Annotated in this window: 41 protein-coding genes and 1 pseudogene; 28 read left to right on the top strand and 14 right to left on the bottom strand. The window is 61.7% G+C overall.

The genetic code is table 11. The features are described from left to right. From PQR67_RS35380 to katG, 3 genes are all read left to right on the top strand, one after another. Positions 1 to 915 (top strand): thioredoxin family protein (locus PQR67_RS35380; protein ID WP_408467434.1); only part of this gene is annotated, 915 nt, incomplete at its 5' end. 48 nt (positions 916 to 963) lie between these two features. Further along, positions 964 to 1,830 (top strand): protein-L-isoaspartate O-methyltransferase family protein, encoded by an 867-nt coding sequence (locus tag PQR67_RS35385; protein ID WP_408467435.1) that lies wholly within the window; start codon positions 964 to 966, stop codon positions 1,828 to 1,830. A 294-nt stretch (positions 1,831 to 2,124) separates the two neighbouring features. Continuing rightward, positions 2,125 to 4,383, top strand: a complete 2,259-nt coding sequence (gene katG / locus PQR67_RS35390) for a catalase/peroxidase HPI (protein WP_408467436.1) — start codon at positions 2,125 to 2,127, stop codon at positions 4,381 to 4,383. 58 nt (positions 4,384 to 4,441) lie between these two features. Here katG and PQR67_RS35395 read toward each other — a convergent pair whose 3' ends face one another. Further along, positions 4,442 to 4,663, bottom strand: a complete 222-nt coding sequence (locus tag PQR67_RS35395; protein WP_408467437.1) for a hypothetical protein — start codon at positions 4,661 to 4,663, stop codon at positions 4,442 to 4,444. A 9-nt stretch (positions 4,664 to 4,672) separates the two neighbouring features. Further along, on the bottom strand, positions 4,673 to 5,335 hold the full coding sequence (locus PQR67_RS35400) for a DUF3313 domain-containing protein (protein WP_408467438.1): 663 nt from the start codon (positions 5,333 to 5,335) through the stop codon (positions 4,673 to 4,675). A 348-nt stretch (positions 5,336 to 5,683) separates the two neighbouring features. Between PQR67_RS35400 and PQR67_RS35405 the strand changes: the two genes are divergently transcribed. The 3 genes from PQR67_RS35405 to PQR67_RS35415 all read left to right on the top strand — a co-directional run bounded on the left by PQR67_RS35405 (position 5,684) and on the right by PQR67_RS35415 (position 9,199). Further along, a complete protein-coding gene (locus PQR67_RS35405) occupies positions 5,684 to 6,952 on the top strand; it encodes a paraquat-inducible protein A (protein ID WP_408467439.1) in 1,269 nt (422 codons plus the stop codon). Between the two features lie 76 nt (positions 6,953 to 7,028). Beyond that, on the top strand, positions 7,029 to 8,573 hold the full coding sequence (locus PQR67_RS35410; protein ID WP_408467440.1) for a PqiB family protein: 1,545 nt from the start codon (positions 7,029 to 7,031) through the stop codon (positions 8,571 to 8,573). Further along, the gene (locus PQR67_RS35415) at positions 8,570 to 9,199 is read left to right on the top strand and encodes a PqiC family protein (RefSeq protein ID WP_408467441.1); all 630 of its coding nucleotides are present in this window, start codon (positions 8,570 to 8,572) and stop codon (positions 9,197 to 9,199) included. The genes PQR67_RS35410 and PQR67_RS35415 overlap by 4 nt, the downstream gene beginning before the upstream one ends. Before the next feature lie 44 nt (positions 9,200 to 9,243). On the opposite strand, the gene PQR67_RS35420 is transcribed toward PQR67_RS35415, so the two are convergent. Then, positions 9,244 to 10,128 carry a LysR substrate-binding domain-containing protein gene (locus PQR67_RS35420; protein WP_408467442.1) on the bottom strand — a complete coding sequence of 295 codons (885 nt, stop codon included), beginning with the start codon at positions 10,126 to 10,128 and terminating at the stop codon, positions 9,244 to 9,246. A gap of 169 nt (positions 10,129 to 10,297) precedes the next feature. Between PQR67_RS35420 and PQR67_RS35425 the strand changes: the two genes are divergently transcribed. The 6 genes from PQR67_RS35425 to PQR67_RS35450 all read left to right on the top strand — a co-directional run bounded on the left by PQR67_RS35425 (position 10,298) and on the right by PQR67_RS35450 (position 16,035). Then, a complete protein-coding gene (locus tag PQR67_RS35425; protein WP_408467443.1) occupies positions 10,298 to 11,149 on the top strand; it encodes an ABC transporter permease in 852 nt (283 codons plus the stop codon). A gap of 4 nt (positions 11,150 to 11,153) precedes the next feature. Further along, positions 11,154 to 12,200, top strand: coding sequence for an ABC transporter ATP-binding protein (locus PQR67_RS35430; protein ID WP_408467444.1), 1,047 nt, complete (start codon positions 11,154 to 11,156; stop codon positions 12,198 to 12,200). Between the two features lie 26 nt (positions 12,201 to 12,226). Then, positions 12,227 to 13,327 carry an extracellular solute-binding protein gene (locus PQR67_RS35435; protein WP_408467445.1) on the top strand — a complete coding sequence of 367 codons (1,101 nt, stop codon included), beginning with the start codon at positions 12,227 to 12,229 and terminating at the stop codon, positions 13,325 to 13,327. A 16-nt stretch (positions 13,328 to 13,343) separates the two neighbouring features. Further along, positions 13,344 to 14,177 (top strand): ABC transporter permease, encoded by an 834-nt coding sequence (locus PQR67_RS35440; RefSeq protein WP_408467446.1) that lies wholly within the window; start codon positions 13,344 to 13,346, stop codon positions 14,175 to 14,177. Between the two features lie 31 nt (positions 14,178 to 14,208). Next, positions 14,209 to 14,724, top strand: a complete 516-nt coding sequence (locus PQR67_RS35445; protein ID WP_408467447.1) for a TIGR00725 family protein — start codon at positions 14,209 to 14,211, stop codon at positions 14,722 to 14,724. A gap of 111 nt (positions 14,725 to 14,835) precedes the next feature. Then, positions 14,836 to 16,035: a porin gene (locus tag PQR67_RS35450; RefSeq protein ID WP_408467473.1), complete on the top strand. Its 1,200-nt coding sequence runs from the start codon at positions 14,836 to 14,838 to the stop codon at positions 16,033 to 16,035. A gap of 98 nt (positions 16,036 to 16,133) precedes the next feature. Here the strand turns inward: PQR67_RS35450 and PQR67_RS35455 are convergent, their stop codons facing one another. Both PQR67_RS35455 and PQR67_RS35460 read right to left on the bottom strand, forming a co-directional pair. Then, entirely contained in the window at positions 16,134 to 16,526 is a 393-nt protein-coding gene (locus tag PQR67_RS35455) for a hypothetical protein (RefSeq protein ID WP_408467448.1), read from the bottom strand. Between the two features lie 11 nt (positions 16,527 to 16,537). Beyond that, complete coding sequence (locus tag PQR67_RS35460) at positions 16,538 to 17,746, bottom strand: FAD-dependent oxidoreductase (protein WP_408467449.1); 1,209 nt, start codon at positions 17,744 to 17,746, stop codon at positions 16,538 to 16,540. Positions 17,747 to 17,893: 147 nt separating this feature from the next. On the opposite strand from PQR67_RS35460, the gene PQR67_RS35465 reads away from it, so the two are divergent. Next, the gene (locus PQR67_RS35465) at positions 17,894 to 18,688 is read left to right on the top strand and encodes an AraC family transcriptional regulator (protein WP_408467474.1); all 795 of its coding nucleotides are present in this window, start codon (positions 17,894 to 17,896) and stop codon (positions 18,686 to 18,688) included. A gap of 261 nt (positions 18,689 to 18,949) precedes the next feature. Further along, entirely contained in the window at positions 18,950 to 20,098 is a 1,149-nt protein-coding gene (locus PQR67_RS35470) for a serine hydrolase domain-containing protein (protein WP_408467450.1), read from the top strand. Positions 20,099 to 20,228: 130 nt separating this feature from the next. Here PQR67_RS35470 and PQR67_RS35475 read toward each other — a convergent pair whose 3' ends face one another. Next, the gene (locus tag PQR67_RS35475; protein ID WP_408467451.1) at positions 20,229 to 21,143 is read right to left on the bottom strand and encodes a LysR family transcriptional regulator; all 915 of its coding nucleotides are present in this window, start codon (positions 21,141 to 21,143) and stop codon (positions 20,229 to 20,231) included. 330 nt (positions 21,144 to 21,473) lie between these two features. On the opposite strand from PQR67_RS35475, the gene PQR67_RS35480 reads away from it, so the two are divergent. The 6 genes from PQR67_RS35480 (at position 21,474) to PQR67_RS35505 (ending at position 27,582) form a co-directional block, all read left to right on the top strand. Continuing rightward, a complete protein-coding gene (locus PQR67_RS35480) occupies positions 21,474 to 22,742 on the top strand; it encodes a 3-isopropylmalate dehydratase large subunit (RefSeq protein ID WP_408467452.1) in 1,269 nt (422 codons plus the stop codon). A gap of 5 nt (positions 22,743 to 22,747) precedes the next feature. Continuing rightward, entirely contained in the window at positions 22,748 to 23,251 is a 504-nt protein-coding gene (locus tag PQR67_RS35485; RefSeq protein WP_408467453.1) for a LeuD/DmdB family oxidoreductase small subunit, read from the top strand. A gap of 39 nt (positions 23,252 to 23,290) precedes the next feature. Next, the gene (locus PQR67_RS35490; RefSeq protein WP_408467454.1) at positions 23,291 to 23,971 is read left to right on the top strand and encodes an RraA family protein; all 681 of its coding nucleotides are present in this window, start codon (positions 23,291 to 23,293) and stop codon (positions 23,969 to 23,971) included. Between the two features lie 31 nt (positions 23,972 to 24,002). Further along, positions 24,003 to 25,208: an aminotransferase class I/II-fold pyridoxal phosphate-dependent enzyme gene (locus tag PQR67_RS35495; protein ID WP_408467455.1), complete on the top strand. Its 1,206-nt coding sequence runs from the start codon at positions 24,003 to 24,005 to the stop codon at positions 25,206 to 25,208. Between the two features lie 46 nt (positions 25,209 to 25,254). Further along, the gene (locus PQR67_RS35500) at positions 25,255 to 26,157 is read left to right on the top strand and encodes a transporter substrate-binding domain-containing protein (RefSeq protein ID WP_408467456.1); all 903 of its coding nucleotides are present in this window, start codon (positions 25,255 to 25,257) and stop codon (positions 26,155 to 26,157) included. 99 nt (positions 26,158 to 26,256) lie between these two features. After that, positions 26,257 to 27,582, top strand: coding sequence for a cation:dicarboxylate symporter family transporter (locus PQR67_RS35505; RefSeq protein WP_408467457.1), 1,326 nt, complete (start codon positions 26,257 to 26,259; stop codon positions 27,580 to 27,582). A 52-nt stretch (positions 27,583 to 27,634) separates the two neighbouring features. On the opposite strand, the gene PQR67_RS35510 is transcribed toward PQR67_RS35505, so the two are convergent. Then, positions 27,635 to 28,093: a YjjA family protein gene (locus PQR67_RS35510; protein ID WP_408467458.1), complete on the bottom strand. Its 459-nt coding sequence runs from the start codon at positions 28,091 to 28,093 to the stop codon at positions 27,635 to 27,637. A gap of 92 nt (positions 28,094 to 28,185) precedes the next feature. Between PQR67_RS35510 and PQR67_RS35515 the strand changes: the two genes are divergently transcribed. Next, positions 28,186 to 29,829 carry a tetratricopeptide repeat protein gene (locus tag PQR67_RS35515; protein WP_408467459.1) on the top strand — a complete coding sequence of 548 codons (1,644 nt, stop codon included), beginning with the start codon at positions 28,186 to 28,188 and terminating at the stop codon, positions 29,827 to 29,829. 96 nt (positions 29,830 to 29,925) lie between these two features. Here PQR67_RS35515 and PQR67_RS35520 read toward each other — a convergent pair whose 3' ends face one another. The 5 genes from PQR67_RS35520 to PQR67_RS35540 all read right to left on the bottom strand — a co-directional run bounded on the left by PQR67_RS35520 (position 29,926) and on the right by PQR67_RS35540 (position 43,628). Continuing rightward, the gene (locus PQR67_RS35520; protein ID WP_408467460.1) at positions 29,926 to 31,506 is read right to left on the bottom strand and encodes an efflux transporter outer membrane subunit; all 1,581 of its coding nucleotides are present in this window, start codon (positions 31,504 to 31,506) and stop codon (positions 29,926 to 29,928) included. Continuing rightward, on the bottom strand, positions 31,503 to 34,814 hold the full coding sequence (locus PQR67_RS35525; protein WP_408467461.1) for an efflux RND transporter permease subunit: 3,312 nt from the start codon (positions 34,812 to 34,814) through the stop codon (positions 31,503 to 31,505). The genes PQR67_RS35520 and PQR67_RS35525 overlap by 4 nt, the downstream gene beginning before the upstream one ends. Then, on the bottom strand, positions 34,811 to 37,942 hold the full coding sequence (locus PQR67_RS35530; protein ID WP_408467462.1) for an efflux RND transporter permease subunit: 3,132 nt from the start codon (positions 37,940 to 37,942) through the stop codon (positions 34,811 to 34,813). The genes PQR67_RS35525 and PQR67_RS35530 overlap by 4 nt, the downstream gene beginning before the upstream one ends. 15 nt (positions 37,943 to 37,957) lie before the next feature. Further along, positions 37,958 to 39,211 carry an efflux RND transporter periplasmic adaptor subunit gene (locus tag PQR67_RS35535; protein ID WP_408467463.1) on the bottom strand — a complete coding sequence of 418 codons (1,254 nt, stop codon included), beginning with the start codon at positions 39,209 to 39,211 and terminating at the stop codon, positions 37,958 to 37,960. A gap of 580 nt (positions 39,212 to 39,791) precedes the next feature. Then, positions 39,792 to 43,628: a chemotaxis protein CheB gene (locus PQR67_RS35540; protein ID WP_408467464.1), complete on the bottom strand. Its 3,837-nt coding sequence runs from the start codon at positions 43,626 to 43,628 to the stop codon at positions 39,792 to 39,794. Positions 43,629 to 43,896: 268 nt separating this feature from the next. Here PQR67_RS35540 and PQR67_RS35545 point away from each other — a divergent pair. Next, a pseudogene (locus tag PQR67_RS35545) lies at positions 43,897 to 44,208 on the top strand (alpha/beta fold hydrolase); the annotation flags it as partial. A 71-nt stretch (positions 44,209 to 44,279) separates the two neighbouring features. Here PQR67_RS35545 and PQR67_RS35550 read toward each other — a convergent pair. Continuing rightward, positions 44,280 to 44,759 (bottom strand): cold-shock protein, encoded by a 480-nt coding sequence (locus tag PQR67_RS35550; RefSeq protein WP_408467465.1) that lies wholly within the window; start codon positions 44,757 to 44,759, stop codon positions 44,280 to 44,282. Positions 44,760 to 45,262: 503 nt separating this feature from the next. Between PQR67_RS35550 and PQR67_RS35555 the strand changes: the two genes are divergently transcribed. The 3 genes from PQR67_RS35555 (at position 45,263) to PQR67_RS35565 (ending at position 47,905) form a co-directional block, all read left to right on the top strand. Continuing rightward, the gene (locus PQR67_RS35555) at positions 45,263 to 45,976 is read left to right on the top strand and encodes a winged helix-turn-helix domain-containing protein (protein WP_408467466.1); all 714 of its coding nucleotides are present in this window, start codon (positions 45,263 to 45,265) and stop codon (positions 45,974 to 45,976) included. Between the two features lie 1,004 nt (positions 45,977 to 46,980). Continuing rightward, positions 46,981 to 47,250, top strand: coding sequence for a hypothetical protein (locus PQR67_RS35560; RefSeq protein ID WP_408467467.1), 270 nt, complete (start codon positions 46,981 to 46,983; stop codon positions 47,248 to 47,250). 409 nt (positions 47,251 to 47,659) lie between these two features. Beyond that, on the top strand, positions 47,660 to 47,905 hold the full coding sequence (locus PQR67_RS35565; RefSeq protein ID WP_408467468.1) for a hypothetical protein: 246 nt from the start codon (positions 47,660 to 47,662) through the stop codon (positions 47,903 to 47,905). A gap of 123 nt (positions 47,906 to 48,028) precedes the next feature. Here PQR67_RS35565 and PQR67_RS35570 read toward each other — a convergent pair whose 3' ends face one another. Then, a complete protein-coding gene (locus PQR67_RS35570; RefSeq protein ID WP_408467469.1) occupies positions 48,029 to 49,879 on the bottom strand; it encodes an ABC transporter ATP-binding protein in 1,851 nt (616 codons plus the stop codon). A 231-nt stretch (positions 49,880 to 50,110) separates the two neighbouring features. Between PQR67_RS35570 and PQR67_RS35575 the strand changes: the two genes are divergently transcribed. The 3 genes from PQR67_RS35575 (at position 50,111) to PQR67_RS35585 (ending at position 51,687) form a co-directional block, all read left to right on the top strand. Next, a complete protein-coding gene (locus tag PQR67_RS35575) occupies positions 50,111 to 50,482 on the top strand; it encodes an AI-2E family transporter (RefSeq protein ID WP_408467470.1) in 372 nt (123 codons plus the stop codon). Continuing rightward, a complete protein-coding gene (locus tag PQR67_RS35580) occupies positions 50,475 to 50,735 on the top strand; it encodes a hypothetical protein (RefSeq protein WP_408467471.1) in 261 nt (86 codons plus the stop codon). The genes PQR67_RS35575 and PQR67_RS35580 overlap by 8 nt, the downstream gene beginning before the upstream one ends. Before the next feature lie 256 nt (positions 50,736 to 50,991). Next, positions 50,992 to 51,687, top strand: a complete 696-nt coding sequence (locus tag PQR67_RS35585) for a septal ring lytic transglycosylase RlpA family protein (protein ID WP_408467472.1) — start codon at positions 50,992 to 50,994, stop codon at positions 51,685 to 51,687. Positions 51,688 to 51,784: the final 97 nt, after the last annotated feature.

Raw genomic sequence — 51,784 nt, forward strand, 5'->3', positions numbered from 1 at the left:
CTGACGGTTCAGGACCTGCGCGGCAAAGTCGTGCTGGTCGATTTCTGGACCTACTCGTGCATCAACTGCCTGCGTTCGCTGCCGTACGTGAAAGCGTGGGCGCAGAAGTACAAGGATCAGGGACTCGTGGTCATCGGCGTGCACGCGCCGGAATTCGCATTCGAACGCAATATCGACAATGTGAAGAAGGCCGTTCACGATCTCGGCGTCGACTATCCCGTCGCGATCGACAACAACTACGCGATCTGGCGCGCGCTGAACAACCAGTACTGGCCGGCACATTATTTCGTCGACGGTAAAGGCCAGATCCGCTATCACCATTTTGGCGAAGGCGATTACGCGGAATCGGAAAAGGTGATTCAGGAACTGCTGATCGAGGCCGGGCACACGAACGTGTCGAAGATCGCACTCGGCATTGCCGGCTCGAGCGCGCAGGGCGTGCAGGCAGCGGCCGACAACGCCGACATGCAATCGCCGGAAACCTATATCGGCTACCAGCGTGCCGAAAATTTCGCGTCGCCGGGCGGCGCAACGCCCGATAAGGTTCACACCTATGCCGTGCCGTCACAGCTCGATGTCAACGATTGGGGGCTGGCCGGCGCCTGGAAGGTGGGCGCTGAACACGCAACGCTTGCGGCCGCGTCCGGACGTATCGTCTACCGCTTCCATGCCCGCGATCTGCATCTGGTGCTCGGCCCGGACAAGGACGGCAAGCCGGTACGCTTTCGCGTGAGCGTGGATGGCGCCGCGCCAGGCAATGCGCATGGCACGGACGTCGCCGCCGATGGCACCGGCACCGTCACCGGGCAGCGTCTTTATCAACTCGTGCGGCAATCCGGCGATGTTGCGGATCACACGTTCTCGATCGAGTTTCTGGATCCGGGCGTGCAAGCATATGCCTTTACTTTCGGCTAACCTGAATGGAATGGCGTGAATCGCCACGTCACTCCCACGGGTTTGCACATGGATCGTCAGCAGGAACTTGCCAGCGTTCGCCGGGCGTATGCCCGGCGGCTGATAGCATCAGCGGGGATTGCCAATCCGGGCATCGAGGCGGCGTTCGCTACGGTCGAACGCGAACGCTATCTGGGTCCCGGGCCGTGGCCGATCTTGTGTCCCGCCGGCTACTTTTCCACGCCTGACGGCAATCCCGTTCGGGTCTACTCCGATGTTCTGATCGGCATCATTCCGGAGCGCGGCCTCAACAACGGCATGCCGTCCTACCATGTGCCGCTTCTCGCCAGCGCCGGGATTCGAGCCGGCGACCACGTGGTTCACATCGGCGCGGGTGTCGGTTATTACACCGCCATCATGGCCCAACTCGCCGGCCCCACCGGCAGGGTCACTGCCATCGAATTCGATGCGGGTTTAGCCAGCCGCGCGGCCACGAATTTCTCGCATGCGGGAAATGTTCAGGTGCTTCAGGGCGACGGCTTCTCGATGCGCTTTGATTCCGCTGACGTCATCTATGTCAACGCGGGCGTGACCCATCCCGCCGACATCTGGCTCGATCGGTTAAATGCCGGCGGCAGGCTGATTCTCCCCCTCACTACAGAGCGGATTTGCCTTCCTGGCGAGGGCGTCTCTACTTCCCATTACGGCGCGGTATTTCGAATCGAACGCGCCGGCGACAAATACCTCGCCGCCTGGATCTCCACGGTCGCTCTCTATCCGTGTGAAGGAGGGCGCGATGACGGATTGGAAGCGACGCTCGGCGCTGCCTTTCAAAAGGGCGGCTGGCGTCGCGTGACACGGTTGTACCGCACGGGCGATCTGCCGGACGAGCGATGCTGGTTGCGTGCGGCGCGCTGGGCGCTGGCCTACGACTAATCACCTTATAGCCGGGACCTATCAACGGCATTGCAAGAATCGCATTCAATTGACGGCCGGTCGCACGTATATTGCAAGTTGCAGTCGTTTGCCGACGCGAGTCCACCTCGCCCAATGCACGCCACGACGCGCGTCATCGGACGAACAGCATGCGCGTTGGGTAGTCAACAGTGGTACACAAAAAGCGCCCACTATGTGACTTCCGGCCAGCCCGCCGGCGCGGTTCGGCGGTGCACCCCAGGAGCCGGATGCGGTAGCAGACCAAGTGGGTATGTCCTCTCAAGGAGATAGCGCATGTCAAACGAAGCAAAGTGCCCGTTCAACCATACCGCCGGTGGCGGCACGACGAATCGTGACTGGTGGCCAAAGCAGTTGCGGGTCGATCTGCTCAGCCAGCACTCCAGCAAGTCCAACCCGCTGGACAACAGCTTCAACTACGCCGAGGCTTTCAGGAGCCTTGATCTCGCTGCGGTGAAGAAGGACCTCGCGGCGCTGATGACGAATTCGCAGGATTGGTGGCCGGCCGACTTTGGGCACTACGGCCCGCTATTCATCCGCATGGCCTGGCACAGCGCGGGCACGTACCGTACCGGCGACGGCCGCGGCGGCGCCGGGCGCGGCCAGCAGCGGTTTGCACCGCTCAACAGCTGGCCGGACAACGTCAGCCTCGACAAGGCTCGCCGTCTGCTGTGGCCGATCAAGCAGAAGTACGGCCAGAAAATTTCCTGGGCCGACCTGTTGATCCTCACCGGTAACGTCGCGCTTGAAACCATGGGCTTCAAGACCTTCGGTTTCGCCGGCGGCCGTGAAGATACGTGGGAGCCGGATCTCGACGTCTACTGGGGCAACGAAAAGACCTGGCTGGGCGGCGATGTCCGTTATGGCAAGGGGGCGGCCGGTCAAGGCGATGAAGGCGTGATCGTGGCCGATCCAGCACTGCACGGCGGCGAAGTCAGCCGCGACGACAACGGACGTAATCTGGAAAATCCGCTGGGCGCCGTGCAAATGGGCCTGATCTATGTGAACCCGGAAGGTCCGGACGGCAATCCTGACCCGCTTGCCGCGGCACATGACATCCGCGAAACCTTCGCGCGCATGGCCATGAACGACGAGGAGACGGTCGCGCTGATCGCCGGTGGTCACACCTTTGGCAAGACGCACGGCGCCGGTCCTGCCGACAATGTGGGTCCGGTACCCGAGGCCGCCGGCCTCGAGAACCAGGGGCTGGGCTGGAAGAGCAGCTATGGCAGCGGCAGCGGTCGCGACGCGATCTCCAGCGGACTGGAAGTCACCTGGACCACCACGCCGACGAAATGGGGCAACGGCTTCTTCGAGAACCTGTTCAAGTATGAATGGGAACTGACGAAGAGCCCCGCCGGCGCGAATCAGTGGGTCGCCAAGGATGGGGGTGAAACGATTCCGCATGCATTCGATCCCGCGAAAAAGCAGCGGCCGACGATGCTCACCACCGATCTCTCGCTGCGCTTCGACCCCGTCTACGAGAAGATTTCGCGGCGTTTCCTCGCGAACCCCGATCAGCTCGCGGACGCCTTCGCCCGTGCATGGTTCAAGCTGACCCACCGCGACATGGGACCGCGCGCCCGTTACCTCGGTTCGGAAGTGCCGGCTGAAGCGCTGCTCTGGCAGGACCCGATTCCGGCGGTCGATCATCCGCTGGTCGATGCGCAGGACATCGCATCGCTCAAGCAGAAAATCCTCGCAACTGGGCTGTCCGTTTCGCAACTGGTCTCCACAGCCTGGGCGTCGGCGTCCACCTTCCGCGGTTCCGACAAGCGCGGTGGCGCCAACGGCGCGCGGATTCGTCTCGCTCCGCAGAAGGACTGGCCGGTCAACCAGCCCGAGCAACTGGCCAAGGTGTTGAAGGGCCTCGAAGGCATCCAGGCCGAATTCAACGGTGCGCAATCCGGTGGCAAGAAGGTCTCGCTGGCCGACCTGATTGTGCTGGCGGGCAACGCCGGCATCGAGAAAGCGGCAGAGGCGGGGGGCCATAAGGTGAACGTGCCTTTCACGCCGGGCCGCATGGATGCTTCGCAGGAACAGACCGACGTCGAATCCGTCGGGTTTCTCGAACCGGTCGCCGATGGCTTCAGAAACTATCTCAAAGGCAAATACAGCGTCCCGGCCGAGGCTTTGTTGATCGACAAGGCGCAATTGCTGACACTGAGCGCCCCCGAGATGACCGCGCTGATCGGCGGCTTGCGCACGCTGAACGTCCATGCCGGGCAGAATCAGCATGGCGTATTCACCAACCGGCCGGAAACGTTGAGCAACGACTTCTTCCGCAACCTGCTCGACATGGGTACGGAATGGAAACCGGTCTCGGCGGCCCATGACGTGTTCGAAGGGCGCGACCGCAAGACCGGCGAGGTGAAGTGGACCGGCAGCCGTGTCGATCTGGTCTTCGGTTCGCACGCTCAACTGCGGGCCTTGGGCGAAGTCTATGCAAGCGAAGACGGGCAGGAGAAATTGATTCGCGACTTCGTCGCGGCCTGGGTCAAGGTAACGAACCTGGACCGATTCGACCTCGCCTGAATCTCCTGAACAGGTACGGGTTCCGTCAGGGCTGTTGCCCCTGGCGGAACCCGCCTGATTATCGTGAGGTGACGTGGGTGCCCGAACCGAAACCCACAACGAGCGTGATATAGACAAGCGCAGCGAACACGCCGGCCAGCGTGCCGACCAGATCTCGCGCATCCCGCCCGCGTCGGAACTGGAGTGGAATTCCCACCAGTAGATACGCGAGCGAGAACACCACGGCAACCATCAAAGGCGGCGGCGCGAGCGAGACAACGAAGTCGGCCAATGCTCGCATGCTCGAACGTCAATGAAGCTGGGCGACCAACGCGTCCGCGCCTTTGTCGAGGCCGGTCTTCGCGGCACTCAATGAACCGAACGCGGCCGGAAGGTTCATCGCATTCGGATATTGCTTCGAAACGTATGCCTTCAGCAACTGCCCATTAGCGGCGTCAAAGACTTCCACCGCGTAGGAAACCGAGCCGCTGAATGCACCCTGGCCGCCACGGATCGACTGCACACCGTTATAGAGATTCCCCGCAAGGTCGAAATGCATGAACTGTCCAACCAGTGTCGTGGTCTTTTCTGCGCCCGTTAGTGTCAGCTTGACTCGCAGGGTGTTGGGGCCGGGTTGCTGCGCCACGTTGAACTTGCTCGCCAGTTTTTCCGAAAACGTCTTTCTCATGTAATCGGCAAGGGCGGCGCGGTCCTCGCTTTTCATGTCACCGAACTGGTTGTCACCGCCTTGATAGACGGCAACAGGATCCAGCACGACCTGTGTGTAGCGCGACCAGACCACCGGGGCTGCGTATTTATACGGCACCTTGCCTGAGTCTTCACCCCGGTTCTGGGTCAACTGCGACGAAGAAGCGATGCCCGTATAGGCGACCGGCTGCACGCCCGCGCACGCGCTCAAGGTCAGTACCGCTGCGGCGGTGAAAAGAAGCGGGACGAGGTTTTTCTTCAACATTTGGGGTTCCATGAAGGGCAGGTCGGGGTGTCGGGAGATGTCCTGTTCAGGGCAGGACCGATGAGGCCGAACAGTAGCATTGCCGTTATTGTTTGTAAACCGTCTATCCGGATTGTTTTTAACTGAACTAACAATGTTGGGATCAGTAGTGGCTCCGAGTTGGGTTTCCCGGTTCTTGCTAGAAACAAACCGCCTGGACGGTTTACATCATGAAATTGCGGTGTTACGCTGGCGCCTCACATGAACTGTCTCTACGCGGCGCCCGTACGAACCTGGCCACGCCGATCGAATATCGGCCGCGCGCTGCCGGGTTGCGCGAGGTAATGTGCCCGCAAGCGGAACCCGAAGATGAATGAAACCGGATTGATCGCGTGTCACGAATGTGATTTGCTGCAATGGAAGGCGCCGCTCCTTGAGCGCGGTACCGCTCGCTGTCAACGATGCGGCGCAGCCCTCTACCGAAACCTGCCGGCCACCTACGATCGCGCGCTGGCGTTCACCCTGGCCGCCGGGATCCTGTTCGTGGTTGCCAACTTTTTTCCGATCGTCGGACTTTGGGTCCAGGGCGCGCTCGTCGAAACCACGTTGTTTGGAGCGGTTTCTTCGCTGTATGCCAGCGGTATGTGGCCCATAGCGGGACTGGTTCTGGTAACGACGATGCTGATGCCGGCACTGAACATCGCGGCGGTGATCTACCTGCTTCTGCCGTTGCATATTGGCGGTTTGCCTCAACGTCCCGAGATCGTTCTGCGTGTACTAAGACATGTCGCGCCTTGGGGAATGATTGAAGTGCTCATGCTTGCCATGCTGGTCGCGCTCGTCAAACTTCAGCACTTCGCGGCCGTTGTTCCCGGCATCGCGATCTGGGCATTCGGCGCGGTGATGGTGCTGCTCGCGGCAGCGGCTGTTTCGTTCAATCCGCGTGACATATGGGCGCGTATCGAAGGTATGTCAGGCGGCAACTCCGCGTCACATGCGCTGGAGCCAAGTGCCAACGCGGCTACTGCCGCGCGCGCCGGTCTATTCGTTTGTCACGATTGCGGTTTGGTATCGAAACCGCTCGGTCATTTTCGTGGCGGGATTTGTCCGCGGTGCAGTGCGGTGTTGCATCTGCGCAAGCCCAATAGCCTCGCACGCACCTGGGCATTTCTGTTGGCCGCGATGGTTCTCTATGTCCCAGCCGTTCTCCTGCCCGTGATGGTCACCAGCACCTTGTTTAGCGCGCAATCCGACACGCTTCTGAGCGGTGTGGTGTTTCTGTGGACCTCTGGATCGTGGGTGCTTGCGACAATCGTTTTCATCGCCAGCATCGTGGTGCCCATGCTCAAAATTCTGTCGTTAGCCTATCTTGCCTGGAGCACTCAGTTGCGCTCGTCCCTTATACCGCGCAAGCGGACACGTATCTACCGGTGGGTGGAGTTTGTCGGCCGTTGGTCGATGCTCGATATCTACGTCATCACCATTCTGGTCGCGCTCGTGCAATTCGGTTCGGTTGCGACGATCGATGCGGGTCCCGGGGGTATCGCGTTCGGCGCGGTCGTCGTGCTGACCATGTTCGCCGCGCTGTCGTTCGATCCGCGGCTCATATGGGACGCAGTGGAGCTGGACGGTGAATAATGTGCCGGGACAGAACGGGAATGATGATGCAGTTCACTTTCCAACCGCGGTTACCGCGAAGCGGTCGACGTGGCGCATGCCGCTTGTGTGGCTCGTGCCGCTTGTAGCGGTATTCATTGCGGGCGGGCTGGCGGTGCAGTCGATCATGCAAAAAGGCCCAACCATCACCCTCAGCTTTGCCACAGGTGAGGGTATCGAGGCGGGCAAGACGAAGATCAAGTTCAAGAATGTCGACATCGGCGTGATCAGAAGTCTCACCCTTTCCGACGATCACAAGACCGTGCTTGCCGGTGCTGAGATGTCCCGCAACGCTTCCAGCATGCTGGTTGACGATACCCGCTTCTGGGTCGTTCGGCCGCGCATTGCCGGCGGCACGGTATCGGGCATCAGTACCTTGATATCCGGTTCTCACATCGGCATGGATATTGGCGCCTCGAAAAAGGCCCGGCGCGATTTTGTCGGTCTCGAGTCGCCGCCGGTTCTCGCTTCGGGGGCGCCGGGGCGGGCGTTCGTGCTCAGGAGTGGCAGCATCGGCTCACTCGATATCGGTTCGCCCGTATTCTTTCGCAGGCTTCAGGTTGGCCAGATCGTTTCCTACGCACTCGATCCCGACGGCGCGGGAATGACCGTGCAGGTTTTCATCAACGCGCCGTACGACAGGTACGTCACGAATGACACCCGCTTCTGGCAAGCGAGTGGCGTTGACGTGACGTTGGATACGACTGGCGTGAAGGTCAATACCGAATCGTTGGTCTCCATCCTGATTGGCGGCCTCGCGTTCGAGAACCCGCCTGACACGACGACCAAGATAGAAGCAGACGCGAAGCGCCAGTTCCAGCTTTTCGGTGATAGGGCCGACGCCATGAAGCGGCATGATGCAATCGTCGACAAATACGTGCTGAACTTTAATGAATCGGTGCGCGGATTGACCGTCGGCGCGCCCGTCGACTTCCGGGGAATCGTGATCGGCGAGGTATCGGCAATTTCAGCGAGCTTCGATCCGGTCAGTAAGGAATTCAGTATCCCTGTCGAGGTCAGTATTTTTCCTGAACGTCTGGTCTCGCGCGGAAACTGGCAAGGCAACATTGGAAGCACTGCGTCTGAGCGAAACGCGTTTGCGGACTATCTGATATCGAAAGGGCTGCGGGCACAGTTGAAGACTGCGAGTCTTCTTACGGGGCAACTGTACATTGCAATCGATTTCTTCCCCTCGGCGCCGAAGGCGAAAGTGAACTGGAGCAATGCGACGCCCGAATTGCCGACGGTGCCGGGTAACCTGCAAGGCTTACAGGATTCCATCGCCAGTCTCGTTGCAAAGCTGAATGCCATTCCATTTGAGGGAATCAGCAAAGACCTGCGCAAGACCTTGAGCGATGCGGATTCGCTTTTGAGCACCATCAATACAGACCTGGCGCCGGATGCAAAGGCGACGCTCGCTGCTGCTCGTGAGGCGCTCACGTCGGCGAATCGCACGATGCAAAGCGACTCGCCATTGCAGCAAAGCACGACCGAGACGATGCGTGAAGTGTCGAGCGCCGCAGTCTCGATTCGCACGCTGGCTGACTATCTCCAACGTCATCCGGAAGCGCTGATTCGTGGCAAGACCGAGGATAAACCGTGAGCCGAGTTTCTTCGTTCTCCATGGGAATCATGGTGCTTGCTCTTGTTGCGGGGTGTGCAACGTCGCCATCGTCGCGGTTCTACACACTGAGTCCTGTGCAGGTTGCCGAACTGCGGCCGGCTGTTGAACCCGTTCAACACGCCCAGCCCGTTCAACACGCCCAGCCGATCGCGATTGCGATTGCGATTGGCCTGGTTACGGTTCCCGAATTGGTCGATCGCCCGCAAATCGTATCCAGGGTTGACGAAAACCGTGTGTCGATCGATGAATTCGCTCGCTGGGCCGAGCCGCTGAAGAGCCAGATTCCACGCGTACTGGCTGCGGATCTCACGCAGTTCATCCCGGGGTCGATCGTGTCCGTCTATCCACAACGTGTGGACGACAATGCCTACCGCGTATCGGTTGACGTGCAGAGCTTCGATTCACCAAGGAGCGGAACGGTAATGCTGGCCGTGATCTGGTCGGTGCGTGCGCCGAAGCGGGGCGGACCGGTTAGCGGGCGCACGGTTGTACGCGAGACGGTGAGCGGGCCTGGCTACGATGCGCTGGTCAACGCACACAGCCGGGCACTCGCGTCCGTGGCGCGTGATATTGCGGTGGCGATGGAGTCCGTTGTGTCGCAGTAGAGGGCAGGGTGGATGGACTGATGCACTGGCGCGAGGGCTCCGTATCAAACCCGCGACAACATCCATTCGCGAAAGCGTTTCAAACCCGGGCGCGTCTCGATACGCTCAGGGAAATAGCACAGGTAGTGCCCCTGTTCGACATCGATCGGCGCCGTCAAAGGTTCCACGAGGCTGCCGGCGGCGAGATTGTCGCGCACGAGAAAGGCGGGGATGAGCGCGAGCCCCAGACCCGCCTGCGCCGCCTGGATCAACACGGAGTATTGCTCGAAGCGCGGGCCGGCGAGCACCTGCATATCGTGCACGTCATAGAATCTGGCCCATTGTCCCCATACCCGTTCAGCTTGCCCGTGCAGAAGCCGGGGGGCGCGGGCCGCGTCCTGCAACTGGCGCATCGGATAGCGCTGCTGATAGTCGGGGGCGCATACCAGTACAAAGGTATGTCCGTCGATGTAGTCGCAGACCACGCCTTCCCAACTGCCGTCGCCGTAACGGATGGCTGCGTCCAGATCCATCGGAAACGGGTCGCCGTGAGCAAGATGCCGGCCGAAGCTGATGGTGACGCCCGGTGTGCTGGCGAGAAAATCCGGCAGTCGCGGGATCAGCCACTTGGTCGTGAAGGTGGGCACGCTCGCGATCGTCAGCAGGTCGTCCTGTCCAGCAGTGCTCATCAATTCGAGTGTGGCGTTGCCGATTTCGTGCAACGGACCGGCTACCCGCCCGAGGTAGAGGCTGCCCGAGCGGGTGAGCACGAGGTTGCGGCCGTCCCGAACGAAGAGTTGCACGCCCAACAAGTCTTCCAGACCGGAGATCTGCCGGCTGACGGCGCTGGGCGTCAGGCTCAGTTCGCGTGCAGCCCGGGAAAAATTCAGATGTTTCGCCGAACTGGCAAAGGCGAGGAGTTCAGCAACGTTCGGGTAGCGGTATTTCATCGGTGATCGGCGTCGAAGTGTTCCGGATGCGCACAGCGCAGTGCGCGTTTTGTACGTTTTTTTCATGACGACGCCATGTCCGATCCGCACAATTGAAAGCAATTCGAAATTCTGCGTGGCGCCGAGTCGTCGCGCATGGGTTTCAGTCTGCTTCCCGAGGAATGCCCGCATGCAAACTCCCGTCGCACCGGCCATCGACCCCGGTGTTCCCGCGCATCGACGCGGCGGACGTACCGTGTCCGTCGGACGCGTCGCGCTTCACGCCGTCATGGCGCTGTTCGCGATCTACATGCTGTTGCCGATCGTTTTGCTGCTGATCGGCGCATTCGGCGAGACGTGGACCAACACCGTGCTGCCGAGCGGCATCACGGGCCATTGGTTCGTCGACCTCGCCGGCGACATGAGTTTCCGGCGGGCGTTCGGCGTGAGCCTGCTGGTTGCGTTGGCCTGTTGCTGTACGACCGCGGCGATCGGCCTGCCGCTCGCCTATGCGTTGCACTATCGTTCGCTCTCCGGGCGTGGCCTGATAGCGCGCCTGGTCGCACTTCTGCCGATCGGGGTGCCGGCACTCACGCTCGGTTTTGGTTACATCGCCATCTTCAGCGGCGACACGCTGCCGTGGCTCGGCTCGTTGCCGCTGCTGATCGCCGCGCATACGGTATTGACCTTGCCGTATCTGACGCAGACGCTGCTAAGCGACCTGCGCCACCTGGATATCGAGCGTCTCGAAGCGTGTGCCGCGACGCTCGGCGCAACGCCGTTGCGGCAGTTCTACACGGTCGTCCTGCCCAATCTCAGACAGAGCCTGGTTTCCGGGCTCGTGATGGTGGCCGCGCTGTCGATCGGCGAGTTCCAGATTTCCAATCTGATCGCGGGATTTCGTTATCGCAACTATCCGGTGGTGCTGCTGCAGGCGTTCTACGGAGCGACCGGCATGGCGTGCGCCGCCACTGTGGTGCTGCTGTGTCTCGCGGTGATCGCGACGCTGGCATCGGTCAATACTGTTCAACGCCTGAAGTGAAACGATGAGCCTCCAATTCGAAAACGTGAGCTTTACTTATCCGGGCGCACAGCACGGCATCGAAGCGGTCACGCTGTCGGTCGCGCCGGGCGAACTGCTTGCCGTGATGGGCCGCAGCGGTTCCGGCAAGTCGACGGTTCTGCGACTGACAGCAGGACTTCTAAACGGTTATCAAGGACGCATCGCCATCGACGGCAAGGACGTCGCCGGTGTCCCCGTGTGGCGTCGCGAAGTCGGCATGGTGTTCCAGCAATACGCGCTTTTCCCGCATCTGAGCGTGCTGGACAACGTGGCGTACGGCTTGCGTATGCGAGGTGTCGGCGCGACGCAGCGGCGGGCCCGCGCGCTCGAGATGCTGGAGCGGGTCGGCCTCACCGAGCACGCCGCGCGCCGGCCGACCTTACTGTCGGGCGGGCAACAACAACGCGTTGCGCTGGCTCGCGCGCTCGCGTTCGAACCGAAGGTGTTGCTGCTGGACGAGCCGCTCGCGGCTCTCGACGCGGGTATCCGCCAGCAACTTCGCGACGAGATTCGCACGCTGCAGCGCGCATGCGGCGCCACGACGCTTCTGGTGACGCACGATCAGGATGAAGCGCTGAGCATCGCCGACCGCGTCGCCGTGGTCGACGGCGGCCGGGTGCTGCAGGTGGATACGCCCGAGCGTCTCTACACGCAGCCCGTGTCGACGCAGGTCGCGCGCTTCGTCGGTCATTCGAGCGTAATACCCGGGCGCGTGGTCGGCGCGGGGACAGTCGATGTGTCGTTCGCCACGCTGTTCGCCGACACCGGTGCGTTCCATCCAGGCGACGACGTCGAGGTGCTGGTCCGGCCGGAACACGTGCAGCCCGACCCGCCGGCGGACGCGGTCAACCGGCTGACAGGCCGCCGCACCGAAGTGCGCTATTTCGGCGCGACCTGCCGCTACGACTTCGTTCCGGATTCCACGCAGCGGCCGCTGTTGTGCGAAGGGCGCCAGCTTGCCGGGCAGGCAATCGCCATCGCCCCCGAACACTTGCGCGTGCTGCCCGCATCGATCAATCAATCCAGCTAATTCACTTTGTTCAATGGAGAAACACCATGCTTGCAGGGCTTAGTCTTTTGTCGCGCGTGCGCCGGGCCGCGGGCTTCGTTGTCGCGCTGTCCATGCTGACTGCCGCGCCGGTTATTCACGCCGCGCCGGCAGCGCCGCTCTATGCCGGTGAAGACGCGTTGTACACGAAAGCGGCGGACGAGGGACTCGTCGTATCGTTCGACACAGGTCCCGAATGGGCCAACTGGAAGGCGCTATTCGCCGAGTTCCGCAAGCGTTATCCGAAGGTGGAGATCACTTATAACGACATCGGTTCGGCCGCGACGGTGGTCGCGCTGGACAAGGCCCGGCGGCGTCCGCAGGCGGACACGGCCTACTATTTCGCAGCCTCCGCGCTGGACGCGGTCAACAAGGACGTCGTCGCGCCGTTCAAGCCGGTCAATTTCGACAGGCTGCCCCCCGTGTTTCGCGAAGGCGACGGCCGCTGGTTCACGGTCCATTCGCTGAATATCGCATTGCTGATCAACAGGAAACTCGTCAAGGACGTACCGACCGGCTGGGCCGATCTGCTCAAGCCCGAGTATCGAAACTCGGTGGTTTATCTGGATCCGCGCTCGACCGGCCAGGGGCAAGTCGCTGTCTTCGCCGCCGCCTATGCCTTCGGCGGCAGCGTCGATAACCCGAAGCCGGGCGCCGAATTCTTCGGCAAGCTGCGCGAGGCGGGCAACGTCATGCGCGTTGAGGGCACCACGCCCTACGCGAAGTTTGTCAAAGGCGAAATCCCGATCCTGATCGGCTACGAGAACGACGGTCTGAAAGCGAAATACACCGACGGTATGGGCGATGCGGTCGACGTGGTGATTCCGAAAGAGGCCAGCGTTTCGGCGCCGTATGCGATCAGCCTCGTGAAGAACGGTCCGAATCCCAATGCCGCGCAACTCTGGCTGAACCTGATCATGAGCGACGTCGGCCAGGCGCTGTTCGCGCAAGGCTATGTGCGTCCCGCGGTCCCCGGCGTGCCATTGCCGTCGGAGATCCACGCAAAGATGCCCGACGCGCCGCAAGTTCGTCCGCTCGACGTGGTCAAGGCCGCAGCGAAAAAGGCCGAGGTCGACCAGTTATGGGCGCAGGCCGCGCTCGCGAAGTGAGGCGAGGGGTGAGCAGATGGATGCATCGTCAATGAGCGGGGGCGGCCTTGTGCGCCGCTTCGGCGCGGTTCCCGCCGGCTTGCTCTTCGCGCTGTTCTTCGTGTTGCCGCTGGGCGCGTTGCTGGCGTCGGCGGGCGAGGATCACGGCGCCGCGTTCGCGCGGCTCGCGCAGGATCCGGTTGTGGTCAACGCGTTGGGCCAATCGCTGGTGCTTGCCGTGGCAGCGGGCACGATTTCGCTGGCAATCGGACTCCCGCTTGCGATGGTGCTCGCCGGACAGCCGCCCCGACGCCGCCGCTGGTTGCTCGCGCTGCTGGGCGTGCCGCTGGCGTTTTCGGGCCTGGTGATCGCGTATGGCTTCATTCTCGCCTTCGGCCGCGCAGGGTTTGTCACGAGCGTTCTGGCGACCCTGGGTGCCGATCCCGCCAGCGTGGGGGCGTTGATCTACACAACTGGCGGGCTGGTGGTGGCCTATGCCTACTACCTGATTCCTCGCGTCGCGCTGATGCTTTACCCGGCCATCGCCAATCTCGACCGGCGGCCGCTCGACGCTGCGCTGACGTTGGGCGCCACGCCGCTGCGCGCGCTGTTCGATGTCGCGCTGCGGGAGCTGTGGCCGTCCATCGCTTCGGCGTGGTGTCTGGTGACGTCGATTGCGCTTGGCACTTACGGCACCGCGCTCGCGCTGGCCGGTACGCAAATCAATATCCTGCCGCTGCTGATGTACCTGAAATTATCGGATGGGCAGACGGATTTTCCGCTGGCCGCAGCGCTGTCGCTGGTGCTGATGGTCGCTTGTACCTGTGTTCTTTCGCTGGGGGAATGCCTTGCACGGCAACGACGACATTGACTGGTCAGATGAGGCTCGCCTCGCACTGCAAATGCTGGCTATCCGCCAGGCAGGCACGGCGCGCCACGTCATGCCGGTTGGACTAATCGGTCCGCGCGAGGCGAGCGCCGAGCAACTCGATGCAGCACGGCGGCTCGCCTACGTGCTGGCCGAGGCCGGCATGGCATTGCTGTGCGGCGGCAAGGGCGGCGTGATGGAAGCCGCCGCGTGCGGCGCCAGGACCGCGGGTGGCGTGGTGATCGGTCTGTTGCCCGAAGACGATGCGACCGCGGCCAACCGATATTTGACGGTGGCGCTGCCGACGGGACTCGGCATCGCGCGCAACGCGCTGATCGCACGCGCGTCGCTCTGTCTGATTGCGGTGGGTGGCGGCCTCGGTACTTTGTCCGAGATAGCGCTCGGCCTGCAGTGGAACAAGCCGGTTTTTACGGTGCTTGGCGCGCCGCAGGTGCGGGGTGCGCAGCAGTTCGACGATCTGGATGTACTCGTGACGACTGCGGCGAACTGGTTGGCGTCCGACGGGAATGATCTATGTGTTGAGGACTGAGGCCGACTGGCGGAGCCGGCCGGGGACCTCAGCCGCTCAACATCCTGCCTGATTTTTTAGAGCATCGAGTTTCAAGAGAACCACCTCTATATAATAGGAGTACGTATTATGATGAAGAAAGCAGCTTTGGCAATTCTGTCGTTCAATTGCCTGTTGCCGGCGGCTCAGGCACAAAGCAGCGTGACCTTGTACGGCATCGTCGATGCGGGCGTCGGTTACACGAGCGGCCAGCGTACCGCGCAGAGCAAGGGCGCGGTGGGCAGGCCCGTTATCTACAGCAATGCTTCCAACTATGGTTTTGCCGGTGGCACGTGGTCAGGCAATCGCTGGGGCCTCAAGGGTAACGAAGACCTGGGCGGCGGTCTGTCGGCGCTATTCCTGCTGGAAAACGGTTTTAACATCGGAACGGGCCAGTTGGGTCAAGGTGGCCGCCTGTTCGGCCGTCAGGCATGGATGGGTCTGCAGAGCGAGAAGCTCGGCAAGGTTACGCTAGGCCGTCAGTACGATCCGATCGTGGACTTCGTCGGCACTATCAGCGCCGGTACCTTCCTCACCGGGATGGGAGCGCATCCTGGCGATCTGGACAACATCGACAACCAGGCGCGCGAGAACAATTCGATCAAATACACGAGCCCCTCGTTCTCCGGATTGCAGTTCGGCGCGCTGTACGGTTTTGGCAATCAGGCCGGCAGCATCAAGAATCAGAGCACGTGGAGCCTCGGCGCGCAGTATAAGAACGGTCCGCTGGCGCTTGGTGCGGCGTACATGCTTGCCAACAATACCTACGGTGCAAACAGTGGCGCCTGGAGCGGTTCGTACGACGGCACGTTTGCGTCGTCGATCAACGAAGGCTTCGCGTCGGCAAAAACCCAGCAGATCATCGCTGCGGCAGCTACTTACGATATCGGCGCAGTGAAGTTGGGCGTGTCGTACAGCAATACGCAATACCAGTCCGGCAGCTTCTCGCTGTTCTCCGGCAAGGAAACGTTCAACTCCGCAGGGCTGACCGTGGCGTATCAGGCTTCGCCGGCGTTGCGCGTCGCCGCGGGTTATGACTACACGCAAGGCAGCGCGATCAGCGGCGGCTCCGCTCCCAAGTATCATCAGTTCAACCTTGCTTCGTACTACTCGCTGTCAAAACGAACCTCGCTTTATGGTCTGGTCGGTTACCAGAAAGCAAGCGGCAAGACGCTCGACGCGTTTGGCAACACCGTCAACGCGACGGCTTCGGTCGGCGACGTCGGCAACGGCATCTCGTCAGCAAGCAATACGCAGACGCTCGTGCGCGTCGGTATCCGTCAGACGTTCTAACAGCGACGTGGCGGCCGCCGGGTTATCGTCCCGCTAGAAGGAATGCGGCTGTCAGAGCGTCTCTGGCAGCCGCATGGATGGGATTTCGCTGTCTGCGACTACTCGACTAGCTCAAACGCCAGCTTCTGTGCGGCTTCCTTCGACTCGACAATTTCCATGGCGACACCGAATGCCTTGGCCGCCAATGCCGACTGCGCCTTCAAGGCAGTCCGTTTGAGCGTATTCGGCTCGATCGCGACCACGGCCTTGCACAGCGTGCCTAGTGCAAGCTTGTTGCGCTTGAGCCAGAGACCCCGCGTCTTCCTGTCTTCGTGCGACTCATCGGGTTGGCCCTCTTCGAAGATGATCACAAACGGCGCCGCGCGCTGGAGCAACATGTCCATTTCGGCTTCCCACTGCGCGGAATAGCCAGGTTTGATGGCGGCCCGGCGTGACCACACGACCGGAAAACTCTCCAGACTATGCACGGTGAAATTGTCGATCGATTCCATGGTTTTTCCTTTCATGAATGATGCGTTGTGGCGGCGCAGAACAGGCTGCGTGCGCCGTCGTCGGAAGCTTTGATTGCCGTTTCAGCCCAGCCGCGCATGGCGATTTCGTAACGGCAGACGGCCTCGCGCAGATCCAGTTGCGTCGACGCCGCCTCGGTGAGCGCGGCCGCGTCCCGTAGCGCGGTATTGGCGCCCAGGCCGCCGGCGGGACTCATCGCATGGATCGCGTCGCCGAGCAGCGTCACGGGGCCGGGGCGCCACGTCGCGAGCGGCGGGATGGCGCCGCGTACCGGCAACATCGTCAGCGTGTTGATGTCGCCTCGCGCGAAGAGTGCGCGAAGCCTGGGATGCCACCGGGAAACGAGTGTTTCGATCAGCGCTGTCAAACGGGTCTGGTCTGGCAATTCGGCGGTGGCGATGCCCATTCGTGCACGCGGGCCGATGAACGCCCAGTAAAGATAGTCGTCGACGGGACTCAGCCGGCAGGTTGGCGCCAGCCGCTTCGCAATGCCAGGCAATGTGTCCGGAAACCGCATGGGATCCAGAATCACCGCGAAACCATCGTCGAAGATCACGGATGTGTCTACGCACAATGTGGCGCCGACCCGTTCTCTGACGTCCGGTGTGACGATGGTTTTGCCATAAATGCAGAGTGCGCCGGTGTCACCGGGCTCAGAGGTTGGCGCGAGCTGCTGGCGCACGACCGAGTTCACGCCGTCCGCGCCGACCAGCAAGGTCGAGACCGCGCATGTGCCGTCGTCGAACTGGATGTGTACGGCGTCGTCGCTGTCGATCTCGAAGCGCCGTAACGATTTGCCGAAATGGACGCGCTCCTCGATACCGCTGAGCAGAATTTCTCGCAAGGTTTGCCGGTTTGCGCTGAGGTCGGGCGGCATGGGTTGCCGATCGCTATCGACCGTTGAGGTCCGCCAGCTCCTGGCGGGGCGCCCTGGGATGAGTTCGAGATCGCGATTCAGGAACTGAACGCTTCTGGCGGCGCTGCAAGTCTGCTGGAACAGCGCGTAAAGATTCTCGGGGAGGCATTGCGACAGCGCTTGCTGTCCGTGTGCGTCGATCCTGATCCGATAACCCTGGCGGCGGCTTTCGGCAGCCGGATCGCGTTCATAAACGTCGAACGACACGCCCGCCTGCCTGAGCCCCTGCGCGAGGCACAAGCCGCCAAGGCCCGCACCCACGATCGAAACATGCCGCGTCTGCATCTATGCTCCCGGATTCCAATTTGCAATCGGAGCGGTCATTCCGCCCCTGAGATGCAAACAGGTTACCGGTCAACCGGATTGGCACGATAATGACGGTGGGACGATAAATAATGAAATATGGCCATTTTTCAACCGGGTGTCGATCGTATGCCGGACCAGAGTGAACGCGCGGACGGTCCAGCGCTTTTTGCCTTTTGGGGCGCGGATGAGCCTGGAAATGAATTTCGGCTTGGAACGCGGGAATATGCGTGGCATAGCCACGTGAGGGGGCAACTCTTTTACATCGAGAGCGGCCTGGTTCGCCTTCGTACGGCACGAGGCGCGTGGCTATTGCCGCCGCATCGCGCCGGGTGGCTCCCGCCTGGCGTCGATCACGAGGCCAGTGTGAGCGGCGTGCTGAGCGGTTGGGGCGTGATGCTAAGACCGGACGTGACGGCGGGCCTGCCTGAGCAGCCCTGCGTCGTGGGGGTGAGCGAGATGCTGCGCGCCCTCGTGCGCCGGGCGGCAAGCTGGAGCAGCGCGGAGCAGCTTCAGCCTGAGCAGGAGCGGGTGGTCGCGGTACTGCTCGATGAAATCCGTCTGGCTCCGCGCGAAGCGCTCCATTTACCTATGCCGACCGAGCGTCGGCTTCTGGCGATAGCAAACCTTCTGATCGAGCGTCCGCAGGATGACAGGACGTTCGACGAGCTCGCCCTGTGGGCCGGTCTGTCGGCGCGAACCGCGCGCAGACACTTCGTGGCACAAACCGGCATGAGTTTCGCGCAATGGCGGCAGCAGAGCCGCCTTGCGCTTGCGCTTGAAATGCTGGCAAATGGTGAGGCCGTGGCGCACGTAGCCGATGCACTCGGCTACGCAACCCCGAGCAATTTCATCGCGATGTTTCGCAAGGCGTTCGGCGAATCGCCGGGCCGCTATTTCTCGACCCGCGGCGCGCTGGATTAGGGCGGTGGACATAGCTGCGCTTTTCCAGCCAGGCGATGCGCTGAATACAGCGGATAGAAGCGAAAACGATGCGGTAGATTTGGCGTGCCTGAGACGCTGGTGACACCGCGGGTCATCGCGGTGCGCAGCCGGTATCCGGCGACCCATCGGGTTCTGCTCTAAGATATCCCGCGCAGTGAGAATTCCGACAGAATTGCGATATGCAATCCGGCGCTGGACGGATTGGGCCATGACTGATTGAGTCACAGGGAGGCATCGTTTATGTGCGCGACAAATCGCCGGGACTTTCTCAAACAAACCGGAGCCGTGCTTTCCCTGGGCGCATTGCCGCCTCTCGTTGCGCATGCGGCCACCGGCTGGCAAACCATGGCGCCCGACGCTGCGGGATTCAAACCTGGGCTCGCGGACCGGTTTGACAGCTTGCAGGCCGGCGGGAAACTCGCGGGGGTGCATGGTGTAGTCGCGCTCCGTGGTGGCCGCATAGTCTTCGAGCGCTACATGAAAGGGACCGACTTCAGTTGGGGCGAATCTCTTGGTGAGGTGACGTTTGGTCCCGATACGCTGCACGACGTACGGTCTGTAACCAAAAGTATTGTCGGCCTGCTCTATGGCATTGCGCTCGCAAACGGACAGGTTCCCGCCGTCGATCAGCCACTGATTGCCCAGTTTCCAGAGTATCCCGATCTTGCCGCCGATCCGCAGTTGTCGCGCCTGACCATACGCCATGCGTTGACGATGACGCTCGGTATGCAGTGGGACGAGAAACTGCCGTATACCGATCCGGCGAACGGGGAGATTGGCATGGAGAGTGCCTCCGATCGATATCGGTACATCCTCACGCGTCCGGTGCAGGGAGATCCCGGCAAGGGGTGGATTTACAGCGGCGGCGATGTTGCCTTAATAGGAAAGATCATCGAAAAAGGGACCGGCAAAACCTTGCCGGATTTTGCGGCTCAGGCCCTGTTCGCTCCGCTGGACATCCATTCGAAGGAATGGGCTAAAGGGCAGGACGGAGAGGCGTCGGCGGCTTCCGGGCTTAGATTGACGCCACGTGAACTGGCCAGAATCGGGCAGATGATCCTGGCCGACGGCCGGTGGAATGGCAAAACGGTCGTGCCGGCCGAGTGGCTTCGCGAGAGTTTCCAACCCGCCGCGCTTGTGGACATCGGGTGGCAGGGACTGCACTACGGGTATCTCTGGTATGTCGGCGAAGCTGAGTTGAATGGCAAAGCGGGCTCGTATGGAGAACGCTTTGTCGCGGCCATCGGGAACGGCGGACAGCGGTTGTTCGTGTTTCCCGGCCTTGACTTCGTACTGTGCGTGACAGCCGGTAACTACAACTCGCCAGATCAATGGCGGGCGTCCTCCGCCATTCTGTTCAATGCCTTTCTGCCCAGTTTGACGACCTGAAGTGCGTGAGGTATGGATGCCGATTCATACGGGACATGCCATGTCGCGCTTCTGCGCTCGAATTCTCAACTCTGGAGAGTGCCCTCCGGGCTGTCCTCAGCGAAGACGACATCACGCCGGCACTGAACCGTTACTGAGAAATAACAGACGCGAGATCCGGTTTCGAAAAATCGCAGAGCCGCTGCGCGAGGTCGGCCACCATCGAGTAGAGCGGGGTAGGCCCATCGTTGCGATAGATCGCGTAGTAACGTACCGCGGGTAGACGCTGCGTCGAATGCAGCACGTTGAGCAGGCCCTGGTCGGCAAGATCGGAGAAATACAGGGCGGGCAGATAGCTCACGCCGAAACCCGCCACCGTGAGTGAGCTCAGCGCGATCAGACTGTTGCCCGCAAAGGTGCGTCGAATCGCAAGGTTCTTGGACGCGAACCAGCGCTCATAGATGGCATCGACACCCGAGGTGCCGATCTGCATCAGGATCGGATAGCCGGCAATTTCCTCCAGCGAAAGCACCCGCGAGTCCGCGATCAGTGACGGGCTCGCCATCCAGTGGAGCTGAAGTTTTTTCAACGGCACCGACGTAAAGCGCGGATCCTTGAGTACCGCCGGAGCGATGATGAAATCGACCTCACCGCGCAAAAGCCGCGCGGCAAGGTTGGTGGTGACGTCGATTTCCGGTTCGAGAGAGACGGTCGGGTAGGTCTCGCGAATCTCCTGCACGAGTCGTGGCAGGAACGTCAGCGCGATCAATTCCGTGATACCTAAACGAAAGTGCCGCACGACTTCCACTTCCTTGCCCATACGGTCGAGTAAGCGATCACGGGCCTGCAACATCTCCTCAGCCGCTTCGAGCAATTCCCGGCCTTTCGCGGTGAGCTGGACGATTCGCCTGCTGCGGTCGAACAGCGAAACCTCGAAGAACACCTCCAGTTCGCTGATGCGCTTCGAAATGGCCGACTGCGTGGTGTAAAGACGGTCCGCGGCTGCGCCGAACGTGCCTAGTTTGGCAACCCAGTAGACAGCTTCCAGTTGCTTGAGCGTTAGCATGGTTTCACGCGCATTGATTATTCCCCGATCGCATCGCATCGGGCCTCGTTTCGAGGCCTGTTTCGGCAGCGATGCCGCGGTGAAGTATCGACCCGTGCCATCTGTTTTGCAAGAACGCCGCGGCTCGGGTGAACGAATCCTTCAGGGCAACGACCTATGAGTTTTTTTCATCCTTTGCGATGCCGATTACTCACAATACGATTCATTGTGGTTTGCGATACTCGCTTCACTGAGCAGGTTTGAGACAGCCTGCAAGGCCGTAGCAGCGTGCAGTCAGCACCGGGTTGAGGCAAGGTATGCCCGCCCATTCCGAATCGCGAGATAAACGATATGCCAGGAAAAACCCTTTCAGAGAAGCTGTTGTCCCTCAGTTCGGGACGCAGCGTCAACGCGGGCGATATCGCGATCTGTAACGTGGATTGTGCAATGGGCACCGACGGCTCCATTCCCATGGCAATGGACTACTTTGCCGCAATGGGCGCCTCGCGCGTTCACTCGCCCGGGAAACTGCTATTTGCACTCGACCACTATGCGCCGGCGCCGAGTCCGAAAGCCGCCATGCTGCAGGCGAAGATCCGGCGTTTCGCCCGAGAACAAAACATTCCCTTGTTCGATATCGGCGAGGGAATCGGCCACCAGATCGTTGTGGAGCAAGGTCTGGCAGCGCCCGGCCGGCTTCTCGTGGGCGCCGACAGCCATGCCGTGACCTACGGTGCAGCGAATTGTTTTGCGACCGGTATCGGCTCCTCGGATCTGGCGGGCATCATGATGACCGGCAAGGTCTGGCTCAAAGTGCCGCAGTCGATCCGGATTGCCTTGCACGGTGAATTGCCACTCGGCGTCTATCCGAAAGATCTCGCGCTTCATCTCGCGAAGCTGTTGGGCGCGGATGGTGCCGCGTATCAGACGCTCGAATTTCACGGCGAGGGCCTGCAAACGCTCGATTTCGAGGATCGCCTGGTGCTCGCCAATCTGTCGGTCGAAATGGGCGCCAAGAACGCCGCGTTTCCTTTCGACGCAGCCTGTGAGCGGTATCTCAGCGGGCGCGTCGACGCCCCGCTAGAAGGTCTGTCCGCGGACGCGGATGCCGTCTATACCCGAACACTCGAAATCGATCTCGCGAGCTTGTGCCCGTACGTGGCGCTGCCGCATAACGTCGACAATGTCGCGCGTCTTGACGAACTGGGCAACGTGTCGGTGCAGATGGCCTATCTCGGTACATGTACGGGCGGCCGTGCAAAAGATTTCCGTCAGGCGCTGGCGGTATTCCGGCAATTTGGCGGGCCAGCTGCCGGCGTGCAACTGGTGGTCACACCCGCATCGCGCGAGGTGTTGCTCGAGTTGACTCAAGGCGGCGAGCTCGCCGAATTGATCGCGCTGGGCGCGATTATCGTGACGCCGGGTTGCGGCTCATGCTGCGGCACGGCCGGCGCCATTCCCGAAGACGAGGCGAACGTGATCTCCACGGCCAACCGGAATTTCAAAGGACGAATGGGCAACGCAAGCGCCAATATTTTCCTGGCGTCGCCGGAAGTGTGCGCCGCGAGCGCCGTCGCGGGCCGGATCGCCAGCCCGCAAACCCTCTCCCTCAAGCGATAGAAAGCATGACGTCACGCTCCATCAAGGGTACCGCGCGCCGCTTCGGCGACGACATCAATACCGACTACATCATTTCTTCGCGACGCAAGCGTGAATCGCTCGATCCGGACGTCCTGAAGAACTATCTGTTCGAGACCCTCGCGCCCGAGTTTGCCGCCTCGGTGGCTGCCGGCGACGTCCTGGTCGCGGGCAAGAATTTCGGCTGCGGCTCAGCGATGGAGGTTGCCGTGACGGCCGTGATCGGTGCGGGAATCCGGATCGTGCTCGCCCAGAGTTTTGCACGTACCTACTTTCGCAACGCGATCAACAACGGACTCTATCCGATTGAATGCGATACCAGTCAGATCGCGGACGGCGATACCCTGGAGATCGAGATCGGGCCGCGCATCCTGGTGCGTTGCACGCGCAACGATCGCGCAATCGAGGCTGCACCCATCCCGCACGACATTCTGAAGATCCTCGATGCAGGCGGCCTCGTACCCTACCTGCGCAAGCATTCGACGTTTTAGTTTCCACCTTAATTTGCACTGTCATCTGGATCAAAACTCATGAGCCATCAAACCATGCCGGGCTTTCGCATCATGCCGATGCCGGCGCCGATCCGTAAAGACATCGTCGAGCGCTTTCAGTCCATCGTCACCCCGCACATCAGCGACAACATGCAGCGGCTGTGTGGCGTGATCGGACTGAAGTCCTACCACCGCCAGAAGAAGCTTGTTGGCCGTGCCGTGACGGTCAAGGTCAGGCCCGGCGACAACCTGATGATCCACAAGGCGCTGGACATGGCCGAGCCTGGCGACGTCATTGTCGTGGATGGCGGCGGTGAGGTAACCCAGGCGCTGGTCGGTGAATTGATGCAGATGCACGCACAGGTGCGCGGCGTGGCGGGTTTCGTCATCGACGGCGCCGTGCGTGACGTCGCCGCGTTTTATGCGGCGGACTTCCCGTGTTTTGCCCGAGGCAACACGCATCGCGGTCCGTTCAAGGAGGGGCCGGGTGAAATCAATGTGCCGGTGGCGATTGGTGGCCTCGTGATTGCGGCGGGCGATCTGATTGTCGGCGATGAAGACGGTCTCGTGGCGGTTCCCGCCGACCAGCTTGAAACCCTGCTGGTTGCCGCCACCGCTCAGGCGCAAAGGGAACAGCAACGCAAGGAAGCGATTCTCGCGGGCGAGGACAAGCGCGGCTGGATCGACACCTACCTGAAGCAGAAAGGCGTCATTGCCTGAGCATTTATTCACGTTGTCACGAGAGACCAGAATGAAACTGATTGCCAGCCGTATGGAGCGCATCAAACCGTCGCCGAGTTCAATGGCCACCGCACGCGTGAAGGAATTGCGCGCGCAAGGCCGGGACATCATCGGCCTTACGTCTGGCGAGCCGGACTTCGATACCCCGCCGCATATCGTCGAAGCCGCCTATGCGGCGATGAAAGCGGGCAAGACACGCTACACGGTGGTGGACGGCACGCCCGAGCTCAAGCGTGCCATACGCGATAAATTCGAACGCGAGAACGGACTGGTTTTTGCGCAAGATGAGATTACCGTGGGAAACGGCGGCAAACAGGTCGTTTTCAACGCTTTCACGAGCACGGTGGAGGAGGGCGACGAAGTCGTGATTCCCGCGCCGTACTGGGTGTCCTATCCGGACATGGTGCTGCTGAACGGCGGGCGGCCGGTCGTCGTGGAGTGTGACGTCAACAGCAACTACAAGATGACACCTGCCCAGCTCGAATCGGCCATCACCGATCGCACCAAATGGGTCGTGCTCAATTCTCCCTGCAATCCGACAGGGGCGACTTACACCGAACATGAACTGGTCGCGTTGGGTGAAGTGCTGAGCCGCCACCCGAACGTCTGGGTGATGACCGACGACGTCTACGAACATCTGGTTTACGACGGCTTGAAGTTCGCCACTTTTGCCCGCTGCAATCCGCATCTGAGCGAGCGCACGTTGACCATTAACGGTGTGTCGAAAGCGTTTGCCATGACAGGCTGGAGAATCGGCTATGCGGGCGGCCCCAAGGCGCTCATCAAGACCATGGCCAAACTCCAGTCGCAAAGCACGAGCAATCCCTCCTCCGTGAGTCAGGCCGCGGCCTTGGCCGCATTAACCGGGCCCACCGATTTTCTCGTGGGCTGGCGCAGTGAATACCAGCGGCGCCGAGACCTCGTCGTGGAAAGTCTGAATGCGATTGACGGCCTGTACTGTCCACGTCCTACCGGCGCGTTTTATGTCTATCCCTCCTGCGCCGGCGTCATCGGCAGGCGTACGCCTGATGGCCGGGTAATCGGCAGCGACACCGATTTCGTCATGTACCTGCTGGAAAGCCAGGAGGTCGCGGTGATCCAGGGCGCGGCTTTCGGCCTGTCGCCGGCCTTTCGTATTTCGTTTGCCACGTCCTTCGAACAGCTCGAATTAGCGTGCGAACGGATTGCTGCGGCTTGTTCAGCGCTTCGCCCTTGAAGCAAGGGTGAGGCGTGCGTTTTCCACTATCGGGGAAAAGAAACAAATGAATAGTCTGCCTTATCGCGCCGCTGCCGTGGTGTTGCTCTGCGGCGCGGCGCTCGGCGCCCACGCGCAGGATCTGACCGGACGGCTCGCGTCCATCAAGGCCAGAAACACGATCGTGCTGGGCTATCGCGAATCGTCGGTGCCGTACTCCTACTACGACAACAACGAGCATGTCATCGGTTACTCGCAAGACATCGCGCAGGAGATCGTCAAGGAGATCAGGACGGAAATCGCTGCACCGGGACTTCAGGTGAAGATGATTCCGGTCAACGCGCAGAACCGCATCGCATTGATTCAGAACGGCACGATCGACCTTGAGTGCGGCGGGACGACGAACAACAAGGAGCGGGCCCAGCAGGTTGATTTCTCCAATACCATCTCGGTGACGGAAACGCGGCTGCTGACCAAGGCGGATTCAAGTATTCATTCGTTTAACGATCTGATTGGCAAGACAGTTGCTGTCACCACCGGCACGACATCCGAGCGCTACCTCAGAACCTACATTCAACAGAAGAACGCGAACATCACGATTGTCGAAGCACGCGACCACAGCGCGTCCTTCCTGAATCTGGAAACAGGGCGCGCCGCTGCCTTCTTCATGGATGCGGACGTGCTCGCCAGCGAACGGGCGACCGCGCACCGGCCCGCCGACTATGTCATCACTGGTGCGCCGCAAACGCACGAAGCGATTGCATGCATGCTTCCCAAGGGCGATGCCGCGCTTAAGGCGGTAGTCGACCGCACGATTACGCGGCTTGAAACCGATGGCCGTGGCCAGTCGCTTTACAACGCGTGGTTCATGTCGCCGATTGCCCCGAAGGGCATCAACCTCGGATTGCCGATGAGCGACGCCCTGAAGGCTGTCTTTTCGCATCCGAACGATCGCCCGATGGACGACTAACGGTGCACGCGTTTATCGCCGGCAGTCCGCATTTCTTGCGCGCTCGAGAATAACAGGCATCTCTGCGTTGAGGTTCGGCGCATTCAGTCAGGAGACAGTATGGACATCATCGCCGAACAGCAGCGCGTTCAGCCGGCGCGCAGCAAGCCTCGATTAGGTTTTGCCTGGCAGATTGTGATTGGACTGATCGTGGGTATCGCCATTGGGATCACACTCAATTTCAATCCCGGCTTGCGGGAGTCGATGGTCAGCGGTTTACTGCAGCCGGCAGGGGACATTTTCATCAAGCTCATCAAGATGATTGTCGTGCCTCTGGTTTTCACCAGCATCGTGGTGGGGATTACCGGCGTGGGCGATGGTAAATCCCTCGGGCGCATTGGCCTGAAGACGCTGGTCTATTTCGAGGTGATCACCACCATTGCCATTGTGATCGGTCTTGTGGCGGGTAATCTGCTGCAGCCTGGCGTGGGCGTCGACATGTCAAAACTGGGACATGTCGACACCTCGAAGCTCCAGCAGTTGACCCAGCAGGCGCAAGGGCACCACGGATTCATGCAGCTCATTCTGGGCATCATCCCGGACAATATTTTTAGCTCGATGGCGAAGGGCGACCTGCTGCCGGTGATTTTCTTCGCCGTCATTTTCGGACTCGGTCTGCAATCGGTACCGGAGGAGTTACGCAAGCCGGTGATCTCGACGTTCAAGGGCGTCGCCGACACGATGTACAAAGTCACCAACATGGTGATGCGCTATGCCCCGATCGGCGTCTGCGCGCTTATCGCGGTGACGGTGGCGAGCTTCGGATTCGGCTCCCTGCTGCCACTGCTGAAACTCGTCGCGGTGACTTATCTTGTCATCGTAGTCTTCGCGCTGGTGGTGCTCGGCTTGACGGCAAGAATCTTCGGATTCAACATTTTCGTGTTGCTGCGCATGATCAGGAGCGAACTCCTGATTGCGTTTTCGACCTGCAGCTCCGCGACAGTCATGCCGCAGCTCATGAAAAAAGTAGAAGACTACGGTGTGCCGGAGAGCATTACGACATTTGTCGTGCCGGCGGGATATACGTTCAACCTCGACGGTGCAGCGATTTACCTCGGCATCGGCGCGCTGTTCGTCGCCCAACTGTACGGTATTCATTTGGGGTGGCAGCAACAGATCGTGCTGACGCTGACCATGGTCGTCACCTCCAAAGGCGTCGCAGCGGTACCCGGCATGATGTTCGTGACCATGCTTGCGACACTCACCAGCGCCGGATTGCCGCTGGAGGGTTTGCTGCTGATCGCGGGTGTCGACCGGTTTATGGATATGGGGCGCTCGGCTCTCAACGTGCTCGGCAACACGATTGCGCCGCTTGTCATCGCGCGCTGGGAGGGACGCTACGATCAGGCGAAGGGCGCGGTGTATCTGGCGGTAATGGACAAATAACGCCTGTTGCGCTCGACGCCCTCCATCCACTAACGCGTGTTTCCCAGCAGGATCAAAGCAGGGACTTGCCCTGCGCAAGAATCTTGTCGCAGACCTGCTTCGTCACCTGTTCCTTCAGGCCACCGCCGCTCAGGTCCAACTGCTGGCCATTGCCGCTGCTCAGGATGCCCTTGGCGCCGTTGGTATAGCCGCTGTCAGACGAGGCGGAACTGGAGCCGCCCGGGAGCTTGCTCATCAGCGAGTCCTTGACGGACGATGCGCTGTCGCCGCTGAGATAGTTGTTCTTGATGCAGAACTGCAGCACGCCTGCCACGTTGCCCGTGCTGCCCGAGGTCAATGACTGGCCGGACAAGGCACTGCCCATGCTGCCGAGGCTCCCGAGGCCACCGGACGACCCGCCACCCCCACTCTGGTTGAGCAGATTGCCAAGCTGTGCCTGGGCAGCGCAGACAGGCAGCAATGCGGCGATCAGGATCACGGTAGCGGTGGCGCGATACGTACGTGCTTTCATACTCGAACTCCTTCTGATGGCTGGAAATCCTCTTTACTATAGTTCTTTTCTCACATGCGGCAGACTTCGCGTCTCCATCGCTCTCATCCAATATGCATCCACTCCCTGACGGCGGGCCCTCCAGCACCGGGCAGAGCGGACCGACCACGCCGCCTGATCAATCGGCAAGATTCACCGATGCACTGGAGAAGGTTAAGCCGCTGCTCGAAGCCCAGCCGCCGTTAGCGGACCACCTGCTGGCCGAGGCCTTGCAGATCGCAGCGGTCAGCTCACTCGGGCTGGGCCTGCTCGACGATGCCGAATCGTATTGGCGCCGTTCGATCGCAACGAACCCGGAATTCGTGGACGCGTACCTCAATCTCGGCACGCTGCTAAAAGGACTAAACCGCCTGCACGACACAGAGGCGCTTTTTCGGCAATTGCTCAAAGTCCGCCCGGATCTTGCGGATATCCAGAATCAGCTCGGATCGATGCTGCAGGACCAGGGGCGTCTGGCCGAAGCAGAGGCGGCCTATCGGCAAGCGGCGCTCATTGAACCTGATCGCGTTGAGTTTCATTACAACCTCGGTGTCGTGCTCAGGCCGCTCGGCCGTTGGTGCGAAGCCGCGCAAGCGTATCAGCGGGCCGTTGAGCTAAGCCCTGGCTTCGTCATGGGCTACAGCAACCTCGGCAACGTACTGAAGGGGCTCGGACGCCTGGTGGAGGCCGAGGCCGCCTACCGGCAGGCGCTCGCGATTCGCGGCGATTACCACATGGCGAAGTTCGGTCTGGCCACACTGTTGATCAGTATGGGGCGCTTCGAGGAGGGGTGGCGCCTGTATGAGGAGCGTCACGCGGACCCCAAGTCGATGCAGCATAAGACGCAGAAAGTCATTAACCGCCCCCCTTGGCGTGGCGAAGCGCTGGCGGGAAAAAGGCTGCTGGTCTGGCAGGAGGGCGGACTCGGCGATGCGATTCATTTTGGCCGCTACTTTGCGTGGCTCAAAGCACAAGGCGCGGCTGAAATCGCCTTCGCCTGCGCGCCGGCGCTGCACCGGCTCTTCGCCACGGTTGAGGGCGTCGACGTGGTGCTGGCTCACGAGGCTGGCTGGGCGAGCGCGAAGAATTACGACTATTGGACGAGCCTATTGAGCGCGCCGCTGTATATGGGCACAACGATGGAAACGATCCCGCCGCCGGTCCGGTTGACGCTGGACCCGTCTCTCGTCGAATCCTGGCGCGCGCGGCTTGCAGCGCTTCCGCCCGATCGCAGGATCGGTCTGGTGTGGAAAGGCAACGTCCAGCATCAGAACGATGCAAACCGGTCGCTAAGATCCTTGGCTGAGCTGGCGCCGCTCTGGCGCATTCCCGGGGTCTGCTTCGTGAGTCTGCAAAAGGGCGCGGGCGAGGACGAGGCTCTGGCGCCGCTCGCCGGCCAGATTGGCCAGGTTGGTGGCCAGCCCTTGCTGCATCTCGGGTCTGACGTAGCGGATATGGCCGACAGTGCCGCGATCGTCGCGCAACTCGATCTTGTCATCTGTGTGGATACGTCGATCGCGCATCTCGCCGCATCGCTGGGGACGCCGTGCTGGGTCATGCTGCCAGCAGAGGAAATCGACTGGCGCTGGATGCACGACCGCACCGACTCGCCCTGGTATCCCGACACGATCCGTCTGTTCCGCCAGCCGCTGGGCGGAACATGGCCCGCTGTCATCGAACAGGTACGGCAGGCGTGTGCCGAGGTATTCGCCAGCTGAAGTGCCAGATAAAGTGCCAGATAAAGTGTCAGGTAAGGTGCCAGGTAAGGTGCCAGATAAAGTGAGAAGGGTGCCGCCGCCCGCGGCACCTCTACATCACTGCGCCTTCGTATCGGCCGTTCCCGCCGCTGCGTCCCCGGTCTGCACAGGCGCAGCCTGCTTCTCCGGATGCCGCGGATCGTGCAACTGGTCCGCCGACCAGCCGCCGCCGAGATCGCCGAATAGCGACGCGGAGTCCAGCAGGCGCGTCTCCTGAACATTGAGCGCGGTCTGCTGGGTGTTCAACTGAGTGGCCTGCGCGGTCGCCACGGTCGTGTAGTCCACCGTCCCGGCCTGATACTCGTTGAACGCGATCTCGGCGCCCCGGGTTGCGTCTTTCACCGCCGTCTCCAGGACGACCGATTGTTCGGCCAGGATTCGCAGCCCGCTCAAGTCGTCTTCAACGTTCTGGAACGCCGTCAGCACCGTGCCCCGGTAGCTGGCGACGGCCGAGTCGTAGGCGGCCTTCGCCGCGTCGACGTCGGCGCTGCGCAAGCCACCGTCGAAAAGCGTTTCGGTGGCGCTGCCGCCGAGCGACCAGACGTAGTTGGCCACATTGAACAGACCGGACAACGGCGACTGCGTGAGGCCGGCCAGCCCGGAAAGGGAAATCGCCGGGTAATACGCCGACACCGCCACGCCGATCGCGGCGTTTTGCGCCGCCATCTTGCGCTCGGCGGCGGCGATATCGGGCCGGCGTTCGAGCAGGGTGGACGGGACGCCGACGGGCACGCCCGGCAGCGTCGGCATCGCGGTGCTGTGGGTAATCGACAGCTCTTCCGGATTCTTGCCCACCAGCACGGCGATCGCGTGCGCGTCTTGCGCGCGCGCCACGCCGAGCGCAATCAGGCTGGACTGCGCGGTCTCGAGCTGGGTGCGGGCCGTGATCACGTCGGACGGCGCGATGGTGCCCGCCTGATCCTGGTCGGACACGACGTCCAGAAAGTGCTGATAGGCCGCGACCGTCTTTTGCAGAAGATCGATATTGGCGTCGCTGGTGCGCAGTTCGATGATTGCCGTGGCGAGCGCCACCTGCTCGGAGAGTGTCGCGTTGGCGAGCGTCGCTTCGCTCGATTGCGCCGTCGCGGCGTTTTCCTCGATCGTGCGCCGCACCTGGCCCCACAGGTCAGGCGCCCAACTGATGTTGCCTTCCAGTGAACCCGAGTTGACCACGCGCGCGGTATTACCTACGGCGCTACGCGCCCTGGTGCCCGAACCGGTTGCGCCGATGGTCGGAAACAGGCTGGCACGCGCCACCCGGACTTCTGCCAGCGCTTCCTGATAGTTCGCGTAGTCCGCGCGCACGGTCTGGTTCGACACGGACACCAGCGGTTCGAGCTGATCGATCAGTGGGTCGTTGAAGGCTGTCCACCAGTCGCCTTTCGGTTTCTCGGCGGCGGGTTCGGCTTGCGTCCAGCCTGGCAACTCGGAGTAGGTGGCGGCCACGTTGACTGGCGGCCGGTGGTAGTCCGGGCCGACCATGCAGCCGCTAGTCAGCAGCGCCAGCGTCGCGACGGCCAGCGGCCGCAGCGGACCAAGGCGGCCGACCAGGCCAAGGCGGTTGAGTGGGCCGCGAAGCAGTGCACCAGGCGGCTCACCCGGTGTCCCAAGGCGGTTACGGGAAATCTTCATCATCATGCCCTCGTATCCGGTTGTCCGGGTTGCTGCGCGTCGCGATTCCATGGCAGGTTGGCGGACCATCTGACCAGCTTGAAACGCAAGCGGTCGAGGTAGAGGTAGATCACCGGCGTGGTGTACAAGGTGAAGACCTGACTCAGGATCAGGCCACCCATTACCGTGATACCGAGCGGTTGGCGCAGCGACGCGCCCTGGCCGATGCCGATCGCCAGCGGCACCGCGCCGAGCACGGCCGCGAAGGTGGTCATCATGATCGGCCGCAGACGGACCACGGCGGCCGAGTGAATCGCTTCCTTGGCCGGCATGCCTTCGCTGCGCTGCAACTGGATCGCGACGTCGACCATCATGATGCCGTTCTTCTTGACGATACCGATCAGCAGGATGATGCCGATCAGCGCGATCACCGAGAACGGCGTGCCGAAAATCAGCAAAGCCAGCGTCGCGCCGATGCCCGCGGACGGCAGCGTCGACAGGATGGTCAGCGGGTGGATCGAGCTTTCGTACAACACGCCGAGCACGATATACACCACGCCGAGTGCCGCCAGAATCAGCAGCGGGATGGTCCCCATGGATTGCGAGTAGGCCGCCGCCGCGCCGGCGAACGAGCCGTGGATACTGGCCGGCATGCCGATCTCGCGGATCGTGTTGTTGATCGCCACGGCCGCCTTGCTGAGCGATCCGCCCGCCGGCAGGTTGAACGAGATCGTCCCGGCCACGAGGCCGCTCTGGTGGTTCACCTGGGTTGAGGTATGACTGTTCGAGAACGAAGCCAGCGCGGCCAGCGGCACCATGGTTTCAGCCGACGTGCTGTCCGCACTGCCGGTCGAACTGCCGCCCTTGCTGTTGGCGATGCTGTTGGTGGTCGCGTTGGCTTGCGCGTTCGAGTTGAGTGCGTTGGTGGTCGCACTGGCGTCGGTCGCCACCTTCACGCCCGACACGGTGCTCCCCGGCATCTGCGTGCCTGCCGTGCCTGTGGGGTTGCCCGACGCCGCGCTCAGGTAGATCTGGTTGAGCGTTTGCGGGTACTGCCAGTAGTCCGGCGCCACTTCCATGACCACGAAATACTGGTTGAGCGGGTTGTAGATGGTCGACACCGTGCGCTGGCCGAACGCGTCATACAGCACGTTGTCGACCTGGTTCGGCGCGAAGCCGTAGCGTGCCGCCGTCGAGCGATTGATGGTGACGTAGGTCTGCAGACCGTTTTGCTGCAAGTCCGAGTTCACGTCGAGCAACTGCGCGTGCTCCTTGCCGAGCGCGGCGACGAGCAGCGGTGTCCATTTGAACAGCGCGGCGGAATCGTCGCTGGTAAGCGTGTATTGATACTCGGCGGCGGATTGGCGTCCGCCGATTCGCAGATCCTGCTGCGCCTGCATGAAGAGCCGGGCGCCCGAGACCTCATTGAGCTTGGGCCGCAGGCGGTTCACGACTTCGGTGGCCGTGGCATGGCGTTGCGCGAGCGGCTTGAGTTCGACGAACACGTTCGCGGTATTGAGCGCGCGGCCGCCGGTAAAACCCGCGACCGAGGCCACCGCCGGATCTTTCTGCACGATCTGCTGCAATTGCGTGAGCTTCTTTTGCATCGCCGGAAAGGAGATGCTCTGGTCAGCGATGATCTGTCCGATCAGGATGCCCGTGTCCTGCTCGGGAAAGAAGGTGGCCGGCACCAGTTTGAACAGGAAGACGTTGCCCACCAGCAGACCGATCAACAGCAGGATGACCAGCAGTGCATGGTCCAGTACGGCCGCGAGCGAACGCGAGTAGGCGTCCTTGAAGCGATCGAACTGTTTTTCGATCCAGGTCGCCCAACGGGCTTTCGAATGCCCGGCGTTCTCGCGGCTCAGCACGTAAGCGCACATGGCCGGCGTGACCGTCAGCGAAATCAGCAGCGAGATCAGGATGGCGACCGAAAGCGTGACCGCGAACTCATGGAACAGCAGGCCGACGACGCCCGGCATCAGCATGATCGGGAGGAACACCGCGATCAGCGACAGGCTCATCGAGATCACCGTGAAGCCCACCTCGCCGCTGCCTTTCAAGGCGGCTTCTTTCGGACTGAGCCCCAACTCCATGTGACGCACGATGTTTTCCAGCACCACCACCGCATCGTCCACCACGAAGCCGGTGCCGATGGTCAGCGCCATCAGCGAAAGATTGTCGATGCTGTAGCCGAGCAGGTACATCGGCCCGAAGGTGCCCACGATCGACAGCGGCAGTGCGACGGCGGGCACGAGCGTGGCGCGCGGCGATTGCAGAAAAATGAATACCACGCCCACCACCAGCAGCACGGCGATGAACAGCGTGCGCTCGGTGTCGCCCACCGACGATCTGACCGACTCCGAGCGGTCGATCGCGATGCCCACGTGCACACTGCTCGGCAGCGTCGCTTCGATCGACGGCAGGACCTTGCGAATCTGCGCGACCGTGCTCACGACATTGCTGCCTGGCATCGGATACACGATCACGAGGATGGCGGACTTGCCGTTGAAGAGGCCGGCATTGCGGATATTTTCGTTCGAATCCCTGACCTCGGCGACGTCGCGCAACTGGACCGGCGCGCCGTTGCGGTAGGCCACCACCAGGTCGCGATACGGCGCGGCATGCGTGATCTGGTCGTTGGACGTGACCACGTAGCGCTGGTCGCCCTCGTCGAGATGACCCTTGGCGCTGTCGGCATTGGCCGCGCTGATCGCCGCGCGCACGTCTTCCAGGCCGATGCCGTAGCTGCTCAGTTTGCCCGGCTGCAACTCGACGCGTACCGAGGGCAACGCGCCGCCGCCGAGTGTGATCTGGCCCACCCCCTGGACTTGCGAGAGCTGCTGCTGGATCACCGAATCCGCCGAATCGTAAAGCTGCGCCTTGGTGAGCGTGTCCGATGTCAGCGAGAGCACCATGATCGGCGCATCCGCCGGGTTGTACTGGCGATAGCTCGGGTTGCTGCGCAGCGTGGTCGGCAAGTCGGCGCGCGCCGCCTGGATGGCCGCTTCGACGTCGCGCGCTGCACCGTTGATATCGCGCTTCAGACCGAACTCGACCACGATCAACGAGGAGCCGACGGAGCTGGTTGAAGTCAGTTCTTCGACGTCGGCAATCGTGGCGAGCCGCCGCTCGAGCGGCGCGGCCACCGTGGTCCCCATGATCTCCGGGCTCGCGCCCGCCATGTTCGCCTGCACCACGATGACCGGAAAGGCGATGTTCGGCAACGGCGCAACCGGCAGCCGGAAGTAGGCGAGCGCCCCGGAGATCAGGATCGCGATGGCCAGAAGCGTGGTCGCGACGGGCCGCCGGATGAAGAGCGCCGAGATGTTCACGGCGCGTCCTCCGTACCGCCGGGAGACGGATTCTCCGGTTTGTTGCGGTTACGCCAGCGCCTCGTACGCTCGGCCATTCTGTCGAAGAACAGATAGATCACGGGCGTCGTGAAGAGCGTCAGCATCTGGCTCAGCGTCAGGCCGCCAATGATCGCGACCCCCAGCGGCCGGCGCAGCTCGGACCCCGTGCCGCTGCCGAGCAGCATCGGCAGCGCGCCGAGCATGGCGGCGAGCGTGGTCATCAGGATCGGGCGGAAACGTAGCAGCGACGCCTCGAAAATCGCTTCGCGCGGCGCCTTGCCGTGATTGCGTTCGGCGTCGAGCGCGAAGTCCACCATCATGATGGCGTTCTTCTTGACGATACCGATCAGCAGCACGATGCCGATAATGCCGATCACATCCAGATCGCTGCCGGCGAGCATCAGCGCGAGCAACGCGCCGATACCCGCCGAGGGCAGGGTGGAGAGAATCGTCACCGGATGGATGAAGCTCTCATACAGCACGCCGAGCACGATATACACCGCCACCAGCGCCGCGATCAGCAGATAGACTTCGCTCGACAGCGAATCCTCGAATGCCTGGGCCGCGCCCTGCAGCGACGAGGTGATCGAAGGCGGCAGGTTCACCGACTGTTCGGCTTGATGGATGGCTTTGACCGCCGTGCTCAGCGAGGCGTCTTTCGCGAGGTTGAACGAGATGGTGACCGAGGGGAATTGCGCGAGATGGCTGATCACGAGCGGCGACTTCGTGATCTGGATCTTCGCGATGCCCGACAGCGGCACCTGGCCCGTGCTGCTGGTCTGACTCGGCAGATACAGGTTGCCGATCGACTGCACGTTCGGCAGCGCCTCCGGTTTGGCGACGAGAATCACGCGGTACTGGGCCGACTGCTCGAAGATGGTCGAGACGATCCGCTGGCCGAGCGCGTCGTACAGCGCGTTGTCGATCGTCGCCGGCGTAATGCCGAAGCGTGCGGCCAGTTGCCGGTTGACCTCGACGTTCACGCTGAGGCCGTCGGTGTTCATGTCGCTTTGCACGTCCGCGAGCGACGGGATCTGCTTTAACTTCGCGATCAGTTCCGGCACGTACTTCTGGAATGCCTGCTGGCTCGGTCCGCGCAGCACGAAGCTGTACTGGTTCGGCGAGACGGTCGTGTCGAGCGTCAGATCCTGCTCAGGCTGCATGTAGAGCCTGACGCCCGGCACTTTGGCGACTTCCTGTTGCAGACGCCGGGCAATCTCCTGAGCGGTATCGGAACGCTTGTCGTGGTCGCGCAGATTGATCAGGAAGCGGCCATTGTTCAGCGTCGAGTTCGTGCCGTCGATACCCACATAGGAGGTCAGCGAAGTGACGTCCGGGTCTTTCAGGATCGCATCGGCGAGCGCGCCCTGCCGATTCACCATCGCGGCGTACGAGACCGAGTTGTCGGCCACGCTGATCCCTTCGATCACGCCGACGTCCTGCACCGGAAACAGGCCTTTTGGAATCACCACATACAGGAGGCCGGTCAGCACGACCGTGCCGACGGCCACCACGAGCGTCAGCACCTGGTGATCGAGCACCCAGCGCAAGCCGCGTTCATAGGCGGCGAGCGTTTTGTCGAACAGGCTCTCGCTGATCCGCTCAAAGCGGCTCGGATGACGTTCGGCCTGGGCGCGCAACATGCGCGCACAGAGCATCGGCACCACGGTCAACGAGACGACCGCGGAGATCACGATGGTGACGGCGAGGGTCACCGCGAATTCGCTGAACAGGCGCCCGATCACGCCGCCCATGAAGAGCAGCGGAATCAGCACGGCAATCAGCGAGATGGTCAGCGACAGAATCGTGAAACCGATCTGACCCGCGCCTTCCAGCGCGGCTTCGAGCGGTGTCTTGCCTTCCTCCAGATAACGCACGATGTTCTCGATCATCACGATCGAGTCGTCGACCACGAAGCCGGTGGCGATGATGAGCGCCATCAGCGAGAGGTTGTCGATCGAGTAATTCATCTGGTACATCACGGCCAGCGTGCCGATCAACGACACCGGCACCGAGACGCTCGGAATCAGCGTGGCCGGCACGTTGCGCAGGAACACGAAGATCACCGCGATCACCAGCACGATGGCGAGGATCAACTCGAACGCCGCGTCGGAGACCGACGAGCGGATCACGCCCGTGCTGTCCGACACCACGGTCACTTTCATGCCGGCCGGCAAGGTGGATTCGAGTTGCGGCAACTGCTTCATGATCTGGTTGACGGTCGCGATCACGTTCGCGCCCGGTTGCCGCTGCACGTTGAGCACGATCGCCGGCGTGCCGTTGTACCAGGCGCCGCGCTCGACGTCCTGGGCGGCCTGGCTGACCCGCGCGACGTCGCGCATGAAGACCGGGGCACCGTTCTGATAGGCGATCACCGTGTTCAGATAGTCTTTCGGATCGGTGATCTGGTCGTTGCCGTTGATCGTGTAATCGAGATCCGGGCCGTCGAAATTGCCCTTTGGCTGGCTGACGTTGACATAGCTGAGCAGCGTGCGCAGATCGTCGATGTTCAGGCCGTAGGCGGCCAGCTTATGCGGGTCCGCTTCGACGCGGATGGCCGGCACATTGCCGCCGCTCGTGGTGACCACACCCACGCCCGACACTTCGGAAATCTTGGTGCCGAGACGGTTGTTGGCGACGTCCTCGAGCTGGGTCAGCGACATCGATTTCGAGGTGACCGCGAGCGTCAGAATCGGCTGGTCGGCCGGATTGACCTTGGCGTACGTCGGCGGCGCGGGCAGGCCGGAGGGCAGGTAGCTGTTGGAGGCGTTGATGGCCTGCTGGACGTTCTGCTCGGCGATGTCCAGGTTCAGCGAGAGATCGAATTGCAGCGTGATGACCGAGGCCCCGTCCGAGCTATACGACGTCATCTGTTGCAGGCCGGGGATCTCGCCCAGTTGCACTTCGAGCGGCGCCGTGACCGTGGTGGCCATCACGTCCGGGCTCGCGCCAGGATAGAACGTCTGCACCTGGATGGTCGGATAGTCGACGTTGGGCAGCGATGAAACCGGCAGCACGCGCATGGCGACGAGGCCCACCAGCACGAGGGCGATCATCAGCAGCAGCGTGGCTACCGGTCGAAGAATAAACAGGCGTGAAATATTCATCGGCGCGCGAGCCTGCTACGACGAAGCCGCATTGGCTGCCGCCGCTGCTGGCGCGGACGCGGCAGCGGGTTGGGAGGCAGCGGGTTCCGTTGCGGCACCGCTCGCCGGCCGACTGGCCGTCGCGGGTTTCGGTTTGGCCGCTTCGATTTTGGCGCCGTCGTTCAGACGGTCAGTGCCGTCCGTGACCACCTGGTTGCCCTCGGCGAGGCCGGACAGGATGACCGTGTTCTTGCCGTCGCTCGGGCCGAGCTTCACCTTGTGCACGGAGACCGAATTGTTCGCGTTGACCAGATAGACGAAGTCGCCCGGCGCGCCGGTTTGCACGGCGGGGGTCGGCACCAGCACGGCATTCTGCATCGTGTCGACCAGCAGCTTGACGTTGACGAATTCGTTGGGGAACAGCGCTTCATCGTTGTTGGCGAAGGTGGCGCGCAAGGTGACCGTGCCGGTCGACGTGGCCATCTGGTTGCTGACCGCGTAGAGCGCACCGGTGGCGACTTCGCGTGCGTTGTCGCTGGTGTACGCGGTGACCGGCAAGGTCGCGCCACCATTCAGGCGTTGCACGATGGAGGCCAGCGAATCCTGCGGCACCGTGAACTGCACGGTGGTGGGCTTGACGGTGGTGATGACGACGATCCCCGTCGAGGACGACGCCGTCACGTAGTTACCCGGGTCGACGAGGCGCAGGCCGACCTTGCCGGCCACCGGCGCGGTGATGCGGCAATAGGTCAGGTCGAGGTCGAACTGGGCGATGTTGGCGAGGTCGGACTGGACCGCGGCCTCGTCCTGCTGCACGAGGAATTTCTGATCCTCATAGGTCTGCTGGGCAATCGACTTGCGCTCGTTCAACTGCGTGTAGCGGGCAAGATCGGCACGCGCCTGGGCGAGCGACGCGCGGTCTTTGGCGAGTGCCGCCTGAGCCTGCTGCTTGCTGATCTGATATTGGCGCGGGTCGATCTGGGCGAGGAACTGGCCTTTCTGTACTTCCTGGCCTTCGTGATAACCGACTTCCGTGAGGTAGCCGCTTAGCTGCGGCAACACGGTCACGGTGGCGGTCGGCGTGACCGTGCCGAGTTCGCTCAAGGTGACCGGCATCGAACCGAGCGTGGCGCTCGCCACCGTGACGACGATGGGCGCGACGTCGCGCGAGGGTTTCTTCCGGGTCGACAGGTGGACCACGACAAGCGCGATCAGCGCCAGCACGACAACCGTAAATAGAATGAGCCCGCGTCGGGAGCGCTTGGGTTGCTTGGACACGGCTTCGCTCATGGGTATCTCCGAAAACGGATGCTGCCGTTGATGATCGGACGGGAAGTCATTCTCTGCCGGGATTTTGGGAACATGCCATGGTTCTCGCGCGTTGTCACAACTCAATGGCCTTTTGGCATGGTGTTATCTAATTGAAAGAAAATCGGACTGCGCAAATCGCTCAATATCATGACCGGCATCAGGCGACCGTATGGCCTGCCGATGGGATCCGCGACAATGAATACGCCGTGAAATCGACGGTAATGTTTTATCGAACGGGTCCGGCGCGATAGCGTGTGCGGCGCGTTGCCGATTGCCGCGACTGCCTGTGACATACCGTGTGGTGTTCATGTTTGCCTTGGTGGACGCGGGTACACGCGGTTACGCAACGCACATGGCATCAATGTACCGGGTGCGCGCAAAGCTTGAGTTACCAGTGTGAAACATCTTGGGGTCTGAAGGATTCCGCCAGGCGTTTTTCTCCCGCAAGCGGTGTCAGCGGACCGTCGAGTTTCAGGGTTTTCTATAGGTGAAGAGCGCGGCGAGCGGGAACCCGCAATGAAAGCCTGATGAAATTATTCTGGCCGGATTGGCGCATCGCTCACGGTGCGTTCCTGGCTGGCGTGCGCCCGCTGCGGCATGACTCAATTAACGCATCAAGCTGTCCAAGATTGGCCGGTTTGACCAGATGGCAATCGAAACCGGCCTGCTGGCACCGCTCGGCATGCTGCTCTCCGCCATACCCACTCAGCGCGATCAGGACGGCATCGGCCAGCGCCGGCATCGTACGTAAGCGCTGCGCGAGTTCGTAACCATCCATGCCGGGCAGGCCAATGTCGAGCAGTACAACGTCGGGGCGAAAATCTTTCACGGTTTCCAGCGCAGCGGGTCCGTCGCAGGCCACCTGCACCTCGTGTCCGTCGAGCCGCAATAGCGCGGCGCTGCTTTCCGCCGCGTCGAGATTGTCGTCGACCACCAGAATCCGGCGGGTAGTGATCGGCGCTTGCGCGGATCGACCGGAGTTTGGTGGGCGTTCCGCTGCGGTGCCTGGCGGCAGAGCCGGAAGCCGGACGACAAACCTGCTGCCGCGATCAAGGCCTTCACTGGAAGCGTGCACGGAACCCCCGTGCAGTTCAACAAGCCGCCGCACCAGCGTCAGGCCGAGCCCGAGACCCGCGCCTCTGCGATCGGATGTTCGTTCCGCCTGAACAAAGATTCTGAAAATCGTAGGGATGAACTCGGCAGTCATGCCGATCCCGTTGTCGGCGACGCTCAGTACGGCATCCTGCCTTTCGCGTTCAAGCGAAAGCCGGACGTGCCCGCCAGCGGGGGTGTATTTGATCGCGTTGCCGAGCAGGTTCGTCGCGATCTGCTCAAGCCGCATGGCATCGCCTTCGACCGTCAGGCTTTCCTCCGGCAGCTCGAGTGTCAGCTCGTGCTGCCGTGCTTCGATTTCCGCCCGCAGCGTTTCGACGGCGTGGCGAACCGTATCAACCAGATCGACGCGCTGTACCTTGAGCGTGATGATGCCGCGCGAAATCCGGGACACGTCGAGCAGATCGTCAACCAGACCGATCTCATTGGCCAACTGACGCTGGGCGGCAGCCTGGGCGGCCTTGACGGATGCGTTGTCGGCATCGCCGCGTTGCCATAGCTGCAAGCCGTTGCGAATCGCAGCAAGGGGATTGCGCAGTTCGTGCGCGAGCATGGCGAGGAATTCGTCCTTTTGATGATCCGCCGCCTCAAGTCGCGTCACTGCATCGCGCTGCTGGGTCATGTCCTGAATGGTGAGCAGGACAAGCGCCTGCCCAGGCCACGCGACACGCATTGCGTTCAGGCGCACGGTACGCGTGCCGATGCGCGGAAACTCGTGCGTGATCTCGTAGTCCCGAACGGTGGTCTTCTCCGGAAGAATCTCTTCGAGCATCGTGCGCAGCGCAGGAATATCCCACTGGCCGTTGCCGAGAAGATACAGCTTCGTACCAATCGTCGCTTCTGGCACGGTCTCGAATGCCTGATAGAAAGCGTGATTGGCTCGGGTGATGCGCAGATCCGCCTCGAGGATAAGGACCGGCTCGGCGATCGTTTCAATGATCGCCTCGGCGTAATCGCGTGCACGGGTGACATCGTCGTGGACCGTCTTGAGCTCGCGGACCCGGTAGCGCAGCTCGTCATTGGTCGTGGAAAGCTCCTCGTTGATCGACTGGAGCTCCTCTTTGGCGGTCTCGAGTTCCTCGTTGGTGCTCTGGAATTCTTCATTGCTGGAGAGCAGTTCCTCCTCGCTCGATTTGAGCTCTTCCCGGGCGCTCTCATGCTCCTCGAGCGTGGCCCGAAGCTGTTCGCGGGTGGCGTCCAGCTCGGCGCTGAGACGCGCGATCTCCGCGTCCTGGACGGCGCGATCCTGCTCGCCAGTTCGGGCGAGGCTTCGTTTCAAGGTCCGAAGCACGGCAGACCTGATCGAACCGTCGGCGAAAACAGCTAGACCGCTTTCCGCTATCGGCTGCGGCGGCCCCTCGAAGAAGACGATAAACCACCGTCCATCGGTACCGGCAATCTGTATCGGATGCACCTCGATACCCGCTTCGGCCGCGCTCTCCGCCGTTCCGACTCGCAGTCCTGTCCTGCGCAACGGGGCGCCGCTCTGGCGGGCCTGCCGGACGGCTTCGCTGATGGCCAGAAACACTTCCGGCCGGGCGAGCCGTTGCAGGTTGCTGCTCGGTGGCCCTGCGGGATTGACCAGATACGGTCCGGTGTCGCCGTGAAACTCGATGATGTTCAGTTCGTCATCGCACAGGACATAGGGCGGCGCATACCGCACGAGCGCCTTGTGTGCGGCCTCGCGGCCCAGCCGTTCAACCAGCGTCGGCTCGCGTCGATCCTGCGTCGAACTCGTGGGCTGGACCGCTGATTCGGGCGAAGCCATCAGGCTGAGCGAACGGGCACCCGGGCGTCCGGGACGAGGCTTCTTGCTGTAGAGCTTCGTGCGCTTGCTTTCGATGACGCCGAACAGGTCGGAAAAGGCGCCGACCGTTTCCGACGGCCCCAGCATGAGCACGCCGTCAGAACGCAATGCGTAGTGAAACAGCGGCATGACGCTTCGCTGCAGAACCGGATTCAGGTAAATGAGGAGATTGCGGCAACTGACGAGATCCATTCGCGAGAAGGGCGGGTCGGTGGCAACGTTGTGACGTGCGAAGGTGCAGAGATCCCGGATCCGTTTGTCAAGCCGGTAATAATCGCCGTCCCGCACAAAGAAGCGTTGCAGACGCCGGGACGATACGTTTCGCGCGATGTTCTCGATATAGCGTCCGGCGCGGGCAATCTCCAGTGCCTCGCTGCTCACGTCGGTGCCAAAAATCTGGATCGGCGTATCCGCCGCGCGTTCACCCAGATATTCGATCAGGCAAATAGCGATCGAATAGACTTCCTCACCGGTTGCACAGCCGGGAACCCACACCCGGATCGGACTATCCGGTTCTCGGTTTCCGAGCAACCTCGGGAATACGATCTGAACCAGCGCTTCGAACGTTTCGGGGTCGCGGAAAAACTCGGTCACCCGGATCAGCAGATCCCGTCCGAGTGCGAGCACTTCCGTCGCATCGGTTTCGAGCACGACCAGGTAGTCTGCGATGGACGAGATCTGACGCAGCGCCATGCGCCGGGACAGCCTGCGTTCAATGGTGCCGCGTTTGTAGTGGGTGAAGTCGACGTTGCAGGCCTTGTGCAGCAACCGGAATACGTGCCGTAGACTTTTGTCCGACTGGGTTGTCGCCATCGGCTGATCGGGACCGCTCGTTGACTGCCGTCCGATGCGCACGATCTCCTCCGCGATCTGCCGCGGGGGCAGAACCATATCGACGCATCCCGTGCCGATGGCTGCCTGAGGCATGCTGGCAAAATGGGCGGACGTTTCGTCCTGGGCGAACGTGATGCCGCCTTCATTCTGGATCGCCTTAAGGCCGAGCGCGCCGTCGGATCCGCTGCCGGAGAGAATCACCCCGATGGCATTGGCGCCCTGGTCGCCGGCGAGCGACTCCAGCAGGTCGTCGATCGGCATGGGTGGCCCGAGAACGTCGACGCGCGGTTGCAGGTTGATGCGCCGCTGCGCAACCCGCATGCGGGCGTTGGGCGGAATGACATAGACGTGGTCAGCCTCAATGGCCATCCCCTCGATCGCCTCGACAACCGGCATCGCAGTGTGCTTGGCCAGAATATCCGGCAGCAGGCTGCGACGCGACGGATCGAGATGCTGTACGACCAGGAATGACAGCCCGCACGAACGCGGAATCGTCGAGATGAGCTCGGAGATCGCCTCCAGACCGCCCGCGGAAGCGCCGATTCCTACAATAGGAAAGGCTGGAGGCACCTGCTTTTCCTCTGCCGCTGGTATGTTGACCACTGTCGGGATCCCATCCTGAACACGTTCAGATTTTGACATGACTGCAGCTATTTTTATGCCCGGTTACGCGTAAACAGGGACCTACCAGGCTGCCGCGAACCGGGTACTGCGTCCAGCATCGCGCACGGCCCTGACCAGCACGGCGCCAGCCGCGAAATCGTGCCGCGTGAAACCATAGAAACGGACCTCTGGAAGCGGCGGCAATCCGTACGCCTCGGTACCTTCCGCGAGGCTGCGAAGTGGCCAGCTAGCTGCGCTCGGGCGCGATCTCATCGCGTTCATGAACAAGCTGGGTCGAAGGTCGCCCGCGTTCGACAGCCCGGACTGGGCCGACGTGGTGCTGCACTCCTATCGGCACCGCTGGGGTTTTGTCGCCGGCGATCCTGCCTGCGCGGAAGACGAAGAGCGGCTGAATCCGGCCCCTGTGCTCGACGTGTCGACGCTCGTGCTGCACGGTGCGGAAGATAGTTGCAATGCGCCGGATAGCTCCGCCGGCCGCGAGCAGTTCTTCACAGGGCGTTACACACGCCAGATTCTCGACGGAGTGGGACACTTTCCTCAGCGTGAATCCCCGCAGCAGGTCGCGGGCGCGATTCTCGCGTTTTGCGCGCAGCCTTGAATCGTCTCCGGATTGGCGGGTCGCCGATCAGTACCGCGTAAGCGTGCTATCGCGCCGGCTGTGCAGCCTTGCTACTGCTTATCGCTTCGCCGATCCGCGTTGATCCGGGCGGCCTTGGCGTTAACGAGTGCAATGGCGCGAGTTAGTATGTCGAACACGAAGCGAACGGGTGCCGCTGAGGTTCGATGAGTTCGCAGGAAGCCGCCGAACTTCTGATAGGTCGTACCACAGAAGGGACAAACCGATTTCCTTGGTTCTCCGCGATAGGAGATCATTCGCGGCACCATTCGTCTCTGACAGCTTGCGCAGACTACGCGATCGTCCGTGGCTTGCACGGGTTGCCTCGCACTCGCAGCACGCTGGACGACGGTTACCCTGGTAGCACGAGACGCGCGCTTTCCTTGTGTCACTTCGAATTCGACTGTATCGCCATTGGCGGGAAGTGTCACACCTGAAACGTCTCGCACACTCACGTGATAATCAATTTCGTCCTGCCCAACAATAAAACCGTATCCCCGCTTTGTGGAGAACCATTTGACTGTTCCACGCATGGCGTTACCTTTCGTTAATCTTTATAGATGCGTCGAACGTTTTGCCGTCGATAACAGAGTGGCTGTAAGACAGCGACACGGAGACAATCTCGCGAAGCTTCGTTGCTTGCCCCCGAAGGCGGCCGTCAGCTTGTTCAGGTGATACGCAAAGATAGTTCGCAGTCCATCGTGTCGGCACTTGATTTCCCCATTTCGTCACCCGTCTCATCGGGGATAAACAGTCGTCATGGCAATCCCTGGCTATTTCAATCGAGTGGATGCTAGCCACGCGGATCGCATGTTCGTGTCGAATTGCGTGTGTGTTTGTGGAATTTTGTCTAGCGTGTCGCAAGATGTGCAACGCATCGGCTATGCTGCGCGTCGAGCCCGTTCGTGCGGCTTTTCCCGGTCGATCCGCGTGGTGCGCAAGGGCGCGCGACGCGGTGCCGTCGCTTGCCGGCTGTGCGTCGCGCTATACCGGTGCCCACCACTATTCAAACAACTCGCCCTGAACGATTCGTCCCATGCCATTCCGGATTCTGTTTGTCGAAGACGATGACCATCTGTCGGCGCTGGCCGCCGGCTATCTGAGGCAGGACGGCTACGAAGTCGAGACCGTGCCGCTCGGCAACGACGCCGTATCGGCCATTCTCAAGCGCTGCCCGGACCTGGTGATTCTCGATGTGAACGTGCCGGGCGAAGACAGTTTCCAGATTTGTCGCGATGCGCGCGAGCAATTCGATGGCGTGATCATCATGGTGACCGCGCGCGACGAGCAGTTCGACGAAGTGCTGGGTCTCGAATTCGGCGCTGACGACTACGTGCATAAGCCGGTCGAACTGCGCGTGCTGCTCGCGCGCATCAAGGCGCAACTGCGCCGTATGACCGTGCGTACCGCACGTACCGTTGAAGCCGCCCAACCCGAGAGCCATACCTTCGGCAAGTTCGAGATCAGCCGGGCAAGCCGCACGGTCAAGCTTCCGGACGGCAGCCTGCCCGATCTGACGTCGGCCGAATTCGATTTGCTGTGGACGTTGGTCAGTTGCGCGGGTGAAGTGGTGAGCCGCGACGAGTTGATGCGGCAATTGCATGGCATCGAATTCGACGGGCTCGATCGCACGATCGACGGTGGCATTTCCAAGCTGCGCCGCAAGCTGCACGACGACGCCAGCACCCCGCAGCGCATCAAGACGGTCCGCGGCAAGGGCTACCAGTTCAGCAAACTGGCCTGGGATTGAAGGCGCACGCAGCACTCGCAACGCAGGTCCGGTTGCGGTTCAGATGACTTGGGATTGAGTTTCGAGCGTGTAATACATCGAAATATCGGCCGACAAAACTCCACAAACGCGGTAGAAAATCGACAGTGATGCGAGGCGCGGATGATTAGCATCGCAGGCTTGCAATCACGGGTCCTGTCCGTGCCACAGGCCCGCTCGTGAATTAGACGGACAAGGTGCAAGGATGCAGTTCAGGAAACGAACCTCAACGTCGACGTTGGAAGCAAGCCGATGGTTTGTGCCAGGTGATCATCTGCGAGTGGAACGGCAGGGGCAGATGTGGGCTGTTGCCACCCCGGAGGGTTGGCGCAAGGTGAACCCCGGCGACTGGATATTGACGGACAGCACGGGAAACTCGTGGCCGATGGGCGACCGCGAGTTTCACTATTGCTACGAGCCAGCTGAAGATCTGCCCTCCGGCAATGGTGGCTGACTGGCACGGGTGATCATGGGGTAGCCAGATCTGTCACCCGCTGGAGAACTTGCCCTTTGCCGCAGCGGTGACGGTCGAGCCGCGTTGTTGTGATGGCAGGGATACCAGACCAGATACTCAACGATCGCCCGGATCTTTGTGCGTGAAGCGTTGCACGCGGTTCCGGCACTGGCCCTCGGAATGGGCCGGCACCCTTTCGCCGGCCCGAACACGGGCCGGCTTTTTTCATACACCTGCGCATGCAGGTTCGCCATCTACGGCCAGGCGGTCGCTTCGATTCCGCCCGCGCACATCTACCTCATTAGCGACGGCTCTGTGCGAAAGCGAGCAGAGCACATGCCTGAACGGCGGAAATATCGTTGCGCGTTCAATTCGCCAGAATCAGCAAATGCAGCACGAGGCATAGCCCTTGCTGCGCATTGTGGGCACTTCGTTCAACAGCATCGTGGAACGCCGGGTAGCCGGCGAATCCGTTCGTGCATGAGACTAATTCGGCTTCGCTGGACCGCTGAGTGAAGCGAGGAGGTGAGTGATGAAGCAACTATCCAGGCAGAGCAAAGGTAAGCAGGCGCTGATCGTGGCCGCAATAGTGATGGTGCTGGGCGCGACAGCTGGCTGCAAACGCTCAGATAGCAATAGCGCGGATACGTCCACCGCCGCCAGCGCGGCACTGGCCAGCAGCGGCGTGATGAATGGCAACGCGGCAACCGGCAGCACTGCGGATACGAGCAGTGGCGCGGCTGCGGCTGCCGACGCGGCGAGTACGCCGGGTGCATCAGCAGTCTCCGGCGCCAGCCAATAAGCCGGCTCGGAGGCGTTTTTTCGCCGTTTGTCCGGCGTGGAATCGCGGCCGCGAGCCGGCTCAGTTCGAACCTTGCATAACCGCAGATGTCGCGCCGTGGCGAATCGTGAACACGCACTGAAATTTCTACAATCGGTTTGAAAACCATGCGTCCGGCCGCGTCGCGCGCGACATCCTTCCGCGCACGGCGAACTGGGCACCTTCTTTGCTTTACTTCACAGTTGGCACTCGTCGTTGTGTCACCGACGATCCGTAGCAGTATCAGTTGTCCATGGTGGCCGTTTGCTCGACAGCCGGGATGCGCAAGCCCGCGAATTTTTTGACCGGGTAGGAGGATTAGCGATAACGAGCGGACGAATTCATGTTTTGTCTTTTCGAATCCCGGATAGCCCAAGTATCGGAGGCAATCATGCAGTGCGGGTATCGTGGGTGGATCATCGACGCGACTCCGGATTTCTCCCTCGGGAAATTCTTCGGACACGCGCGACTGGTTCGTGTTTCAACTGACGATTATGTTGATGGCGAAATGCACATCGGGCGCAATCTTTCCTATTCCGACACCGAGGAGGAGGCGATCGAGGTTGCCCAACATTGGGCGTTTGCCTGGATCTGCCAGCACGACCTTCAGGTAGAACCTGCGCGGGAAGAACTCTGACGTGAGCGCTGTCCTGCGCTCACATCTTGAATGCGCACCAGCGGGGTCGGTTCGTGGAATTTCCCGGTGTGCCTGGCGGCGCGGCCGCGGCGCCGATTCCGGAAGCCCGAGCGAATGGGCTCGTTATGACAGTTCGCTTTCGCTTCCGGACATCTCCTGCGTGCTTATGCGCCTGCGCTGCCGCGCAAGCGTGTCGCGATAAACGCCCGGCCTGGCAGCAAGCTTCGTCGGCGAGCCGTCCTGAACCACATGCCCTCGATCAATCACGACAATGCGATCGAAGCTCTGCAAGGTGGAGAGGCGGTGGGCGATCGCGATAACGGTGCGGTTTTGCATCAATCGTTCAAGGGCCGATTGGATCGCGAGTTCTGACGCCGTGTCGAGTGCCGAAGTCGCTTCGTCGAGCAGCAGGATTGGAGAGTCCTTAAGAATGGCACGCGCAATGGCGATCCTTTGCCGTTGGCCGCCGGATAGCTTTGCACCGCGCGTGCCGGCGATCGTGTCGAGTCCCCCGGGCATGGCCGCAAGGAAATCCATACAGTTTGCGTCCTCGCACGCACGGCGAACGTCGGCCTGCGTCGCATCCGGAACACCGTAGCGGATGTTATCCAGCAGGGACCGGTGAAACAGGGCGGCGTCCTGCGGCACAATCGAAATCGCCGCCTGCAGACTTTGCAGCGTCGCACGCGAAATATCCTGTCCGGCAATCCGCACGCTGCCGGTTTGCGGTTCGTAAAAGTGTTGGATCAAAGCGAAGAGGGTCGATTTGCCGGCGCCGGACGGACCAATCAGACCCACCCGCTCGCCGGCGCGAATGTGCAGGTTGAATTCGCTGAGCACTGGCCGGCGCCCAGGATACGCGAAGGACACGTTCTCGAAGTCCACCGTCGCCCTTTCGATCATGAGCGGCTGCGTATTGCCGCGCTCGGCCATGTCGTGCGGTATCAGCAGCGTCTGCGTCGCCTCGCCCAGACGTGCGATGTGCTGAGTGAGGTCGACAAGCGCCACGGCCAGGTCCCGGGTTCCATGAAGAATCGCAAAACCGAGCGAGCCGATAAGCACTACGTCGCCGGTCGTTGCGCGATCCTGGCTCCATAGCCACAAGGTCCAGCCGAGGAGTCCCGCGGAGAAGAGCGCGGTGGCGATGGAGTGCAGCAGCCGGAGTCGTTCGAGGTATAGCAGGCTTCGCGTACGGGCCGAGCCTTCGGTATGCAGATGCGCGTCGAGCCGTTGGCGCTCCAGCTTGAGTGCGGAAAAGGCGCGCACCAGCCCGATATTGCCGATCACGTCCACGAGCTCGCCGTCCACGGATGCGGCCCGCGCGGCGAAAGCCTGATGGCGCGCCGCGCCCTTGCTCGCCAGCCGGAACAGCCACCATGTGAGGCCGCCTGAGACCGTGACGAGCGCGAGGCTCATCGGGGCGCTGACGATGGCGACCATGGCGATCGCGCCGGCTACGGTCAAACACGGTGGCAAGGCGGTCCACGCGACGGTGTTTTCCACGGTATAGGCGGCGTTCGCCATGGCCGATACGCGGCTCGACAGGACCCCAGGCTGCTTGTCGGCGAAGAAGGCCGGAGCGTGTGCCGTCAGATAGGCGAACATCTCGTTCCTGAGGTCGCCCGTCACGCGGACGAAAGCGCGCGCGGCCACCCATCCGCCGATGCGCCAGCACAGACTGTCGGCCAGAATGAGTATGACCAGGATCGAAAAAGCACGAATCACGGTGTGCGGATGCGCTCGTCCGGCCGGCAATGTGTCGATCAGATTTCTGATGCCGTATTGCGACGCCAGCGCGCAACCGACAGCGATCAGGACGCTCGTGAGAACGACCGCATGTGACAGCTTGCGACGCCCGATATAGCGCCAAAGCAGGCGGATCGGCTTGCCCGCATACCGCGAGATTTCGCGCGAGCGCCGGCGCCGGCGCACACGTCCGGCGCGACTATTGTCTGCATCGTCTGCAAATTGCATTGCATCGGCTCCGTGGCGGTGACGGAGCCAAGCCCTGTTTGTGGTGACAGGGGCATTCGGCGGCGGCAACGAGGGTGGGATGGTTCGGTCCTGGGAACACAAGAAAGCAACCTCCGTGCCGCGTGGTTCGTCGCAACCCGTCGAGAGGGTGAAGGGGATACGCCCGGCGTCGCTGGTTGCCGGGAACGGTGCATGCGCCGTCATTGGCATGCGAGTTGCGCCGACCCCTTCATGAAACCCCATTCATCACCACGTTTGCCGCAGGGCCGGCCGGACCTGGCACCCGCAGTGCAGAGCTTGCGCGCGCTGAATTCGCTTGCCAGCGGCGTGGTCGTGATAGCCGCTTTGTACGTGGGGCGGGGCGTGCTGATTCCAATCACGCTGGCGGTGCTGCTCAGCTTCATCGCTGTGCCGCTCGTCGGGTTGCTGAGGCGCTTCCGTTTCGGCCGGTTGCCGTCGGTGATCGTGGCGGTGTTATTCGCGCTTTCCGTACTGTCGGCGGTCGGTGTGCTATTTGAACTGGTTGACCGTGCTTTCGCGGAGAGGGACCGGTTGTTGCTGCAGCCATGGTGTAACCGACTTCAGGGAGAGCGATATGCGTGACAGCAATTCAGGCAAAGACCTCGACACAGAGCACGCACCGAACCCCAAACCGCGTAGCAAACCAGGCGGAACCCACTATGTCGAGCCCAGTCCGCTTGGCATCGAACCCGTCGAACAAACCGGCGTGGCCGGGCAAACCAACCCGCGACGCTCCAGCGAGCGCCCGGTACAAACCGCTGAAGTGCCGCTTGGCACGGGCAGGCATGCCGAGCCGCCGGGCGGTGGCGGACGCGAGTCGCAACGCAAGAAGTGACGCCATGCGGGTAGCCGATTTCAGCATTGCTTTCCCTCGCGACGTGGGAAATCGTCATTGGTCGGCGAACGGGTCTGCGGCTGAAGCGCTGCAAGCCGTGCTTTCCTCAGGGGAAATTGCCGTGCACTCCTGAATTTACAACGCCAGGTACAAAGTGAACGAACCTGGAACCGGTGTGCGGCCAATCCCGCCGCGCTGCGTGTGGTGAGCATCGGGCAGAAGGCGGCCATCGCGATTCGCTGCAGAGGAGCGGCACATGGAGATCAATTTTCATACCACGGCGATCCGGCTGCCGGGCCCGCATCCCAGATGGCAGTTGATGCAGGCGAAAACGCGAATGATGCCACTCGCGATGGCGAGCGAGGCGTTGCTTTTTGAAGCTGGCCGCTACGTTGACCTTATCCGGTTGCGAGCCGGTCAAAGACCTGTGCTTCACGTGTTTTCCTTGCTGCTCCTGTCGTGCTGCCTGAGCATGTCAGTTCCGGCGCAAAGTCAGGCGTCGGTCAATGTCGACCGCGAGACGCCAAAGGCAACACCACACAGCGGTGTCGACCGTTCCGGGAAAGCCCGAAAGGGCAAGGTCTCGTACTATGGCCGGGAGTTTTACAGAAAGAAGATGGCGGACGGTACGCCAATGAATCCGCAATCCAATTCCGCCGCGAGTAAAACGCTGCCGCTTGGGACCACGGCCCGGGTGACCAATCTGAAAAACGGCAATAGCCAGGTGGTCGAAATCAGGGACCGCGGCCCTTACGTCAAGGACAGAATCGTCGACGTGTCGCCCAAAACTGCGGATAAGCTCGGGTTGAAGAAAGATGGCGTTGCCCCAGTCGAAGTCAAGCCGATGGAGGTTCCGCAACCGGACGGTAGTGTGAAGCCGGGCGCCGGCGCGGAAAAAAAGCCGGGCGACAAGTCACCGGTTGATCCGCAGGCGAGCCGTTCTTTGCATTGAGTCGGCGATGTGGGGCTTCTTTTAACCCCGCAGACATGACATGCGACGTTTCAGCTTTGCCCAGGTACGACATTACAGCTTTGCCATAACAACAAAT

Source organism: Paraburkholderia fungorum (genome assembly GCF_046026025.1).
Classification (GTDB): domain Bacteria; phylum Pseudomonadota; class Gammaproteobacteria; order Burkholderiales; family Burkholderiaceae; genus Paraburkholderia; species Paraburkholderia fungorum_E.

What these genes read in the sequence shown, in the direction of transcription:
- PQR67_RS35385 (WP_408467435.1), top strand. Translation starts at nt 964, where the DNA reads ATGGATCGTCAGCAGGAACTTGCCAGCGTTCGCCGGGCGTATGCCCGG.
- katG (WP_408467436.1), top strand. Translation starts at nt 2,125, where the DNA reads ATGTCAAACGAAGCAAAGTGCCCGTTCAACCATACCGCCGGTGGCGGC.
- PQR67_RS35395 (WP_408467437.1), bottom strand. Translation starts at nt 4,663, where the DNA reads ATGCGAGCATTGGCCGACTTCGTTGTCTCGCTCGCGCCGCCGCCTTTG.
- PQR67_RS35400 (WP_408467438.1), bottom strand. Translation starts at nt 5,335, where the DNA reads ATGTTGAAGAAAAACCTCGTCCCGCTTCTTTTCACCGCCGCAGCGGTA.
- PQR67_RS35405 (WP_408467439.1), top strand. Translation starts at nt 5,684, where the DNA reads ATGAATGAAACCGGATTGATCGCGTGTCACGAATGTGATTTGCTGCAA.
- PQR67_RS35410 (WP_408467440.1), top strand. Translation starts at nt 7,029, where the DNA reads ATGCCGCTTGTGTGGCTCGTGCCGCTTGTAGCGGTATTCATTGCGGGC.
- PQR67_RS35420 (WP_408467442.1), bottom strand. Translation starts at nt 10,128, where the DNA reads ATGAAATACCGCTACCCGAACGTTGCTGAACTCCTCGCCTTTGCCAGT.
- PQR67_RS35425 (WP_408467443.1), top strand. Translation starts at nt 10,298, where the DNA reads ATGCAAACTCCCGTCGCACCGGCCATCGACCCCGGTGTTCCCGCGCAT.
- PQR67_RS35430 (WP_408467444.1), top strand. Translation starts at nt 11,154, where the DNA reads ATGAGCCTCCAATTCGAAAACGTGAGCTTTACTTATCCGGGCGCACAG.
- PQR67_RS35435 (WP_408467445.1), top strand. Translation starts at nt 12,227, where the DNA reads ATGCTTGCAGGGCTTAGTCTTTTGTCGCGCGTGCGCCGGGCCGCGGGC.
- PQR67_RS35440 (WP_408467446.1), top strand. Translation starts at nt 13,344, where the DNA reads ATGGATGCATCGTCAATGAGCGGGGGCGGCCTTGTGCGCCGCTTCGGC.
- PQR67_RS35445 (WP_408467447.1), top strand. Translation starts at nt 14,209, where the DNA reads ATGCTGGCTATCCGCCAGGCAGGCACGGCGCGCCACGTCATGCCGGTT.
- PQR67_RS35450 (WP_408467473.1), top strand. Translation starts at nt 14,836, where the DNA reads ATGAAGAAAGCAGCTTTGGCAATTCTGTCGTTCAATTGCCTGTTGCCG.
- PQR67_RS35455 (WP_408467448.1), bottom strand. Translation starts at nt 16,526, where the DNA reads ATGGAATCGATCGACAATTTCACCGTGCATAGTCTGGAGAGTTTTCCG.
- PQR67_RS35460 (WP_408467449.1), bottom strand. Translation starts at nt 17,746, where the DNA reads ATGCAGACGCGGCATGTTTCGATCGTGGGTGCGGGCCTTGGCGGCTTG.
- PQR67_RS35465 (WP_408467474.1), top strand. Translation starts at nt 17,894, where the DNA reads ATGCCGGACCAGAGTGAACGCGCGGACGGTCCAGCGCTTTTTGCCTTT.
- PQR67_RS35470 (WP_408467450.1), top strand. Translation starts at nt 18,950, where the DNA reads ATGTGCGCGACAAATCGCCGGGACTTTCTCAAACAAACCGGAGCCGTG.
- PQR67_RS35475 (WP_408467451.1), bottom strand. Translation starts at nt 21,143, where the DNA reads ATGCTAACGCTCAAGCAACTGGAAGCTGTCTACTGGGTTGCCAAACTA.
- PQR67_RS35480 (WP_408467452.1), top strand. Translation starts at nt 21,474, where the DNA reads ATGCCAGGAAAAACCCTTTCAGAGAAGCTGTTGTCCCTCAGTTCGGGA.
- PQR67_RS35485 (WP_408467453.1), top strand. Translation starts at nt 22,748, where the DNA reads ATGACGTCACGCTCCATCAAGGGTACCGCGCGCCGCTTCGGCGACGAC.
- PQR67_RS35490 (WP_408467454.1), top strand. Translation starts at nt 23,291, where the DNA reads ATGAGCCATCAAACCATGCCGGGCTTTCGCATCATGCCGATGCCGGCG.
- PQR67_RS35495 (WP_408467455.1), top strand. Translation starts at nt 24,003, where the DNA reads ATGAAACTGATTGCCAGCCGTATGGAGCGCATCAAACCGTCGCCGAGT.
- PQR67_RS35500 (WP_408467456.1), top strand. Translation starts at nt 25,255, where the DNA reads ATGAATAGTCTGCCTTATCGCGCCGCTGCCGTGGTGTTGCTCTGCGGC.
- PQR67_RS35505 (WP_408467457.1), top strand. Translation starts at nt 26,257, where the DNA reads ATGGACATCATCGCCGAACAGCAGCGCGTTCAGCCGGCGCGCAGCAAG.
- PQR67_RS35510 (WP_408467458.1), bottom strand. Translation starts at nt 28,093, where the DNA reads ATGAAAGCACGTACGTATCGCGCCACCGCTACCGTGATCCTGATCGCC.
- PQR67_RS35515 (WP_408467459.1), top strand. Translation starts at nt 28,186, where the DNA reads ATGCATCCACTCCCTGACGGCGGGCCCTCCAGCACCGGGCAGAGCGGA.
- PQR67_RS35520 (WP_408467460.1), bottom strand. Translation starts at nt 31,506, where the DNA reads ATGATGATGAAGATTTCCCGTAACCGCCTTGGGACACCGGGTGAGCCG.
- PQR67_RS35530 (WP_408467462.1), bottom strand. Translation starts at nt 37,942, where the DNA reads ATGAATATTTCACGCCTGTTTATTCTTCGACCGGTAGCCACGCTGCTG.
- PQR67_RS35535 (WP_408467463.1), bottom strand. Translation starts at nt 39,211, where the DNA reads ATGAGCGAAGCCGTGTCCAAGCAACCCAAGCGCTCCCGACGCGGGCTC.
- PQR67_RS35540 (WP_408467464.1), bottom strand. Translation starts at nt 43,628, where the DNA reads ATGTCAAAATCTGAACGTGTTCAGGATGGGATCCCGACAGTGGTCAAC.
- PQR67_RS35550 (WP_408467465.1), bottom strand. Translation starts at nt 44,759, where the DNA reads ATGCGTGGAACAGTCAAATGGTTCTCCACAAAGCGGGGATACGGTTTT.
- PQR67_RS35555 (WP_408467466.1), top strand. Translation starts at nt 45,263, where the DNA reads ATGCCATTCCGGATTCTGTTTGTCGAAGACGATGACCATCTGTCGGCG.
- PQR67_RS35560 (WP_408467467.1), top strand. Translation starts at nt 46,981, where the DNA reads ATGAAGCAACTATCCAGGCAGAGCAAAGGTAAGCAGGCGCTGATCGTG.
- PQR67_RS35565 (WP_408467468.1), top strand. Translation starts at nt 47,660, where the DNA reads ATGCAGTGCGGGTATCGTGGGTGGATCATCGACGCGACTCCGGATTTC.
- PQR67_RS35570 (WP_408467469.1), bottom strand. Translation starts at nt 49,879, where the DNA reads ATGCAATTTGCAGACGATGCAGACAATAGTCGCGCCGGACGTGTGCGC.
- PQR67_RS35575 (WP_408467470.1), top strand. Translation starts at nt 50,111, where the DNA reads ATGAAACCCCATTCATCACCACGTTTGCCGCAGGGCCGGCCGGACCTG.
- PQR67_RS35580 (WP_408467471.1), top strand. Translation starts at nt 50,475, where the DNA reads ATGCGTGACAGCAATTCAGGCAAAGACCTCGACACAGAGCACGCACCG.
- PQR67_RS35585 (WP_408467472.1), top strand. Translation starts at nt 50,992, where the DNA reads ATGGAGATCAATTTTCATACCACGGCGATCCGGCTGCCGGGCCCGCAT.